Here is a 57,671-nt window from a genome sequence, read left to right on the forward strand (position 1 = left end):
ATTTGCCGAACTTGCTGGACCCGGAACCACCGCAGATCAGCAACAGCGATGGTGACGACCTTCTCTTTCACGAGATGCGCTTCCCGCTCGCCAGTAAGGTGACGCAAAGCCAGGTCTGGCAAAGACTGTCCCAGTCCGCAGAACTCGTGGTCTCTGGTCAGAAGGATTGGACCTGGCTTGACGTCGGCAACCCGTCCGGCAACACCCGTGGCACCGGCCTCGTGTTGGACAGGTCAATGTCAGGGGCCTCCGTGCTTGGGTCCCTGAACCTGAAAGGCAAGACACTCACACTTTCTGTAAATTCTGCAGCGCGCGCCGATCGCGGCGAAGCCTTGGTCCGGGACCTCCTGGAGGATCTGGTGAAGTCACCGCTGACATCAATTCAGACCGTCGAACAGATGATGGCGGATGACAGCCTGAAAAGCGAAGTGGCAGAAGAAGAGGACATCCCCCCTGCCCTTGCCCGTCAGATTGCCCACGAACATCTCGACCATCACTACCGCGACACGCTTGATCAGCCGATCCCGGCCCTTGGGGACAAAACACCGCGCCAGGCCGCTCGCAGCACGGCGGGCAGGAAGAAAGTCATCGACTGGCTGAAGACAATCGAAAACCGCAGCGCGCGCCAGACCCGCTCTCCTGTTGCAGACTATGATTTCGGCTGGATGTGGGACGAGCTGGGCCTGTCAAACCACCGAAAATGAAACAGGTAACCTACACAGTCGAGGCGTAAGACGGGCAAGCAGTTTGCTGGGCAGCTTCCCAGAAGATGCGCATCGAGCCTCTCAGGTTTCACTCTGAACCAGGCAATCGCATTTGTCTGAAGTGTAACCATGATACTGGTCGTTGGCAGGCATGCCCTACTGCCCGCCCGCGATGTTAACTTTGCCCACAACCTTCGCTCCGCTTTCAGTTGCCATCGTCTTGGCCGCTACATCAGCTTGAATTTGTGCGCTCGATGCAATCTTCAGATCGTCGCATTTCAGGCTTCCCTGGTGCTTGCCATCAATAATGATCTTCTTGGCCGATAGTTCACCGTCGACCGACCCGCCAACCTGAACAATGATTGTCTCAGCGCTAACGTCGCCAACCACTTGCCCTTTGACCTGGATGCCTCCCGCACTTGAGTTGAGATTGCCTTCAATTGTCAGATCTTCTTCAATGATTGAGCTTGCCACGTTGAAACCCTCTGGATGAGACGTTGGCAACCTTAGAAGGAAAGTCGCTGCTTGAACACCTTCCAATCCTAACCATCGTCGTGCTGCTCAAGCGTTCATTTTTTTGGCGAGTTCCACCTAAAATCGAAGGTTTCGGAACGGTCGTCGCGACATGTACCGTATTTACCGATCGGCCAATTCAGCCGCTCATCACTTGATCTTGCGCTGCGGTACGGCTTCCTCAGAACGGACTTTCGCGCTCAGCGTATCAATTGGTTAGGTTTTCAGGATGAAACCTGCAATTTGGATACATTCAGTGTAGCTGAGCGTGAACCAGAAATCCTTCGACTTCAACTTCACCAATAGCGCGCAAAGCCTCAAGCCGGTGATATCCTTCGACAAGAATGTAACCGCCGCCCTTATCGGCGCGCAGGCGTATGGGCGTGGTTTGGCCGTTTTCCATTATGTCGTACGCGATGCGTTCGACTTTGGCGGGATCCAGAGTTTTTCTCCGTTTGACCGGAATGCGAACGTCACAAATGGCATATTTTTCTTTTATAGGCATGATCTCAATTTGCGCGAGAGGGCAGCGTATAGGCAAGCACTTCGGCCACGATATCCACCAATTTCCAATTTTGTCTCATGGCGCCGCTAGATAACAGCCTATGTATAAGCGGCCATGAGTTCGTAATTTACCGAGCATTTAGCCAAATCGAGGGCATCTTGGTGAACCGCCCAGAGCCGACTTTGAGCAATGTGTCTAATTGCTGCGGTCGAGCCCGCTTAGCGGCCATTCGTTGCGCTGCCAAAATTTGTGTCTGTTCCAACTCACAGTCTGCGGACAAAGCCCGCTTTCGCTGCGGCTGCGCCAATGACGGCTATAGGAACCGGCGTTGGTCAAGAACAATCGCGTTCCCAAGCGACAGTGGCGCATGAATTTCGGCCTGCTGTCATAGTTGAAAGTGAATATGATCGTCGTGCCGTGCCGCTCTGCACCCTTGAAACCTAATACGCGGGTGGGCGACACGCAGCGACTGAACAAGGTGCGGTTCTATGAAGGTTTTTCCGACGCGTTCGTCGTTTGATAGAATTCGCAAGACTGTAGCTGTGCGTGCTCCATCGAGCTCATAATCGCGCCAAAGTGGTTGAATAAGACCAAAGTCCCATCTGAGAGTTGGCCATCTTGGCGTGCAATCGGTCGGGCCGGGTTCGAACGCAAAATACCCTATCGGTGATCGAGTTGCACCGGGCAGATAACCTGTTTCGTCGCGGTAAAATAACGCAAGATCAACCTTGTCGCCATCGTCATGAGATAGATGCGGCAGCAAAGGAAACCCATTGAGAAATGGGAAATTAGCGTCGAGCACCAGCGTTTCTGTGCCGGGATACTGTCGATCCAGTTCTTCGGCGGCCTCAATAAGTACGTCTCTCAGTTCCGGGGCCACGTAGTTACGATTGAGCGCACAATACATCCAGCTTTGCACCTGAAGCGAGCCGTTATCGAAGCAATTCAATGCTACTCGGCCAAAGTTTGGTGCAATCCAGATCGCCGCTGTCGTCAAAGCTGCGTAGGCCAGAAGGAACGAGATTATTCTATTGCGGAAGAGAAGCGCGATTAGCCACGCTAGCCCTCCAATTTGGGTAAAAATGGTGAGAAACAGAACTACACAAAAATTGGCAATGAAACGCAGCATGCGACGAATATGCCACCTCGCTCAAGTCACAACAACCGCATGAAAAACCCGCGACACTAATCCCTTGCCAAGGCCCCTTTTTCTTACTCACGATTTTCGCGCCATTCTGACCGAGCGGACGTTCGTGCGCAACGCAGCATCCGGTACATTGGGCTCAGTGCCGACTTCGGAGCAGTCGCAGCATCCGATCGCTAGACGTGCTGCGCGGGGATGAGGACGGCCCATTGCGGACTCTCAGCCTGTCTTGCCAATGCTGCGGACGCAGCCTGCTTAGCGGCCATTCGCTGCGCTGCCAAACTCTTGGTCCGTTACAACTCACAAACGGACAGAGCGAACCTTAGCTCTCACTCAGGCCAAGCTAGATTTCATCCTGCGGCGAACCAACGAAATCGAACCGCAAACGAGACCATTTATAGGATAGATCATCTTTGATCTGCATCTGGCGCGCTCACGCCTACCAGCCACCGGCCTTCCATTGGCTCGTCAATGGGTACAAACTATCTCGAACAATCATAGAACAGCCAAATCAGGTTAGGACGCCTTGTTGCGCTATTGACGCTGAGAACGAACCTCTTCAAGGAGTTCGATCAAGAGTAATTCGATTTGATCCAATTGCTCATGCGACGCTCTCTGATAGTCAGCAGCAGGGATGCCCAATTGGCGCACCACCGTGCTCTGAGCAGCCAAATCGTTCAAAGTGATTGCTGACGGCCCGGAGCTTCCATCATCTAGTATGACATTCAGAATGTGGCCCAACCTTACTCCAGCTTGCATAAGCCGCAGTCGTATTGTTGCCTCGTGCTGATCAAGGTAGCTGTCTGGAGCGTCGACACGCCTGACATCGTTACCGTCTTCATACTCTTCCGATGTCTTGCTGTACCAACAGCTGGTGCCGTTCATGATGCAATAGCCGACGTTCGGATCGCGCGAGATGTCTAACGACTCCTGGGCCCAAGAGATAACAGTCTCAATGCTTACGTCGTCGGAGACCCAATCGGAACGTTGATCGTCAGTGATCTCCGCGAGAAGTTCTTCGGCTACAACAGGGGCATCTTCACCTAGCCTGTTTTCGAGAATGCAACTATCCCAAAGAGCGTGGAACTTTCCAAAACAAGGTGCGCCGACCAGCATGTTGTTGCCCCCGCGGTCATCGGAAAAGGAAACGTGAATCGGTTGATGAACGTCTCCGACCCAATGGCCAAGGTATTTAAGCGCTTCCAGGCGTGTCTGAGGCGAGCCACCCAATGCAAGGTCATTCATGTCGTTCAAGATAGCAGTTACAACACAGTTTCCTGCAACTGGGCAGGGGTCATCAGCGAAACTGGCTTGGTCCCTCGGAAGATTTACGTAATGCTCTCGCCCACGCTTCCGCGGTGCATCTGGCCAGGTACAAGAGCGGGAGAACAAGCGGAACTCTGGATCGAGCCGCATAAGTGCGTTCACTTCAGAGCGCGCCGCAGGGGTGAGTACTTGGTATGCAATCTCACACACAACTTCGTGTCCAGTACGCCCCCATGCGAAAGCCTGTGAACTTAGGCAGAAAAAAAGACACACCATCGCGAAGTTGAGGAATTTGCGTTTCATGGCTGTCTCCCAAAATAACTTCAAGTAATCTGCGACAGGATCGCACCGCGTGGTCTAGGTGTCAAAGACGCATCAACCTGGTGAAAATTTGATCACGATCGAAAGGTTTGACACCGCGTCGCGCGTATCCTTCAGATCCGCAACTGCAGAGATACGCGACAATAGGCTATCAAGCGGCACACCGTTGTATTGACCCTCGAAGGTAGACACCAACGCGACAGGACGCCCACCATTGCGACCGATCAGGGCGGTATCGAAAAGATGATCCGGAGTACCATTGTGGCTACCGTGATGAGAGACTTTCAGAAAATCCACCGGCTCGAGAACTCCGCGCTGCTCCATGAATTGCCATGACTTTTCTTCGGCATCGGCAGCAAACAGCAATTTCCGGTTTTTCCAGTTTAGCATGAATACAATAGAAGAGTTATTGGCCGCCTTGTCGATCATCAACGCGTTCGATGTCAGCCCGTTGTCGCGCGCCGCGACCAGACGATTGAACTCGGACAAAGACACCCCTTGCGGCGGTAGGTTTTTGCGCTCAATCTGACGCGTCTCGCTGTCCACATCAAAGACGCCCGCCACATTCAACGAATGCATCCGTCCGTAATAGACGCTTGTGTCTTCTTCAGGTGCGAGGATTTGAAATGCAGCTTCGCTGAATGGAGTGATTTTATCAACCTCCGCCTGATCCATATCGGCATCCAAATAGTGCACTTTGCTTTTGCTGGCCAACTCGTCACGAATGAGCGCCACGCAATCCTTCGTACTGCGCGGATTGTTAATCGCCAATACGGTAGAAAGTATATCCTCATCTTCCAGGTTAAGGCTCAAGGCAAATCTGAGGTACTCCTGCGCCACCTGAAACCGTTTCCGCGCATCTGGATGGGTGTCGTAATAGTCAGGCTTTGACGATCCCGTCATCCACACTCGGTTAGCCTTGAAGGTCTTGTTCTGGCGCTGTTTCAGTATCGAAAGGCCCTGAACATGGTCCATGTGCTCATGGGTCATGATATAAAGATCAACTTTACCGCCAGTCAGCTCATGAATATGCGCCATGACCTGTTCTAACCGATTGTCGTCCCCGCCTTCCTTCATCAGCGAGTTGCCGCAATCGATCAAAACATCGCGGAAAGCTTTGTTGCCTGAACGTCGGGGCTTAGGAATTCGAACGAGAAACGCATCCCCGAAACCTACATTGTAGGCGTGAATCTCCAACTCACTCATCGGGAAGGTCCTTACGTACCCAACTCGGTAGTGCCACGTCACTACCCTTCGTCATATGAAGACGCTGCGCCATATTTCTCAGCTCGAAGGCGCCGTCACGTTCGATCATGTGTGGGTTCGCGCCTGGACCAGACGACAATTCAATTCGCTCGTGTTTCAGCCAGTGGTCGATAAGCTTGGCCCGAGCTTTTTGCTGCCTTGGCTGTGAAGCCAGATCCTCCAAAGTGTCGCGTCCGTCTGAATTGGTCGTTACCTGCAAGGTAACCGTCTTTGCATCGATGTCGAAGGCAATTGTGGTGCCGTACATGAACCAGAAATCCCTTTCTCGTCCGTGAACTGTCAAAGTCTCTTTCTTCTTCCAGCTGACCTTTAAAATCAGCTCGCGAACGGTGTCTGGTTTTGACTCGTCGGGATCGGAAAAAGCTTCATCGTCCGCGAGCGAATCTGCCATTGCGTGCCGTGCCGCCTTACTTTGTGTTCGCTCAATTTCGTGCTTCTCGGATGCCACGAACAATCCACGATTGGCGACTTGTGGTTCATGAACACGGAACGGGGTGTTGTCTGGAATACGGAAAAGGCTCTTGTATCGATTAACAAAATCGTAGACGCGCCAATCGTTTTGCGACCCATCAAAGAGCTCAAGATCTTCGCCTGAAAGATCTGGCTGGCTGATTGTTTGAGAGCCGGCATGAATATTGCGCCTCTCCAATTCTTTGATTAGCCGTTTCCGGATTTCATCCGTCGCATGAGACGAAGGAAAATGTGCTTCGTCGGCTGCCAACATGGAGCGCGCAAAGTCTGAGAATGCGATTTCACCCGGCGGTAGATAGTCAAGTGCTCTGTATAACACCGTGGTCAACCTGCGGTTGGCGATGGCAACAGAATATCCCGAACCAGAGTATTCTTCTATCCCCCGCTCGAGTTGTTGCTTTTGGAGCACTTCAAAGTTGGCGATGAAGAAGCTAAACATCGCTCCGCTCATAACTTCTGACAATTTGTGCGGGTCGCTACTGCTGACTGGCTCCATTCCCTCGGGAACATCACCAATTTCATCGGGCAAGGCCAGATTGTTGGACAGATTGCGCAAGCCATGAGCACGGCTCCTTCCGCCCGTAGTTTTCTTGTGTGAAAGCTCGCCTATCTCCTCCGCAATCGCACCAATAGCGTTTTTGTCAAGAGCTCCATCGTTCTTGTCCAATATGTGCGTCACAAAATTTCGGGTTTCGAGCGAAACAATCAGTGCCGTGAGATCAGCTACGGCTTCATGCAGCGCCAAGCTTTGAGGCGTTGAGGCCGAGTAAAGATCCGGCGCAATGCCATCTACGATGGCATGGGCTGTTTCATGAGCAACAATATCGGGCGATAGCGCCGTAAACACACCAAGTTGGTCGTCACCATTACCGCTGCTTGGCGGGCCCTGGTTGGCCACCAAAAGAAACTGAACCGAGTGGCTGTCACGATGATAGAACGCGTTTGCCCGATATCCGGCACGGGGCACGACGAACAATTGCTCCCCGTCGAAACCCCATTTGAGCTTACGCCCCAGAACCTTTTCATCTTCAAGGATGTCAATCGTTCGCATGACCGTTCCAAAGCACAGAGTCTGGATGGCACGCACCGTTTTGGTCGATTGCTTGAGCTCATTTCTCGTTACACTCAACCGGTGCATCTTACGGCCACGAGCCGGAGAAATGACTTCCGGGCCGTCCGCCAGCCTGCCAGTTTCTGGATCGAAATCCGTTAGCGCCACTTTCTCGGTTACAAGACCGCTCAGTAACCCGGTAGGAATCACTAAATCCGTGCCCTGAATTCGAAGCTTGGGATCAATGTTATGCTTGTCAGCATAGCGTGGATCGAAGGCCGGATAGAATAAGCGGATCTTCATCAAACTTCACTGCCCAGGGAAGCTGCCCGTGAGCAGCAGAGACTTCGTCAGATCCTTTCGCATGGCCTCCAAAGCGCCAACAGCATTGGCACGAAGATAAGTCTTCTGTGTCGACGTGACATTGCTTTGCTCATCATCACCGTCGAATATTTCTATGGCACCATGGCGCAGCCAGATCACAATCTGATCGACTTCAGGCAAGGTGCCGGTTTCTCTAAGATGTAGCTCCTGCATCAAAAGAACGATCCCCGCGATCACCGGAGCTGCTTGACTGGTCCCATGCTGAATTGACTCGCCATTCGGCCCATCAATACCCGCCGACCTTACAGGCGCGCCGGGGGCAAAGATGTCGGTGTGGCAATCAGCGGAAACATCGGAATGCAGTCTTTGGCTGAACGGCGTCAGATGGTCCGGACCAGAGGTGAACGCCTCAGCACCGCTACTGTAGGAAAAAGGACCTTCGAAAGCATCGTACACGGCTCCAACGCTGATGCAGTTCCGCAAGATTGCTGGGAAGGACATTCCCTGTGCACTATTGTGCGTAAAAAAATCGTTGCCTGCGGCGATGCAAACTGCGATTTTGTTAGCTTTTAGCTGCTCGAGTTTTGCCGCCACCGGATGCGCCACGACAACAGCATCATCCTGAAAATTTCCGCCGTCTCCCAGTGAAGCGCAAATGCAAGAAATCTGGTGCGCATCGGCGTTGTCCAGCACCCATTGTAAGGCGTCGTCAAGAAAAGCAAATGTCCCGCTTCCATTGTCTTCCAACACTTTCAGCGGCAATATTCCCGCGCCAGGCGCAATACCCCTATGGTCTCCAAGATCCGCGGCAATGATACCGCCGACGTTCGTACCATGGCCATTGCGGTCGGTTGCGATATTCGGGTCTCCACCATCGTTGGTAGTAAAGTTTCGATGTGCGACGATCCGACCATCGAAATCGACGTGACCCATGTTCAGACCGGTATCAGCAACGCCGACAGTCCGACCAGAACCAGACACGCCAAAGTCGGTTCTGGCTTTGGATGCTTGCGTCAGCAGATCCACTTCTTGTAGCGATATCGAAAGCTGAGGCTGCGAAAATTGTCTTGGTTTTTCAACTTCTTTGATAACTTCGGGTAGATCAGGCATGTCATCACCCCATTTGAAAATAAGAATCAGTTCAATATAAAGATGTTACCACCGAGGCCCGATGTTACAAAATTTCCCCGATTTCGCGACGTCCGTGTACGAACAGATTTCAGTGTAGTTTCACTGTGGTTCTGTACGCGGTGTATTTCTATTTGCAGTACACAGTGTCGTATCGGGATTTAGAAGAAATCATGGCCGAGTGCGGTGTTCGGGTCGGCCACACCACCTTGAACAGATGGGTAACGATGTAGTCGCCGCTAATTGCAGCGCGAGCGCAATCGAAGTAGCGCCCAACTCTGAAGTTCTGGCGCATGGACGAAACCTATAGATGTGTTCGTGGCAAATGGATATATCTCTATCGCCTTCGACAAGGCAGGAAACACTCTTAAATTCATGCTGTCTGAGCGCAGGAATGGTCCAGCAGCAACCAAGTTCTTCGCCAATGCGCTGTCCTCAAATGGAATTCAAAGCAATGTCGTGATCAACAAAGGTGGAGCCAACGCCGCGGGATTTTGAGAAGTAAAAAAGATCCTGAGGCGATTTGGCTGCCCAGCCAAACTACAAACGATCAAGTCCAAGTTTCTGAATACAAGATCGAACAGGATCACCGATAAATTAATTGGAGTATCCGGCACATGTGCGGGTTCAAATATTTAGCATCGGCATCCTCGACATTGGCTGGCATTTAAGTTGCCAACATGACCTGAGAACAGCAATTCCCCTGTACAACGACATCCGGTTTTCGGCTGTTTACTGAGATCGCGGGACAAGCGTCTCCAAAATTTCGCGGACACTGGTCCTTCCAAAAGTTTACGACACAACCCCGGGTGTTCTCGGACACAAGACTACATGCGCAAACCAGTGCACCAATAACACCGCATCTAGCGTAAACCAAGAAATTTTTTTTTGGAAACACTACATCTGGTACTTGAATCTCTCATCCCAGGCTCTCAAGTGGTAAACAATATTTTTAAAAAAGTGAGGCCAATTATGTCGAGCCAAAAACTCACGGTATTCTCATGTGACAACGGAGATGCCTCCCTTATTGAGGCTCACGGCTGGGTCATCATGACAGATGTAAATTACCGTGCCGACGCCAGTGACGAGGACAGCGACACGCTGGACTTTGCACCTAAAGTCAGAAGTGCTTGCAATGACGATAAGCTCGACATTTTTGTTCTGACCCATCCTGACGAAGATCACCTCAGTGGCTTTGGTGACATCTTCCATTTGGGCAAACCAGAAGACCGCGACAGCGACCCGGACGAAGGCGATGTTCTGATACTGATCGACGAGATTTGGTGCAGCGAATATTCCGCCAACCCAAATTACACGACAGACAAATCCAAACCGGTCCTGGACGAAATCAAGCGCAGGAAAGCGCTGCAAGGAACACAAGCAGGGAGCAAAGATGGAAACCGGGTCAAGGTTCTAACTGCAAGCTCAGGCGCTAAGAACACGCTCTGTAATGGGATCGAGTGGCGGCTTCTGGCTCCCAATTCATCCGAAGGAAACATTCCCAAGGCGAAAGAGGGTGAGCCCAAGAATTCATCTAACCCAGCCAGTCTTGTTATACAGTGGACGGTTAAGATACGGGGGCGAGAATCCGTTTTTGTGCTGGCCGGTGATTCAACCGTCGATATCTGGGAACGGCTCAACAAAGAGATGACTGATGAGCAGCTTGAATGGGATGTTCTGCTCGCGCCACACCATTGTTCCAGACATTCGCTTGGCCGCAAAGTATTTAAGAACGGTGAAGAAACCTTTGAATGGTCCGATGGGGCGTACGCAGGTTTAAGTCACCCGAGGTCTGGAAAGTCTCATGTTGTGGCAAGCTCGCGCAAGTTTGGCCAAAAGCACCCTCCTCACCCTGAAGCACGCGACAAGTATCGCAAAATGCTCGCGCAGGGAGGCGAAGTAACCCAAGCCGTGCGAGATCGGTTCAGGTGCACAGCCGGGGCACATGGCGATAAGCCGAAAGATGTTGTGTTCAACTTCACCGCCAGTGGTATGACACTCGCTGTAGCACTAACATCGCCGGCAATCGGGTCTCCCGTCACTTCCGCAGCGGCAGGCGGCGGCGGATACGGATGAGTGATGACAATAGGGCGGTGTCCGAGCATCCAAGAAACGTACTGTGGGAGTTATCCCGCATCAGTTGTTCTGGGCCGGTAATTGAAGAAAGCATCAACGCCTCCGAATCTGAAGATGGGCGCTTTGTCGTTGCATTTGAGATAAAGACTGACCTCCTGCTTGAAGAGCAGGAAACCTGTATTCTTGACGTTGAGCCTGTTGTCTTTCGCTATCCCAGAAAAGAACTTGTGGGACGCGCCGCGCCGATCGTTTCAACTGGAAGGCCCAATTTTCCACGAAGCTTACAACACCTCATAACGTCTGGAGCAGATGAGCCTGCCGTTTTTTGCTTGGCGCGCAGCGGTCTGCAGCCCATCTATGAGCACGCCGGAATTGAGGGTGTCGTTGCCAGGTTGGTTGACTGGTTTCGCGATGCGAAGACAAAATCCTACCATGCCGATGGCTGGGAGCCGGTGCCAGTTGTATGGCCTGAAAACCCTATCTTGGGCTATCTAAACCCTAGAATTCTTCAAGAGCACGCCGCTGCAAACCCTAGCGGCGGTTACGCGTACATCCGCGCCCAGATAAATCGCAATTACTTGAACGGGGTTTTCATACACGCCGAGCTTCCAATAATCGACTTGGAGAATGGTGAAGCGGTAAAAAAAGCAAAGGAATTGTTTGGTACGCTTGAGGAGGATAAGACCTCTCACATCCCAGCAGTATTCTGTTGGGCGAACGCCGACGAACAAGACGACTTTCCCTACTTCAACACGTGGACGAGCGTCGAAAGCATCGTCCAAGGCACCAAGAAGGCGAAACTCGCTCCGCATCTGACCACGGCGATGAACCGGCTGGAAATTAACTTTGGTGTCGACTGTGACCGAGACATGGCCGGTCACCGCGCGGTTATTCTCATCCTTGGGATCTGGCGACCCGTTCCAATCGACCCCACAATCGTTGGCCTGGCTGAAGACGCTAATGCACGTCGATTGGAGTTGCGAACTTACTACCTACAACGCGACCTTGCCGACTACTGTAACCGCTGGGATACCAAGTCAACAGTTCAACCATTTATTGGAATGGTGCCACCAATCAGCGAAACTCTTGCCGCAGTATCAGGGGAGGAACCGCTCCCGTCATTCACTTTGATCGGTGCCGGTGCTCTAGGGAGTGCATTCGTCGATTATGCTACCAGAGGCGGTACGACAAAATTCTCTGTATACGATCACGATATGCTGCTCGCACACAATTTGGCGCGTCATCGTGGAACAGAAGAGCTTATGCGGTATGGCAAAGCTGACGTCGCTGCAGTAATCGCCAGTCAACGTCTACAAGGGACTCAAGTCGAGCCTCACTCGGAGAATTTCCTTGAGGTCAAGTTCGAGAATGTAACCGAGGAAATCAACAAGACCGATCTCTTGATCGACACATCCGCGGATGCGCAGGTAAGACGTCGTCTCTCGATAGGCTGGGAGAGTGGCGCGAAAGTTCTAAGGTCAGAGATTTTTCACGAGGGTCGCCTCGGTGTCAGCTATCTCACCGAGTTGGGCAGCGACCATAATCTAACAATGATGCATATGCAGTTAATTGCGCACGCCGAACAAGACCCAGCTGTCAGGGATTGGCTTAAATATGAGGCGACACAGTCATTTTTGGACAGCGAACTTATCCTTGGCTTCGGTTGCAGTTCGATGACCACAAAGATGCCCGCTTACAAAGTTGATGCCCACGCATCGTCATCTTTTGCCTTCTGCAAAAAACATACACCGGAATTCTCGAAACCTGCGGTGCTTCTGAATAGCATCGATGAAAATGGACTGCCTCTTGGGGCGACAGAGTGGTACCCTTCACCCGTCACAACGTTTGGACCAAGCGACGAAACGGCCAACTGGAAAGTGCTTGTTTCACAATCCGTTTTGGAAACTCTGCACAAACTTAGATTGAACCACGCGCCTGATGAGACAGGCGGATATCTCTATGGCGGTATAGATGAATATCTGTCGCAAATCTACGTCGTTGCAGCATCCAGCCAACCACCAGACACAACCGCATCGCCAACGTATCTACAGCTCGGTCGCTGGGGCCAGACGCCTTGGGAAAAAAGCTTCGTTCGCAGAACAAAGAGACGTCTCGCGGTTGTTGGGACATGGCATTCGCACCCTAACTCGACACCGATTGCGTCGAGCCGAGATTGGCAAACTGTTAACGGATTCGTTGCGGAAGACTTGTTGCGTGCACTTCCCACGCTCATGGCGATAACGGGTGCTCAAGAAGACCGCATGTACGTGCTGGACGCCACTGTCGAAACTTGAAACCTATGCGGCAGATGATGTGGCCGGAGTTCGAAGGTACTCGGCAAACGCTTCACGCGCGTAGTGTTTCCCAAAACGAACCATACGAATTGTAAAAACTAGCGCAGTTGCAGCAAGCAGCAGGGCGATAGTGTATTTGTCAGGGCGAAAAACCAATACCAATGCTGCCCCAATAAGAAACGCGACTGCGGTGCCACGCATCAAGCCGTAGCTGCGGTTAAACTTTTCTATACGGTCCACACTTCCATGCTGACGTATGTGCACGAGCAACTCGCGCATTTGACCCCGCCCCTCACCAAACGCTGTGGCGGTTTTCTCACCAAAGTCACTCTTCAGCTTTTGTTCCAAACGCTCGCGTTGCTCTTGGTTCAATAATCCTGAAGAGGCGTTCACTACTGCATCAGTGGGCCATCCGCCCAAACATTTCCATACAATGGTCTCCCAAGCGTTTCCCCCGGCCTGGACAAAATGGCCCGCGATGAATGCTAGTATGAGAACTAACCCAAGGTCACCTAAGCTCAGGGAAGTTGTGATGCTCGGTACGAGGTCTGGAAATATCAACGCAAGCGTTACCACCAGAACACTACCCGGCACAATCACGCCAGTATATTCGTATAGATCAAACTTCATTTCGATGTCTTCCACCTGACTAAACGGGTCCGCTGGTTGTAACTCAACTACAAAACCACTTCGAGCTAACTAATCCAGCGTACGGCAGTTTTCTGTATTTTTAGCACAAACTTGGAGTGGCTTTCAGCGGTTCATATTTCTTCTTCAAATAACCAGAATACCTATTGGGTATTGTCACCCACAATCGAGTTCGAAACTTGATGACCCAGTACCACGCGAAACTCCTCTGCAGTCGAAATAGGTCAGACTCTTGAACGCAAAGAACTTGGTACCTAGCGTTCAAACTGGCGAGATAGTGGCTTCAAGATTCAAACATGGCTTTTTCATTTCTCGACCGGCTCGCCGGCAACATACATACGAGGTAAATAGCAAGCTCTCGTGTCTTATTCTTCCATGTCTTTTGGGTAATCCAGTCGCTCTGCACGCGACCAACCACGGTCTGGAGCGTTTTGGTATGTGTGTAACGTACCCGAGGGTTGATATACGCTGGCACCTCGGTGAATTAGCGCGCGAACCACGGCTTTGCGGGGATGGTTTTTGTCATTTCTGTTTGCAGATATTATTGCAGTGAAGTTCCCGTTTTCTGGCTTTGAATTCAGCTTTGGTCCGAGCCACTTATCCAGAGTTTCCGGCGAAATGTTTCGGCGAGATCCGTGGTGCGGTACATCAAAGCGGTCTATGCCTGGGAGATCTACGCCCATCGAAATAGCATATTGGTATGCTTCCTCCAAACCGTCTACGCCGACGTCGCCAGTCAGAAGGATCTTTTTTCCGCAAAGCTCGGAAAACTGCACGATACTGGTTTCATTCTCCGCACTCGTTCCCTCTGTGTCTCCCTTGAGGTTTTCTTCTCCCCACTCCACGACCATATTTCGTACCGCTCTAATAGCCCGCTCAAATATGTTGCCCTCAATAGCGGAGCTTCTCTCGGGTTCGGGTGTCTTCTCAGAGTCGACAATCAGATGAATGTATCGATGCTTGCTAGGAGCAAGAACCGTAAATTCGCCTATTTGTGAACCTTGAAACGCATCGTATATGTCGATGCCCTTCTCAACAGCAATTTTTTCCAGATCTGCTGTGTATGGAAAGTCCCTCCTAAGTCGTTGAATAAGCCCATTGCGAGTGTACTCGTAGTCAAATAGTGGAAGAAGCTCGTCTACGTGCTGCCAGGGCCTGTTCATCCAAAGAACGCCCACATCAAACTCATCCAAAACTTTTTTAAGCCCAGATGCGTGATCTCCGTCTGGATGAGTCAATACAACGTGGTCAATAAAGCCCGGGTCATCATAGTTTTCTTTGATGTTTTTTATGAGCTTATCTCCATCGTCGCTGTAACCACCGTCAACAACGTGGATCCATTCCGTTCCATCGTCATCTTGGTAGCGAAGGGAAATCGCATCACCACTAGCCGAATTTCCTACTTCAATAAAATCGATCTCGAAAAACTTAGTCACACCTGTATTCCCATTATCGGTTCACCAAACAGAATATGTTGCCTGCTTCAAAGTTGTTGAAAAGCTTACAAACCCAACAATTGACAGAATGGCCAAGTGAGTTTTCGCACCTTCCAGTGAAAACCACCTTCGCAATCTTTGTCGATAAATCCCTCACCGTTATGGTGTTCTGTGATCACCTACATAGCCACTTCGACTTTATTCTCAGTCTGAAGCTAACTGATTGTCACAACTGCGTAGTTTCGTTTGGTTGCCTAGTTACTCTGTCTTTCCAACACGCTGCTCGAGCGTATTTTCCTATGGTTTCTTCCACTCTTGGTTCGAAGGCGCCAGTTTTCAGCGATTGCCTGTACTTACAATGCTTTGCACCCATGAATGGATAGGCATGAAATATTCCGAAAAACTTTGATTAAGATCAACTCTTGACTCCGGTTGGACCCGAAGGCCGCATCCGAGCTGTATCTGTTATGCCGTCAGCACAAAGCATCTAGGGTTAGTTGCCCAGAACAGGCATTCACCATCCGGCTGAGCAACTCTCATTGTGCAGTCGGGACCACCTAAGACGACGGTTCTGCGTACTCGTTTGAAAACTTGACGGAAAGCTGCGGTGGCTGTCTATTTGAGGCATGACATTCAATTTCAAGTTGTAGGCGCATAGATGACTGAAAAGTTGCCGGATTACCTGGCTCAAGGCGAAGCTGCCCGTTTGTTCCCCGTTCTATCAACCACGTCAAAGGAAGGCCGCACAACGTCCATAGTGTTGGCCTGTATGGTTCAGATTGAAGAGATGGGAGCTGCGCTGCTTCAATCAATAGGCCAGAAGCGCGGAAAACGGGCCCAGGTTCATGCTTTCACTGAGGTGGTGTTCAAGAACCAGTCCAAGACAATCAAGGATCGGCCCGACGGATTAATTGTCCTGAAGGTAGGCTCCCGCGAGTGGAAGGCCCTTGTTGAAACTAAAGTTGGGAACAACACAATCGATGCTGACCAAGTCGAAAGATACCGTGCTCTCGCAAAAGAGAACGGTGTCGATTGCGTCATCACGATATCCAATCAGTTTGCAACCACGCCGGCTGCTCACCCTGTCGAGGAAGTCAGGAAAAGCAGGTCCAAAATACCTGTGTATCACTGGTCATGGATGCATGTTGTCACGACTGCGGAATTGCTCATCAGCAATGAGCAGGTCGAAGATAAGGACCAACTACTGTTACTGAATGAGCTTCGGCGCTTCCTCAACCATGAGAGCGCAGGCGTGCAAGGCTTCCATAGGATGCCCAACGAATGGGGCGATCTCAACAAACTGGTGTCGTCTGGCGGCATCATTCCAGCGCGGTCGCCAGAAGCTCAGATCGTGATTGACGCTTGGCATCAGGAAACACGCGATCTGTCGCTCATCCTGAGCCGCCTTGTTGAAACCTCCGTCAGTGAGAAACTGCCACGCAAGCACATCAATGATCCGGCACAGCGGAAAAAGGATGAGTTACTGATGCTTCGCGAACAACACCAGTTGCAATGCACATTGGATGTCCCTGACACGGCCGCCCCTATCGAAGTCACCGCAGACCTGAAGCGACGATGCGTCGACGTCGGTATGACCATCCGCGCGCCTGAAGATAAGAAGTCGACCAAAGCCAGGCTGAATTGGCTTCTTCGTCAAATCAAGGTCGATAACATGGAAGGGCTGTACATTCGCTTGCTTTGGCCTGGTGCCAGCGAGCCGACGCAGCACTTGGTCTCAGAACTCCGAGAAGACATTGATATCTGCCAAGAAGGCAAGGACCACCTCGTTACGCACGGCTTCCACGTTTTCCTATCCAAACGCCTTGGTGGTCGTTTCATACAACAGGCCAACTTCATATCCGACTTAGAGGAAGTTGTTCCTCTATTTTATGGCGAAGTCGGCGCAAACCTCTCCGTCTGGAAGAAAGCTGCGCCTAGGATCAAACATGACAAACCAACGGCGGAAGATGTATCGATAGATGCTATTGCAGAGGATGCGGAGGATTTCGAAGGCTGACTCGGACCGTGAGTGCTTACCAGTCAAAGACGATCAAGGATGCAAATCCCGACTGCCCGTCACACCCCACTTTGTTTGGTTGTCTTCCCTCTCACGATAGAAGTAGTTCAGAGCTTTAGGAACCCGTAGCGAGTATCGGTTTTCCGCTTGACGGTTATCGCTCTCAGTTGGGCGGCCTATTACTTTTCATAGATCGAAAATTTGGCATTCTGAAAGTCTGTTTATATGCTGGTGCAATGCGTTGTTAGCCTCCGCAGCGAAAGCCCGCTTTCCGCCCTCTGTGCCGAAAGCTATGTGTTGCAAATGGAGATAGCGATGGCTTAAGCCCCCTGCCCTCCAATAGCTTTGCGCATCTATTAAGTAGCCGCCCACAGGCTCGATAGAGGTGCCGCAAACATGTTGTCTGCAAAGGGTACAACCTGATCGTGGTCGTAGAGAACGAGCCCTTGAACAAATTTGTCACCACACGCTTCTGCCAATTTGCGCATCCCGGAAAAGTCGCTGGAAGTAACCGTTGCAGACGACTTCACCTCGATCCCGACGATCTCCCCACGTCTGTTTTCCAGAACGATATCTACCTCGTTTCTGTCTTTGTCGCGGAAATGAGAAAACGTGCACCTTTGTTCGCTCCAGGTGGCAATCTTGCGCAACTCACTGAACACAAATGTTTCCAGGATCGACCCGAAGGGTGTCTTTTCCTTTTTGACAGTATCAGGGGTGACGTTGCGCATCGCTGCAAGAAGTCCTGCATCAAGAAAGTGCAGCTTGGGGGATTTGGTGAGGCGCTTCAGACGATTTGTGAACCACGGCTGCAAACTGTGCACGAGAAAAAGGCTTTCGAACACGCGCATGTATTTCTGGGTGGTCACATGATTCAACCCAACGGCGGCACCTAACCCCGAATAGTTGACCAGTTGACCGGAATGCTCCGCGAGAACTGCCAGTAGTTTCGGCATGATGGCGAGCTGTTCGATCTGGGCCACGTCGCGGACATCCCGCTGGACAATAGCGTCGACGTAATCGTGGTACCAATCCTGCTTTCGTCCCCATCTTTTCCGTCCAAGTGCCTCAGGATAGCCACCAGAAAGAACTGTCTCTACAAGGTCATCTCCGATGACCAGCTTGTCTACTACAGGGTTCTTTGCGTCAAACGCCCTGTCGATAAAGCCCGATTTTGTTTCAAGGATTTCTGTCTGGCTGAGGGGGAGGAGACGAACAATTTCCATTCGACCTGCAAGGGAGTCCGCGACCTTCGGTATGGTCATGAGATTGGCAGAACCGGTTAGCAGAAACCTCCCTGCCCTTCTGTCATCATCCACCGTTTTCTTAATTGCCAGTAGTAAGTCTGGTGCCCGCTGAATCTCGTCGATTACTGCCCGATCCAGTCCTCGTACAAAACCGACCGGATCATCGACAGCTGACTGCAAGACGGTCGCGTCATCCAATGTTAGAAAAGGAACCTTGTCGGAAGCGATGTCTGTGGCAAGCGTTGTCTTGCCAGACTGACGGGGTCCCGAGATAAGAACAACACGCGTGTCCGACAACGCCTCTTCAATTCTTGTTTTAGCGAATCTTGGATACATGCTTGAACCATCTCATTCTGACCGATTGAAAGTACGGTCACGACCAACTGAAAGTCAATGACCGACTAATTGAAAACCGCGACACTGAAGACTGAAAGCGCTGACTGAGTTTTGGTCGCCATAACAGGTGTACCTTTTTCATGGTATCTTTCAGTCGTCAGGACGACGTTGTTGCATGGATCGCCGACGCTCACTCTGACGCGAGCGGCGATACATGCCCTACAAATTCAATAATGCCCGTCGCAACAAGTTTCCCAAGGCAAAGTATCGTGTCACGAACTGCTCGGAATACAACGAAAGTCTCCGGCGTCGAGGTGATGTGACGATCTGGGTTTCTGATGATGTGGTGAAGAACTGGGCTTCGCCACGCCACAAGACACGCGGCGGTCAATCGCTTTACTCAGATCTGGCAATCGAGATCTGTCTCACTCTGCGGATCGTGTTTCGACTTCCGCTCAGATAAACTCAGGGTTTCATGCGGTCGATTGCCAGGCTGATGGGCATTGACCTCGTAGTGCCGGACTTCTCGACCTTGTCGCGACGCGGTAAGGGAATGAAGATTGTCCAAATCTGGCGCGCCGCAAATAAGCCAATCACCCTCATTGTGGACAGCACAGGCCTGAAAGTGCGTGGCGACAAGGGCTGGCATGGAGAAAAACACGGCATCAGGAAGGCCCGCAAAACATGGCGCAAGCTCCACATCGGGCTTGACCCGGAAACCGGTGATATCGCTGCAACGGAATTGACCACCGAACATGTGGGCGATGAAACGGCACTGCCAGATTTGCTAGCTGACACGGGTGTTGATGTGAGCCGCTTTCTGGCGGATGGAGCATATGACGGCCAAGGTGTTGCAGACTGTCTGTTGGACAAGTTCGGATCCAGGATTGAGATCATTATACCCCCACCTAAAAACGCGGTTCGCGGCGAGAATGCACGGCGCAATCGACACATCGATGCCATCGCTGAACATGGCAGAATGAACTGGCAAAGTGAGACGGGATACAACCAGCGATCACGGGTTGAAGCCCAGATCGGCAGATGGAAACAAGCTATCGGCGATCGCCTGCAAGCGCGTGATTTCGACCGGCAAATAGCTGAAGCGAAAATTGCATCAAAAGCGCTCAACCGCATGACATCTCTCGGTCGTGCGGAGTACGAACGCGTCTTCTAACGTGATGGGGTATGGGGCAAATTCGTCTCAAACCTGATCCATGCAACACGGTCACTATTTGCTATAAAATGAAATGCCTTTTCAATCTGAATAAGACAACACCGTTGCAAACCGTAGCTGGACCGAGGCAATATCATAGCGATATCGGTTTGTTAGCGAGAGAAGATTTATGAAGCATTTGATCAGTGCCTGCCTGTGCCTTGCGCTCATCCCAGCGGCTCTTATGGCCCAAAAAATTGATATTGAAGCCATTAAATCAACGGCCAAGACAGATGCCAGCGAGTTTTCTGAACTTCGGGCATTGATGCGCGACGATGATCCGAATGTCAGGCTTGCCACGTTCGATGCCCTAGTGGCACATGGCGATCCTTCGCTCTACGAAATCGCTGTTTCAATGGGAATTTCGGACATTGATGAGATTGTTCGAGCACGTGCACTTTGGGAGATGTTAAGTCGAACACGAACTCTCGCTATTCTGGTTGACCCCGGCTCCGAGGTCACCTCGCAAGAAAGTCAAAAAGCGCTCGCAGAAACATATCAAGGGCGAATGAGTTTGCAGGTAGCCACAGCAATAAAGCAAGAAAACTGCATCAACTTGTATTACGAGCGAGAGAATTGCGTGGCCGGGCACAATCTGACGATTAACGGTACGCGAGTGAGCTTTGTGTACAGTAGTCAGGATATCGACGGGACACTCAAACTTGACAGCGACGGCGCACTTCGCGGGATACTTCGCAACACGAGGCTGAAGATCGACTTCCCGGTTGAGATCCCCCTGCGTTAAATGCGTTCAATCGGGAGCAACCAAGCGTGCGCCCGAAAGCTCAATGGGTTGGCCTGCGCTCCACGCCGACAGGATACGAACTCGGATCCTGCGCGCCAGTGTATTCATCTTGACTGAAATCGGGCCATCTTGGGTCATTTCAACTGTTGTAAACAGCTTGAAATCCGCTGGCCCTTTGCGTGATCGATCCACATCGATGGCGATTTTCTTTGGCACGGCAAACTCAGAGCCAGAAGCTGGGCCAGTTAGAACCAGTTCGCGTACACCAATTGGATCGCTGTCGGTCAGTTCCATAACAAAGGAAGCTGCGCCGTTTGACGGGTATGCTCGAAATGGTCCGGTTCCGGTAGACATGCCGGTAGGGAGAAGTTTTTCATCGGCGAGCCTACCGGCCCATTCTGTTACCATGAATGGCATTCCGCTCAATACCGGGGCCGCTTCCGTGTCTTCTTTCAAAGCTCCGAAGCTCCCGCTCGCTAGCCAGCGGGCCAAAGGAACAGAAATTTCTTCAATCCGCAACGCGCGAACTGTTTTCGCATCCGGTGCAGTAACGACCATCGCAACCGGAGAATCTTCAATGTAAAGGATGGACCCGCTCGTGCCTTGATAGACTTCTCTGGTTTCGCCAGCTGCCTCATCTGTCGACGCAAAGATGTACTGATACAGCCCGCTCTTTTCTCCTTCAGTTGCCGCCATCCACGCAATTCGCTCTATCCGCATTGCTAAACGCTCCAAGCCTCCTTGCGGGTTGACACGCTCTAAGGTGGCTCGTCGCGATTGGCTTAGTAGGCGTGAGCTATCGCGAGGAAGTATGCTTAGAGACTCGGTGCAACGTTCCCGAGCGCTGCCGCTTACGACTCCGACTGCAATATCAGGCTCTGTTCGTCGAAAATAGACTGTCGCGATGCCCCCCGCCTGAGGGGACGGCGTAAATAGATTCAAAACAGGACCTGTTTCATGAACATGCGAAGGGAAGATGACGTAGCAATTTCCACTGTGCCGCAATAGTAGACCCTGACCAAGACCCTCCTTCAACGCAACCGGCTGGGCTATCAGGACGCTGGGGCACAAAAAGAGCAACATTAGAGTACGAAAGGTTAACACGGAATTCCCAATCGATTATAGTCGGAAGAGTAAATTTGAAGGTACTGATTTATGGTCAACTTTAGAGCGATAGTCATTGGTTCTGCAATTGCCGTTTGCGCCATGCCTTTGTCAGCGGCTGACAGGCTAGAGCTTTTGGATCTAGACGACGAGATTCTTTCGGAGCCGCGCGTTACGGCCGAGGCGGTGTTTGTCGGTTTGGTCCGACAGAAACACGAACCGGAGACACAGATAGCAGCTGGCACAATTCTGGCCGCCTTGCCTCCAGGAAGCAGGCCGGAGGAAGTCTGCGTCAGGGTTACGACCGAAGATGGACGATATTCGGGGAATGCCCGCTACCGATCCAGTGAAGTTGGTGTAAGTCCGATGACGCTAATGGACTACGTGTCAGAAAAAAAGGAACTCAGGAACTACTCAGATGCAGAAGTTGCGGTGCTGACCTTTCCATGCAGTACAGGCCCCGCATTGACTGATGTCGCAGTTGCAACCTGGCGCGCGGACGAAACGAGTGCTTTGGGGGATGTTGTTTCGATCTATGTCAATTCTTTCCGAGCAGATGCAGCCTTTCTGATCGTAAACAACGAGAAGCAAGTGGACTGCCTTCCCAGAGCAGGAGGAGAGCGTGCTGCATTCGACTACAGCTGCCCTCTGAGAACAACAGATGTAATTGGCGGAGCGCGCGTTACGCTTTATCGAATACGGGGAGCAAGTATTGATCCTGCAGTTTCGATCAACGTTGTTGGATGGGAATGAGTAACGAAGTAACCGGTGGCGTAAGCGGGCGCCTAGTTCTGCGGCGCCTTTTGTCGCTACTCCGGAGTTTTCGAAGTCGGTTGCCTTTTCTAGTTGCCCTTGTTGGCGTTCCTGCTCTCGTTGTTACTAGCTATTCGATTCCATTAGGCCAGATAAACTTGGTTGAAGCGAGAACACTTGGCGCGCAAATTACCACCGCTGGGCCAGATACGGTCTGGAAGCTACCTACATTGACGCTTTGTCAAAACCTCGGACCAAACAAAGATTTGAGGCAAGCCGCATCATGGACAGAACGGGGATGTAATCCAGGGCTGTATGAGATTTCGAAAATAGAACAAGCCGAAATTCGTATTCCGGCCGGTGTACGGTTGAGTTTGAAGGCAGAACCAGGCGGCAGCATTCTGTTGCGCCGCCTTCCCGAAGCCGAAAGCCTTACGACGATTCCGCCATCGATTATTCGGTTGAACGCTACACATCAATGGGAACCTGGCTCGTTGCTTTGGGTTGATGCTGAAGCTTGGAAAGAAGTCGCTCTTTTGGAGTTTGCAGGTAACGTTACAATTGGTCAGGAAGCAGGATCGGGTGCAGACGCCTATCTTATCGAAGGCCGCTACGAAGTCCGCGAGCGTTTTCTTCATCAATACCGTCCTTGGGGCAATTCGGACGCAGACCCCACGCCCGTGATTTCAGGAACGTTGTACCGTGGTGACGAAGTCACGTTTAGCCACAAAGAAATTAATAGTCAGGCATCTGAGGCCGTATTGGTGACAGGCTTTGTCGCAACTGTCCTCGAACAGGACGCGCGTGGATTTGGGATTGTAGTTTCAAGTGGCTTTGGTCAGGCTCAGCCCCGTTTCAGCGTAAAAAGTTATGGAACGCGTGATGCACATATCAAACCGACTTGGGTTGCGCGCGCACTGCGTGATCCAGTTTTGCTTGCAATGACTGCGATCCTCGGGTTTGCCGTAACAGCTTTGACGTTCATCATTGAAGTCGGAAAGCTGGCTTCCAGAAAAGAAACCGCAAAGAGAAAGTAGTAGTGAACGACCGTGTTGCATGGATCAGCAGTTCATGCGTCGATCAAGGAAGAGTTTTTCAACAAAATACGCCCTTTGTTCAGAATCTAGCGATCGAACAGCAGAGTAGGTTCGGTTGCTTGCCCGCCCCTACCCTGCCCGCTTGATGCCAACCTCCTGGTTTCAGTAATTCGCGCCCTGCCGAGTATCCCAGAGACGCAGAATTTCTATCTGGGTGGGCATTACACGATAGATCAGCGTGAATGGGGTTCGCGGCACTGAAAGCTCCCGTATGTCTCGGCGTGTGTCACTCGGGTGACCTGCATAAGGGTTAGCTGCAAGAGTAAGCTGAATGGCTTTGAGCTGAGCTCGTGCCCTTTCGCTGCCTTCAGGAAAAACTGACGTGTAGTAGTAACGGAACCATTGAATGTCCCGGGCCGTATCTTCGAGAAATACAATCTTCATTGGCTATTGGGTTGCCCGCTTGCTACCGGAGCCGAAAGTTCATTCTCGGTATCCCAGCTGTCTATCCAGGCATTCATTTCGTCTGCCGTGATGAACTTGCCTTGGTCTGCTTTTTCAACAGCCGCATCAATGGCTGCACGTTTAGCAGCCTTGGATTCTAACATCATTCTAATTGCCCGTACGGCGAGTTGTGCAGGCGGTCGATCTTCGATCGCAGCTTCCCGTTCCAGAGTCTTTCTCAGGTCTTCATCGAGACGGATTGAATATGGGCTGGTACTCATCGCAATCACCTGTTTGCATATTGTAGTACAATGTAATACATCGGCATTCAATTCACAATAGACCGATCGCATGTACTGCACCTGTTGTTCTGAACTCATGAGCGTGAGGAGATATCATAGGCATGGCCTGCACTTCCGCGGATTTTTGAACTATGCGTCAACAATGCGGTTGGTTGCATATCTCCCCGATCGATTTTCGAGATCAGTGAGATCAAATAGGCTTGGTGAGATTTTATGTTCTCAGCTCGTTGAAAGATATATCCGAGCACCATGAAACGGAGAGCTGGGCCATATGTCGATTTCATAGCATACCAGGTCTGACCAAATCGTAGGTACTCGGCGATATCGTCCATAAGCCGGTCACAATGTGACTGATCCCGGGCAAAGCGAAGTTCCGAACACAAACGTGGAAAACTGCGCTCCATTTGATCTGGAGAAACTTGAATCTGAGAATATTTTTCTTTCTTAACTATCGGATTCAAAGAGTCCTCTTTGTGCCCCTCATTTTCATGGTCATTGGCCCTCAAATTTTCTGTGTCTGCCTTTTTTATCTGGGAGATTTCCACAGAGATCTCCGCCAGAAGTTCGCCTAGTACATTTGCTTCTGGTTTGCGACGCAGAGCATTGCGCACGGTGGCCATCAAATCTGAGATCGCGGTGTCGTCTGCCACGAGCTCTCTGAGGCGCGCCAGAGCGGCCGATACCTTGTCGCGGAGTACAGTGAACTCGAGAACTCGATCAGCGTGCCTCTGGGCTTCCTGGATGAACTCAGAGTGCCGTTCAGATAAAGGCATCAAGGACAGTCCAGTTGCAGTGACCACCCTGCCCTGTCGGTTCCGACGTGCCCAACGTTTACCGTTTGCGCTCATGACGCGACGGATAAGCCCAAGCTCAACCAGCGCCGAGATATGGCGTTCAACAGTCTGCACGCTGACATGAGTTCGTTTGGCGATCGCTACGTTGGAAGCGAAGCAGATATGATGATCATCCTGATCCGAAGAAATCTGATCCCCACTCATAAAGGAAATCATCGCTCTCAGGACATTGAGAGTTGTGGATTTTACCCCAAGAGGTTCTCTGGCCTCTTCAACGGCCCGAAGAAGCATCCATTTTTTGGGCGTACAAGTCCCCTGCCCTGCCGTTTCCGACATGGCTGCTCCATTTGGAGCCAATGTTTGTAGTGTTTTCATTAGTTTTTGTCAGCAGACAAAGAAAACCTGTTCACCCAGAGGCGTTTTTTGTTGTCTCGTGATTCGCGGGCTGTTAGGGTTTAGGTGTCAAATCTATAACCACTAGTTGGTTTTCAGCCCTCGGAGCCTTAGGTTTCGGGGGTTTCTTTTTTGCTTTTCTCCTCTTTGCTCGTTGCCTCATGTAGAGTTAACAGTTGTTAACTCGCTTACTCCTCGGCGTTTTCTTTGAAGCGCTCGTAGGATTCCTGAATAATTTGAGAAAGGTTGACCGAAAGCCAACGTGAGTAGGCTTCATTTTCCCCTGCTCTTTTGATCGTCATATTCACCGCTGAATTGCTGGTCTTAATAACAACGTCGGGTGCCGGTCGGATTTCTTGCGCTTCTTTCTTAGGGGTCAAGCTACCTAAGAGCCCGTTCAATCGATCGTCAGAATCAGATGCGTTGAGCTTTCCCAGAATTTTCTTTGCACTAACCGTTGTTATTGCCTTCTTTCGCAATGCTTCAGCGAGAGCAGTCCATTTCGGGCGGCCAGACTTTGGCGCCGGCCCAATCATATCCCCGAGATCGTCAGGAATGTCGTTGGTGATCCGCTCCAATTGCGACAGTGTATTCTTGGATATCGCAAGTGCTGTGATCGCTTCCGAACGGTCATATCCCTGGTTGAGAATTTCGCGGGCGAACCGAGCCCTCTCATAATAACTGAGATCAACACGGGAAGAGTTCTCCAGACCTTTCGCCTGAAGCGCCTCTTTGTCATCGAGAGTCCGTACCAGCGCGCGTACAGGCTGGTTTAGATGCTGACAGGCCAGGATGCGACGACGGCCGTAAATAACCTCGAAGTGACCATCTACCTCTTCGGAAGGGCGCAAGAGGACCGGAACCTGTTGGCCGCCTGCTTCATTGATGCTTTTGGCTAGTTCTAGAACAGCTGCATCGACGTTCGGCTCGGCTTTTGAGTTAACAGGTGTCAACTCCACTCCAAGCCTGTCCTTTGGACCCCAAGGCAATATGAGCGAGGTATCGATTTCTTGGATTCCGCCGGCGCCAACACGGACGGAAGCTATGGTGCCTCGTGGAAGCGCGGCATTGGCACGCTCGGTTTTCGTAGGCGGAATGGGCGGGTTTCCGGCTGCCGCCGCAATCGCTGCAGCCATGCTGGTTTTGTTTTGTTTAAGTGCCATTTCAACGGCCCCACGCGGTTTGAATCATGTTTGAGACTTCGTGCCCAACGGCATCCATGCTTGATCGGGCGCGGTCATAGGTTGACCGTGTCATTTCTGATCGAACAACTTCGTACATTGTCATTTTCAGCATCGCGGCATCGGCAATCGCCGTGCTTCGCAGCGCAGTTGCTCCGATCACCCGATCCTGAAACAGCGCCCGCATCAGACTTACAATTTGCTGTGATGGGGTATCCGAGGGGTCGTCCCGTGTTATGAGGAACCGGAAATTGTCATGGACAATCGGAATCCCGGAGTTCTCAAACTCTTCCAAGTATGCCGAAGTCATTTCAAGAAACTGCTGCGTGGAGGCCACGTCCAACATGCTCGGTGTCAGCGGCACGATCACGGATGTTGCCGCAAACAATCCTGCCAGCGTCAAGAAACCCAATGAAGGAGGGCTATCGACAATGATTACATCATAGTTTGCTTCGACTTCTTCGATTGCGCTGGCAAGTCGATTATAGAAGGGAACGCCTTTTCGGGCGTAGACAGCGGTTTCCGTTTCAAACTCTGACAGGATCAACTGGGCAGGGGAAAGATCCAAGCCAGGGAAGTAAGTGGTCCGGATGCACTCGGACATCGGGACCGGGTCCTCGTAGCGCAGAGCATCATAGATTGAATTCCCCTCAAACTCGATTTCTGGCTGAATTCCGCAGAATCCGGTCAAGCTGCCTTGTGGGTCTAGGTCGATAGCCAGAACGCGATATCCTTGAAGCGCAAGATAGTGGCAAAGGTGAATGGCTGAGGTGGATTTTGCACTACCACCCTTGAAGTTCATGAGCTGAATAACCTGAAGCTGGTCGGCATCGCGACGGCCGGGAAGGTACTTTCCTGGTTTTCTGGAACTGCCCTCAAGGATCTGGCGCATCGCTTTGATTTCGGCTCCGGAGTAAAAGCGACGGCCGTTCTTGTTGACTTCCGGCTCTGGAAGAGAGCCCTCAGCATGGCCCTTTCGCAAGAACTGTCCGGTTGTGCCAAACAGGTCGGCAACCTCTGTCGCGCTGAAGAGTCGGAGGGTCTTTGACAACTCAGGAGAATACGCCTGAGTTAAGTGGGTCGTCAGTGCAACTTGTAGACGATCAGAGATTTCACGTGTAACGTGAGACTGCGTCGTCGCAGCAATTGGTGTGGTCTGTAGCATAGTTGCAGTTTTCCTGCTCATTTTTGTTAGGTTGCGCAACTTGAGTACATTTAGGCACTCGTATTCCGATTCATGTCAAGAGAAAAATCAATAACTTGTGGGTCGCTACGAAGCCAGCACAAGCGCTCTGAAGTTAACAGCTGTTAACTCACGTCTCCATTGGGTACTTAAGAGGCGCTTGGAGGCTGCATGGTTACAGTAAAAGTTTGGCTTCGAAGTTCGAGTTCAGAGGGTTACCTGACGTCGACCACTTTGTCCTTATAGCCAAGCGAAATCCTGTCAGAATTACTGCAATGCGCTCAGTTTGCTCAAGTTGCAGATGACTAAATCAAATGAGTGTTGAGCCTCACGCCGCTCAAAAACCGAATTGGCGGGGATTCTTGATATGTGCCGGCAAGTTCACTGACTTGCCAGGGCGGGGCGCCGTCCAGCGCGGCTTGGGTCAGGAAACCCTAACGCAGCCAATGCGGTGAGGTATAATCCTTCGTAGTCCTGTCACCTTCAGTCGGTGTTTGACGATCTTGGCGATGGCGTCCAGGTTGAGGCGGCGTTTCCGCATCCAGCCAGATTTCGAGACCGAGTGAAACAGGGGGTTGTCCTCGATCTGACCCACTTTGATCCAATGCACCAACGGCTTCGCTGCGCCGCCCTTGCGCACCAACCGTGGAGTCTTGTCTTTTTGGGTGGTCTCGACCACCCGCGGCGACAGCAAAATTAGGTCATTCTCGGTGAGTTCCTGCAGTGACACCTCCCCTCGAAAAAAAGCCCGCCGAACACCGAACGCTGCCATCTATTCGAGGTCAGTCCAGTAACAGGATCGTCCGGTCACGGCAGACCCGGCGCGAACCTTGGCAGGTGACCATCTACTGTTCGAGAATTTCGACGGTGATCGGATAGGCGGCGTTCTGGGCAAGGAGGTTGGCCCCGTGTTTGGAATGTGCGAAAGTGCAGGGGTGATAGTTAACCCGGCCACGGCGGTAGGCACCTGATTGCTCTGTCAGGCCGGCAATAAGAATAGTTTGATTAAATTGCCGGGTGTGGAATCCTCAACTGTTGAACAAGTGTCTTCGTTGGCATATATTGCCAATCAGGAGGTTCATGCCATGGTAACCCGCAATGTCGTACTAACAGAATCTCAGGATCAACTGGTGCAGAATCTGGTTGCATCTGGTCGCTATCAGAACGCCAGTGAAGCGTTGCGCGCCGGTCTTCGTCTTCTGGAGCGGGAAGAGGTGGGACTGGTGTCTCTCAGACATGGCCTGCAGGAGGGCGTAGCCCAGGCTCTGGTAGGAGATTTGGCAGAAGGCGGCGGTCCAGATGCGATCCGTCGTGCCTTTGCAAGGGCACGAACCAAAGCGTGACCAGACCCTTTCGACTGACACGCCGTGCTGAAGCCAACCTGCTGGAAATTGCGCGGTGGACAATCGACAAGTTTGGACCGCATCAAGCCGATCTTTATGAACAAGAACTGATAGCGCGCTGTCAGGCCATCACGGAGGGAAGGGCGGCCAGCCGCAGCTGTTCTATATTGGTAGAGGAGGCCGATGATCTCAGATATGTACGGGCGGGAGAGCACTTCCTAGTCTACCTGGATCAGCCGGACGCGGTGATCATAGTTGATATCCTGCATTCCCGCTGCGACCTGCCGCGACATGTTTCCGCGCTGGCCACGTTAACGGATGCGACAGGAAACAAGACATAGGCACAGCAGCCGGAGTTTCCCTCAAGCTGGGAATTCTTTAAGTAGTCAGTATGTGCTCACCCCAATAGATCAGTCGCTGGGTTATCCGCGATGTCCACATCGTCGTAATATTTCTGCGCCTGGGCCATCGAGCGGTGCAGGGAGAGGCGCATGGCGGCCTGGATCGGGGCGCCGTCCAGTGCGGCCTGGGTCAGGAAGCCCGAGCGCAGCCCGTGGGGCGAGGCGAAGCCCTCTGGCAGGCCCGCCAGTTTCAATCGGTGTCTGACGATCTGGTAGATCGCATCCGGGGACAGGCGGCGCTTCAACACCCGATCGGCTTTTGAGACCGGTCGAAACAGCGTTCCATCCGTGATCTGCCCAACCTCGATCCAATGTACCAGCGCCTGTGCGGCGCGGCCCTTGAGCACCAGCCGTGGCGTCTCGCCCTTGGCGGTGGTCTTGGTCTCAAGCAGAGAAATCCAAACCACCCCCTTGGCATCAAACTCTTTCAGCGAGACATCCTCGCGCATCAGCCCGGTGATCTCAGACCGGCGGCGGCCACCGCTGGCCCAGCCCAGCATCAGGATGGCGCGGTCGCGGCAATCCCGCCGGGACCCCCGACAAGTGGCCAACAACCGCTCGAGCACATCGCGGGTGATGGGATGGGCCGATTTCGGGGCAGGGGGGCGGGCTGCAGCGCGGCGGGCCTTGGCGCGGGCCTGTTTCACCTGGGGCGCGCCGAAGGGGCTGTTCAGGTTCTTCATCCGATGAAACGCCAGCCAGGAGGCGATGCGCCGATCCAGCGTTGATGGGGCAGGGCAGGCGAGGGACTTGCGCAGCCCCTGAGCAATTAGCCCTTCTGCGGTTTCGCGCGCCACATCCGTTTCCGGTGCGTCATTCAGATCGCGCGCGTGATCGAGAATGAAGGCCAGCGCAGTGGCCTCGGATTCCGGCCAGTCCAGCGTCGCTGTGAACCGCGCGGATTTCCAGGCGGTGACATAAATCAAATCCCGTTCATAGGCACGCAACGTGTTTTCCGGTGTGCCGCGCACATAGAGGTCGGTGAGCGCCTCCTGATCGGTGGCGGAGAGGGCAGGGGAGACGGCAGGGAGATATGCGGCAGGGGGCTTCATGTGTCCATTCTGAGCTCATTTCCGGGAAAAATCAACGAAACATGATAAGAGATACTTATCGTGATAATAATGAATTGCCGACGTAACAAATGTAGTGCTCATAAATGTCAAATTATGGGCGTAAGGCGGGCAGGGTGCCTGAGATCACTGCAAAACCCGCTTCGGCTCTAGGTTCTGGACCTATTAATTTGGTTGCCGTCATCCCGCCTGCGTGATTCATACCCGTGAGTTTCAGGGGTATAACATGAGCAATCTATTCTGGTTGACTGACGAGCAGATAGCGCGGCTTCAGCCTTACTTTCCAAAGAGCCATGGTAAGCCGAGGGTTGATGATCGACGCGTTTTGAGTGGAATTATCTTCATCAATCGCAATGGGTTACGTTGGTCCGATGCGCCGCGCGAATATGGGTCGCCAAAGACACTGTACAATCGCTGGAAACGATGGAGCGATATGGGTGTGTTCGCTCGGATCATGAACGGGTTGGCTGCGCAGGGAACCGATCATAAGACCATCATGATTGACGCAACATACCTCAAAGCGCACCGCACGGCTTCCGGCCTGCGGTTGAAAAAGGGGGGCGTGGCAGGCTGATAGGGCGCACCAAGGGTGGTATGAATACGAAACTGCACGCTGTTACTGACAGTCTGGGACGCCCTATCCGTTTTTTCATATCCGCTGGGCAGGTGAGCGATTACACGGGCGCCAGAGCTCTGGTGAACAGTCTGCCATCGGCTGACTGGCTGCTGGGAGATCGAGGCTATGACGCCGACTGGTTCCGCGAAGCCCTTAATGACAGGGGAATAAAGCCCTGCATCCCAGGTCGAAAGTCACGCGACAAGCCCGTCCGATACGACAAGCGCCGCTACAAACGACGCAACCGCATTGAGATCATGTTCGGACGCCTGAAGGATTGGCGGCGCGTCGCCACCCGATATGACAGATGGACCTGTCACGCCTTCGTGCCACCCCAAGTGCTCTTTTAGGCCACGTTCCGTTCGAAGGCGACCGGGCTTTTCCAGCCCAAGGCTGAGTGCCTCCGTCGCGGATTGTAGAAGCCGTTGATGTATTGGAAGATGGCCAGCTCGGCGGCCCGTCGCGTTGGCCAGGACTGCCGCCAGATCAGCTCAGCCTTGATGGTTTTGAAGAAGGTTTCAACTGCGGCGTTGTCATAACAATTGCCTTTGCCGCTCATCGATACCTGGAACCCATGCTGTCGCAGGAGCTTCTGATAATCGTGAGAACAGTATTGGCTGCCGCGATCCGTGTGATGAATGCATCCTTTGGGCGGTTGCCGCAGTGCCACGGCCATCTTCAATGCCCGGATTGCCAGATCACGCTTCATCCTGTTGCTGACCGCCCAGCCGATCACCCGGCGGGAATGTAGGTCAAGGATCACGGCGAGGTAGAGCCAGCCTTCGCGGGTCCAGACATAGCTGATGTCACCGACCCATTTCTGGTTGGGGCGATCTGCGCGGAAGTCCCGGTTCAACAGGTTGGGCGCAATATTGAAAGCGTGGTTGCTGTCGGTCGTCACCTTGTATCTCTTGGATCGTTCGACGCGGATGCCATTCTCTCGCATCAGCCGACCGACACGGCGGTGCCCGACATTCAGGCCCAGTTCTTTCAACTCTTCCGTCATTCTCGGCCGCCCATAGCTGCCCAGGCTGAGCCGGGATTGTTCCTTGATATGGGCCAGAACAACCATATCGCTTCTCTGCCTTTGGCTGGCAGGTCGGCTGCGATAGGCCCGCAGGCCGCGAGAACTGACATCCAAAACGGCACACATCCGATTGGCGCAGAAAATGTCACGATGTTCTTCGATGAACCTGAACCTCATGGCTTTTGGCTCGCGAAGAACTGCGTTGCCTTTTTTTTTAGATTTCCCTCTCCTCCTTGAGAATGCGGTTCTCCCGTCGAAGCCGTTCATTCTCACGGGCAAGATCAAGGTCCTTGTCGGACACAACATCCGTGTCGCGATGCGCCGTGACCCACTTGTTCAGTGTCGAAACACCAACGCCCAAATCAGATGCCACCTGCTTGCGTGTCAGTCCACTCGTCAGCGCGATCCGCACCGCATCAGCGCGGAACTCGTCCGTTCGTTTCAATCCCATAGTTCGTCTCCTTTGCTGCAATAAATGCTATCAAAGGAGCGGCATCAAACCGCGACACGTCCAGATCATCCGCAGGGGATGTGTCGCAAACATTTGGAACGGTCAAAGTCAGCGACTTACTGGATACACCTATCCTGCGATCTCGGCGAATAGCTGAAAGCCGGAAGTCGTATCACTTGAGAATTGCCGCTTCCGGATCATATTGGCGACTTCGATGCCGTCCAAAGTGGCTGATGCGGATCTGAACGATTTGAACCCACACATATGCCGTACACGACGCTTGATAAACCGATGATCCTGTTCGATTAGGTTATTCAAATACTTGGACCTGACCGTTTGGATTTTGGCTAGGCAACCGAACCGCTTCAGGATCCTGTTCACCTCTCGAATGCCCGCCGCGTTGGCTCCACTTTTGTCGATGACGATCTTGCTCGGGATTCCATTTGAAGCCAGCGTTTTGCCAAAGAACCTTGCTGCTGCTGGACGGTTCCTGCGCTCAGACAGCATGAAATCAAGAGTATTCCCAGCTTTGTCGACGGCCCGATAGAGGTACATCCAATTGCCGCGAACACGAATATAGGTCTCGTCCATGCGCCACGAACTCAGTGTTGGACGCTTCTTTGACTGCGCACGAGCTGCGACGATCGGCGAGTATTTCACAACCCACCTATTCAATGTGGCATGGTCAACTCGCACACCGCGCTCAGCCATGATCTCTTCCAAGTCACGATAGGACACCGTGTATCGCAGTTAGAAGTAAACAGCATACAAAACTGCATCCTTGGGGAAATGACAGCCCTTTAACGAGATCATGCTCAAGTAACCTGTTCGAAAATTATTCGACCAGTAAAAAACTCAGATCATGCATGCTCGTCAACTAGACCCCAGCGTTTGCGACACATCCAATAAGGTTGACACATTGGTATTATTATGTAAGACGTCAGACGTCTGATAAGAAGAGTTTCCCTTGGATGAACTGACCAAACAGCTGCTACTCACTTCCGACCGATCCGGCCTTGCGTCCGGGTCGGTCGTTCCAACGATCGTTCTATCCAGCCTCTTCACATTCCCGACCTACGACGCATTGGAAGACAGATTTGCGGGCCGGGATGATGCAGATGTCTACTCACGGACCTCTAACCCCACCGTTCGGCTGCTTGAAGACAAACTCGCGCAGCTGGAACATGGGGAAGCCGCCATCGCATTTGGGAGTGGGATGGCGGCGATTTCCGGAACTGTACTGGCGCTGGTCAAGGCAGGGGACCAGGTTGTGAGTACGATCAACGCCTATTCCGATGCCTATCGGTTGTTTGAGATCCTGCTGGAAAAGTTCGGCGTATCGGTCACATATGTCGACTGTAACGACACCGATGCGCTGACTGCAGCCCTCAAAGGCGCGCGGCTGTTGTTCCTGGAAAGCCCGTCAAGCTATGTGTTTGAGACCTGCGATATCCCCAAGGTAACCGCCTTGGCGAAAGCAAACGGCGTGATCACCGTGTTCGACAACAGCTTTGCGTCACCATTCGGGCAAAACCCGTTGCTGCATGGCGTTGATGTTGTGGTGCATTCCATTTCGAAATACCTGGGCGGTCATTCGGATGTTGTCGCGGGCTGTGCCATTGGATCGCAGAACCTGATTGATCAAATCCGCGATACGTCGTTGTCGTTGCTTGGGGCAAAGCTTTCGGCGATGGAGGCATGGCTTGTGATCCGTGGATTGCGGACGCTGCCTTTGCGCCTGAAAGAACATCAAAGTGCGGCAGATTACGTTGTTGCCGGTCTGCGCACAGACGAACGAGTGCGCAAAATTCACCGGGCGGAAGCCAATGGGACGCTGTCCGGTGTGGGCGGGTTGTTCACAATAGAACTGGCCGATGGCCTGGATGTACGTGCCTTTTGTGACGGGCTGAATCTGTTTCGACTAGGGGTCAGCTGGGGCGGATTCGAAAGCCTTGCGCTGCCAGCGAGTGTCGCCGCGCGGTCGGATTCCGGGCCAAACGCACTCAATCATTTTGGCGTTTCAAAAAGCGCTATTCGCCTCTTTGTCGGTCTGGAGGGCCGAGAAGTTCTTCTGGGCGATCTCCGCCAAGCCCTGAAAGCCGCGGAAGTCGCCGGAAAACAAAGAGAAGACCGGCCAGCGCCTGTTGGCAGGGATGAACCAAAAAGGGAGAGAGCAAGATGAAACGCAAGACAGTATTGTTGGCCGGGGTCACAACTCTGGCGATAGCATCTGCCGCTGCGGCAGAAGAAATGAAGGTCGAGGTGCTCCACTGGTGGACCTCAGCTGGTGAAGCGGCCGCGATCAAAGTATTTGCGGATGCTTATAGCGCCAACGGTGGTGAATGGGTTGATAACGGCATCGGTGGCGGTGCAGCAAAATCGACATTCATCAACCGTTTGATGGGTGGTGATGCCCCACAAGTGGGCCAGTTCAACACCTCGCGAGAGTTCGAAGAGATCGTGGATGCGGGCCTGCTGAACCCGCTGGATGCAGAGGCTGCGGCTGGCAATTGGGGAGAGCTGTTCCCGGGTATCATCGATAATCTGGTCAAGCGCGACGGTTCTTACTATGCGGTCCCGGTGAACATCCACGGGTCTAACTGGATGTGGCACAATAATCAGGTTTTGGCGGATGCCGGGATTGAGGTCCCGACCGATTGGGCTAGCTTCTTTGCTGCGGCTGACAAATTGAAAGCGGCCGGTATCATCCCGCTCGCTCTGGGTGGTGAGGCATGGCAGGAACGTCTGACATTCAACGCCGTTTTGCTGACAGTTGGCGGTCAGGAATTCTATCTTCGGATTTTCCAGGATCAGGATGTCAGCGCGCTGACATCGGACACAATGAAAGAGGTGTTCGACGTTTATTCGCGCCTGCGCACGTTGGTGCGTGAAACTGATCCCGGTTCGCCCGGTCGCAGCTGGAACGACGCCACCAATATGGTCATCACTGGCCAGGCAGCGATGCAGATCATGGGCGACTGGGCCAAAGGTGAATTCCTTGCGGCAGGTCAGGCACCCGGAGTGGACTACGGCTGTACACCCGGTGTAATCGGCGGCTCGCCTTACATGATTTCGGGCGACGTATTTGTGTTCCCCAAAACCGATGGTGAAGGCGACCGTGAAGCTCAGTCCCTGATGGCGACTACGATGCTGTCCCCCGAAACTCAGGTGGCCTTCAACAACATCAAGGGGTCGATCCCCGTGCGTCCGGATGTAGACACCTCAAAACTTGATGTGTGCGGACAGCAGGCGATCCAACTGACTTCGAGTGCCGACACTCATGTGGGGACCACGCAGATGTACATCTCGTCCGACCTCGCCGGTGCGCTCCAGGACGTCTACACGCAGTTCTGGAATTCTGAGACGATGAATAGCGACCAAGCCATGGGCCTTTTGGTTCAGGCATTCGAAACCGCAAGCTAAGTCGTTAAGGAAGAGCAGCCGCCGCGACAACTCCTCTAGTCGCGGCGGTCATTCTCACGCTGCCCGGAAAATTCTGATGACCTCGTACCTTCGCAGTTCCAAATTCATCGCGAGACTGGCCATTGCACCATTTATTGTGGTCGTGTTGGTCGTCTTTGTGGGCTGTGTGGCATGGTCTATACAGCTGTCATTCACCAGTTCGAAATTGCTGCCAAATGGCGATTTCGTCGGGCTTGATCAGTATGATCGCCTGTTTCGCACGACCCGCTGGATCGTATCGCTTCAGAATATGGTCCTGTTTGGTGTGTGTTTTGTTTCCGGGGCTCTATTGCTGGGGTTTCTACTGGCAGTCTTTATCGATCAACGGATCAAGGGAGAGGGGTTTTTTCGAACCATTTTTCTTTATCCTTATTCCCTTTCATTTGTTGTCACCGGCCTTGCATGGCAATGGTTTTTGAACCCGTCGCTGGGTTTGCAAAAGGCTGTTCGCGAACTCGGCTGGACCAGCTTTACTTTCGATTGGCTAACCGATCAGTCGATGGCGATCTACACCATTGTAATTGCGGCGATCTGGCATGGGTCTGGTCTTGTGATGGCGCTGATGCTGGCGGGACTGCGTGGCGTTGATCCCGAAATCTGGCGTGCATCAAAAATAGACGGAATCCCCACCTGGCGTGTTTATGTCCATATCATTGCGCCGATCCTCGGGCCTGTGATCTTTGCCAGCGTTGTTTTGCTGGCCCTGTCGGTTATCAAAGGCTTCGACATTGTCATTGCTATGACGGATGGCGGGCCAGGCATCGCGACCGAGGTTCCCGCAAAGTTCGTATTGGACCACATTCTTGAGCGCGCCAATGTTGGTCTTGCGATGGCGGGGGCGACCGTCATGCTGCTGACCGTGATTTGTGCCCTCGCGCCGTGGCTTTATTTCCAACATATGCGCAAACGGAGCGCCTTATGACAGTTGTTGATGTGACCACAATTACTGGACCGAAGCCTTCTAAGATCTCTGCGCAGCGAGTTGCCATTTATCTGTTTTTGGTCATCGCATCCGCGTTCTTTCTGATGCCGATCTATATCGTTGTCGTTACGTCGCTGAAGACTATGCCAGAAATTCGACTTGGCAACGTGCTGCAATGGCCGCAGGAATGGACGGTCGAAGGTTGGGTAACCGCATGGGACAGCGCCTGCACAGGCCTTGAATGTGAAGGGATCAAAGTTGGGTTCTGGAACTCGGTTCGTATCCTTGTTCCCAGCCTAATCGTATCGGTTCTGGCCGGCTCTCTGTGCGGCTATATCCTGACATTCTGGACATTCCGGGGCGCTGAGATTTTCTTTGCGGTTTTGTTGTTTGGTGCATTTGTGCCCTATCAGGCGCTGATCTATCCGATGATCCGCATCTTTTCGGCAACCGGTTTGTACGGAACGCTACCTGGGATCATTCTGGTCCATACCATCTTTGGCCTGCCGATTATGACACTGATCTTTCGCAACTATTATTCGACTCTGCCGCCCGAGATTTTCAAAGCAGCGCGGGTGGATGGCGCAGGGTTCTTTGCGATCTACCGGCATGTGCTGTTGCCCATCTCTACGCCGATCATCGTGGTTGCTGCCATTTTGCAGGTCACCGGTATCTGGAACGACTACCTGCTCGGCCTGGTTTTCGGCGGGCGGGAAAATATGCCGATGACAGTGCAACTGAACAACATCGTAAACTCAATCCGAGGTGACGTCTCTTACAACGTAAACATGGCAGCCACGTTGTTGACGGCGCTTGTGCCGTTGGCGGTCTACCTTGTGTCCGGGCGTTGGTTCGTTCGGGGTATCGCAGCGGGGGCAGTAAAAGGATGAACTACGTGACAGCAGAAAGCGCGACGACACATGTAAGCGCCCGTGACCTTTGCATCCGATTTGGTGCCGTTGAAGTGCTGAAATCGCTGAATCTTGATATCCGGCAGGGTGAATTCCTTGTCCTTCTTGGCGCCTCGGGATGTGGTAAATCCACCTTGCTGAACACCATCGCAGGGTTGCAGGAGGCTACCGAAGGACAAATCTGGATCAACGGCGAAAACGTAACCTGGGATGAACCCAAGGACCGAGGCATCGCCATGGTGTTTCAATCCTATGCGCTTTACCCAAAAATGACGGTGCGTGGGAATCTGGGCTTTGGTCTGAAGATGAACAAAGTTCCCAAAGCCGAAGCCGACAAATTGGTCGACGAGGCGGCGAAACTTCTGCAGATTGAGCAGCTTTTGGATCGCCGCCCAAGTGAACTGTCCGGTGGTCAGCGCCAGAGGGTGGCAATTGGCCGAGCCCTCGTGCGCAAAGTCGATGTATTTTTGTTTGACGAACCCCTGTCGAACCTCGACGCAAAGCTGCGTGCCGAATTGCGGGTCGAATTGAAGCGGCTGCACCAGGAACTGGGTGCGACGATGATCTATGTAACCCATGATCAAGTCGAAGCGCTGACACTGGCCGACCGGATCGCGGTTATGAAAGACGGGGTTGTTCAGCAACTTGCATCGCCCGAGGAAATCTATAGCCGCCCCGCGAACAGATATGTTGCACAATTCGTGGGCTTGCCATCGATGAACTTCATAGAAGGCATGGTGACCCAAGCGGGAACGATCGAAACAACCGATCTGTCCATTCCGCTCGAACAATGCAATCTTATTGCCAAACCCGCCGCTGGCACCAGGGTCGAGATCGGCATTCGACCCGAGCATATTCAGCCCGCAGATGATGAAGGATTCACACTGCACGTCAGCCTGGTGGAACTTCTGGGTTCCGAAAGGCTGATCTGGGGAACCGTCGGCGACACCTCACTGGTGATGCGGGCCGATCCTGACAGCACGGTTCAAAGTGGGGACCGGATCAGGATATCCTTGCGGCAGGGTGCATTTAGCGTCTTTGATGCAGAGACGGGGCAAAGGCTTTGACTATGGATAGCGCATTACTAGTGAAGTCAGGGGACTGGTTATGAACGATAAATTGCACGGCCTTACGCGGCTAAACGCGCCGTCAAAATCCGAGGCCGTTGCCGACCAGCTTCTGAGCTTTTTCCGAACGCGAAACTATCAGGAAGGCGACAAGCTGCCGTCAGAGTTCGAATTGATGGAAGCGCTTGGTGTCGGCCGATCTTCGGTCCGCGAAGCGGTGCGCAAACTTCAGGCAATCAATGTTCTGGAAGTCCGGCGCGGTTCCGGCACATATTTGCGCCGGGTTGCGATGAATGATGAAATCATCGTGCCCTTGGCGATCGGACAGGAGCGCCAAAGCCTGTTGATGGCGCTGGATATCCGCCGCGGGCTGGAGGCCGAGGCCGCAGCTCTTGCTTGCACGCGGGGTACTGACGAAGATATCGAGCGCATTCGCATCGCCCTGGAGGAGATGGAGCGGGTTCACAAGGCAACCGGCGCAGCAATCGAAGAAGACTTCGCCTTTCACATGTCGATCTATCGGGCTACTGGCAACGCGATGTTTCAGCAGGTTATTTCCGAAATGCGCGGCCCCTTTGCCCGTTTCTTTTCCCAGCCGTTCGATCGCAAGGATTTTGGCACGCGATCCTTTCCCCTGCACAGGGAACTTTTTGAAGCGATCGCCAGGCGCGATGTCGAAGCGAGCCGTGCAAAGTCAAACGAACTGTTGAACTTCGTTGAACTCGACATTCGTGAAATGTCGGCGTCCTGACACCGGCATTGTCATTTACACCGATAAACCGTCCAGAGGCGACCTGCTATGGCACTTGATCGTAAAACTGTTGACCATCTCGAAAGCATCGAAGCGCGATTGCGATGGATCTCGTCCTGGATGATCTTCAATGCGAACGCCCTGCGCGACAGCCGCGATGGCCTGAAGGTTGGTGGGCATCAGGCATCCTGTGCATCGCTGTGTACGATTATGTCGGTTCTGTGGTTTCATACACTGCGCCCCGAGGATCGGGTCGCAGTGAAACCACATGCCGGCCCGGTGCTACACGCAGCACATTATCTGATGGGACGGCAAAGCCAGGAACAGCTGGAACGGTTCAGAGCCTATGGCGGCGCGCAGGCCTACCCATCGCGCACAAAAGACAGGATAGATGTGGATTTTTCAACCGGTTCTGTCGGTTTGGGCGTGGCAGTCACCGCCTTTGCAGCCATGGTTCAGGACTATCTGCAGACCAAGGGCATGGGCAAAAAGCCGGGCCGCATGATCGCGCTGGCGGGGGATGCCGAATTTGACGAGGGCAATATTCAGGAAGCGTTGCAAGAGGGTCAAAAACACGATCTGCACAACTGCTGGTGGATTGTGGATTACAATCGGCAAAGCCTTGATGGTGTGATTTCCGAAGGCATCAGCACGCGGCTGAAAACCCTGTTTGAGATATACGGCTGGGATGTCGTTGAACTGAAATACGGACATCAGTTGCAGGCCGCATTCGCAGAGCCGGGGGGTGCGCGTTTGCGTGACTGGATCGACGCATGTCCAAACGATCTCTACTCTTCTCTCACATTTCAGAAAGGCGTCGGGTGGCGAAAACGTCTGAACGCCGATTTCGCCGGAGATAACGAGGTTCTCGCCCTGATCGGCGGGCGCGATGATGCGGCGTTGGCAGAATTGATGACGAATCTTGGCGGACACGATGCGGCGTTGATTGCTGAAACCTTCGGGTCGATTGACCATGAACGTCCAGTGGCCTTTATCGCTTATACGGTCAAGGGGTACGGCTTGCCGCTTGCTGGACATAAGGACAATCATTCCGGTCAGCTAAACGCGGCTCAAATGGCAGAACTGCGCGTCGATAACAATGTGCGTGAAGGGCAAGAATGGGAGCCCTTTGAAGGCGCAGTTGACAGAGATGGTTTGAAGAAATTCGTCGACCAGTGTGCAATGAATGTTGATGGCCGCCGACATCGTTCTAAATCAATCCCGGTTCCGTCCTCGCTGGCGGTTTCGATCCCCAAGGAGAGTTCCTCACAAGCCGGGTTCGGCCGTATTCTGGCCGGACTAGCCAAAGGTGATCATGCGCTGTCCGAACGTATCGTGACGATGTCGCCCGATGTTTCAGTTTCGACCAATCTTGGGGCCTGGATAAACGCGCGCGGCTTGTTCGGGCGGAACGAGCAACGCGATATTTTTGCCGATGAAAAGGTCATGTCGGTGCAGAAATGGCATCGCTCTGATACTGGCCAGCATCTAGAGTTGGGGATCGCCGAAAACAACCTGTTCACGCTGTTGGCAGCGGCAGGATTGTCGCATTCACTGTTCGGGGAACGGCTCTTTCCGATTGGCACGCTGTATGACCCTTTCATCGCGCGCGGCCTCGATGCGCTCAACTACGCATGTTATCAGGGTGCGCGCTTCATGCTGATCTCGACCCCATCAGGGGTGACGCTGGCGCCGGAGGGTGGCGCACATCAATCCATCGGAACCCCGCTGATCGGTATATCCCAGGATGGGTTGGCCTATTTCGATCCGACCTATGTGGACGAGCTGGAAGTGATCATGCGCTGGTCGTTTGACTATATGCAGCGCGACGGCGCCGAAGGCGCAGGGGAGCAAAACTGGCTGCGCGATGGGACTGGTGGGTCGGTATGCCTACGGCTGTCTACGCTGGCAATCGAACAACCGACGCGGCAACTCACGCAGGAACAGGAACGTCACATCGTTGACGGTGCCTATTGGTTGCGCCCGCCAGGGCCGGCCTGTGATGTCGCGATCGTATACTCCGGTGTGGTTGGGCCCGAGGCGATAAAAGCCGCCGGAATGCTTTCTGAGGCCCGGCAGAATGTAGCGGTGCTTGCTGTGACGTCGGCAGACAGGTTGACCGCGGGGTGGCATGCGGCCGAACGCGCGCGCCAGCGTGGGCATGAAGATGCGAGATCTCATGTCGAAGCATTGCTTGAGGAATTGCCACGTGACGCCGGTATCGTGACCGTTCTTGACGGGCACCCCACAGCGCTGAGCTGGATCGGCTCCGTTCGAGGTCAGCGGGTCAAACCACTTGGGGTCGAACATTTCGGTCAAAGTGGTGATACGCCAGACCTTTATCATCATTTCGGGATCGACGCGAATGCGATTGCCCATGCTGCACGTGCCGTCGCTCCAGGGAGACCGATTAACTATCTCCGCGCGCTCTCGGACGTCGATGCAAAGGAAAAGCCAGGTGCAACGCTCAACTATCAATGAGCTGATCCGGGAGGGCGACGCGTTCCTGCGCTCTTTTGGGTTTTGTCTCCCTCCGTTTGCTTACTGGACCCCGGATCAAATGGCGATAAATGATCACGACGTGATCGTTCAACGCGGTATGGGTTGGGATATCACCGACTATGGTCAGGGGCGTTTTGATGAGATGGGCCTGTTCCTGTTCACATTGCGCAATGGCCGAGTGGAGGATATCGAGGCCGGTCGCGGCATGCTTTATGCGGAAAAACTGTTGATCAGCCGCAAGGATCAGTTGTCACCAATGCATCGCCATATGCTGAAGGCCGAAGACATAATCAATCGTGGTGGCGGCAAACTGGTGCTAGAGCTGTTTGCCGGTAACGAAGACGGTTCAATCGATCGCGATGGGGATGTCAATATCCCGGTTGACGGCCAGATCAGAACCCTGCCAGCCGGGGGCAGGCTCGCCCTTGACCCCGGTGAAAGCGTGACACTGCTGCCCGGTGTCTGGCATGCCTTTTGGGGTGAAGAGGGGGATGTGTTGATAGGCGAAGTCTCAACGGTCAACGACGACAAAACCGACAATGAATTCGAGATGGATATCGGGCGCTTTGCAACTGTGCAGGAAGATGAAGCTCCCCTGCATCTGCTGGTGTCTGATTACGGAACATATTTGCGGTGACCATTTCGTTTTTTGATGGTCACAATGACGTCTTATTGCGTCTGCTGAAAGATTATCCAGATCGGCCGGCAGAGGCTTTTGTTCAAGGCAGTGCTTCCACTCAGTTGGATTTGCCACGTGCAATCGAAGCCGGTTTTTCCGGTGGGCTATTTGCGGCCTTTGCCCCATCGCCCGAGCGGTTTGAACTGGAGGACTATCAGTCAGAGCAGGGATATTGCGTTCCCATGCCACCGCCGCTGCCATGTGAAGCGGCATACTCGGCAACCATAAAAATGTTCGATCTGCTGGAACAGATTGAATTGCGGTCCGAAGGCAAGCTGCGTATTTGCCGAAACGTGGCTGAAATCGAAACTGCCCGGTTGAACGGCGAGATCGCCGCCGTCATGCATATCGAGGGTGCGGATTGCATCGATGTCGAGTTCACGATGCTGGACAAGCTTGTGGACAGGGGGTTGCGGTCCGTCGGCCTGGTCTGGAGCCGTAACAATATTTTTGCCTCTGGGGTGCCATTTAAGTTTCCTGCAACCCCAGACATTGGCGCAGGCCTGTCTGAACACGGCATGGCGCTGGTCGAAGAGTGTAACCGGCGAAAGCTGCTGATCGATCTGTCCCATCTGAACGAAAAAGGCTTTTGGGATGTGGCCCAGCTTAGTACTGCGCCACTGGTTGCGACACATTCAAACGCATATGAACTTTGTCGCTCACCACGAAACTTGACCGACTTGCAACTAAAGGCGGTCGCCCAAAGTGGTGGCATCGTCGGGATCAATTTTGCGCCCTGTTTTGTCGATGGCATAGGAATGCTGGAGACCTCGGTGCCAATCGAAGCCATTGTGGCGCAAATCCTCTACCTGCTCGACCATCTGGGAGACGATGGCATCGCGCTGGGTTCTGATTTCGATGGCGTGGTAATGCCCGATGCAATTGGGGATGTCACAGGTGTATCAGCAGTATTCGCGGCGCTCTTGGATTCGGGCCTGCCGCAGCAAACACTGGAGAAACTTGCATCACTGAATTGGATGCGAATTTTGAACCAGACGATTGGATAACAATTTATTAATATGATTGCGTGGCATTGCCAACCTGTTTGCGCGTCCTGAACTGGAAAGGCCTAACGCATGAAGAAGCCGTTCAAGGGTGTTGTAACGTTAATTTCCAACCCACGAAGAAAGGCTTTGTTGCAAAGTTTTGAGCTAACCGATCTGTCTTGGCGATAGCAACGAAGTTAGGCTGCCAGTTCAGCGAATTGCCTGAACGGACAGAGTCCGGGCGCGAATTGGCCCTTTCGGATCATGTGTGACACCTCGATGCCAGCAAGTGTTGCTGCAGCTGAGGCAAAGCTGTCAACGGCGGTGAGAAAGTCTGCCATTGGGCGGAGCAAAAGTCGTCCACTGTTTGGGTGACCGGCGCCTTGGCAAACGCGCTCCCAAATAGCTGGCGGTTGCCAAGGCGTCTTGGTCCGTCAGGACCAATCTCTTCTGTGCCTTAGGAATTCTGCCGAGCCCTGCTCTGTGCCAGGCGATAGCTTTCTCCGTTCAATTCCAGGATGCTGACATGGTGGGTCAACCGGTCGAGCAAGGCACCGGTGAGACGCTCGGAGCCGAAGGTTTCCGTCCATTCATCGAAGGGCAGGTTCGAGGTGATCAGGATCGAGCCGCGCTCGTATCGTTGGGAGATCAACTCGAATAGCAACTCAGCGCCGGTTTTGCTGAGGGGCACGAAGCCCAACTCGTCGATGATCAGAAGCTTCTGTTTCACGAGTTGCTTTTGAAGCCGCAGGAGCTGGCGCTCGTCGCGGGCCTCCATCAACTCGTGGACGATTGCGGCAGCGGTTGTGAAGCGAACCGCCAGGCCTTTCTGGCAGGCGGTCAGACCGAGGCCGAGCGCCACGTGGGTCTTACCGGTGCCGCTGGGGTCGAGAGCGATGACGTTTTCGCAGCGGTCGATCCATTCACCGCGCGCCAACTCCAGGACCTGCATCTTGTTCAAAGAAGGGATCGCGGCAAAATCGAAGCTATCGAGGCTCTTGGTCGCCGGGAATTTCGCAGCCTTGTTCCGGCGTTCGATCATCCGCTGTTCCCGGTCAATGAGTTCGAGCTCGATCAGACGGGCCAGGAACTGGACGTGATCTCTCCCTTCGGCAGCGCAGAGCCGAGCCTGCTTGTCGTATTCCCGCAGCATGGTCGGCAGCTTCAGCTTTTTGAGTTGGTGGTTCAGCAGGATCTGTGCCGTCTCTGTCATGTCGAGGTACCTGTTGTCAGGCACATGTAGCTGGCCGGAGATGTCGTCGCCACCCTGGCCCGTGGCAGGAACGGGTAGACATCCAGATCGAGCCTCGGCGGCCGCCGCTCCACCCGACACATCCACACGACCCGCAGAGTGAGACAGATCTCGATTGCCATATCTGAGTAAAGCGATTGACCGCCGCGTGTCTTGCGGCGTGGCGAAGCCCAGTTCCTCACCACATCATCAGAAACCCAGATCGTCACATCACTTCGACGCCGGAGACTTTCGTTGTATTCCGAGCAGTTCGTGACACGATACTTTGCCTTGGGAAACTTGTTGCGACGGGCATTATTGAATTTGTAGGGCATGTATCGCCGCTCGCGTCAGAGTGAGCGTCGGCGATATCGCGGTTCGGCGATCCATGCAACAACGTCGCGGGAGAAGTAATTTGAGTACCGTCTTCTTTCATGGACTAAATATGGCTATCAGTTAGCTGGTAACTATTGGCATGGCTGTTAATCCGTTGTCGTCAGAGGTGGCGTCGGCGTCGTGCGGTTGCAGCGAAACACCATAAATAGTTAACGTACTTGAGCCTGTTGTTTGACCTTGTTTACACCTAGTGCCACGCACACCTGTGGGTTTGTGAGAAGGCCCATTTGCGACGCCGCTTCAGCGACGCTCATTCCTTCGTTCTGTGCAAGTTTCGCTGTTTTTGACGCTAATTCATACCCAATGACCGGGGCCAGAGATGTGGCAAGCGCGAGGCTGTTTGCCAGAAGCGTACGGCACCGATCTTCATCTGCTTCCAACCCGTCAACGCAAAGGCTTGTTAATTGCTGAATGGCAGCAGTCAGCGTCTTGGCTGTTTCAAGAACCTTGTGGATGATGATTGGCTCCATCGCATTTAGCTGCAATTGGCCGGATTCCGCGGCCATCGTGACTATAAGGTCATTACCAATTGCTTGATAACAAACCTGATTTACCATTTCTGGTATGACAGGGTTGATCTTACCGGGCATGATTGACGACCCTGCTTGCACGGATGGCAATCTAATTTCGCCAATACCTGCGCGGGGACCACTGCTGAGCAACCTTAGATCATTGCATATCTTCGAAAGCTTGACGGCGATCCGTTTCAACGTGCTGGAATACATTACGAATGCGCCCAAATCAGATGATGCCTCGATCAGATCGCCCGCGGGGGAGAGGTGCAGGCCGGCAATTTCCACAAGATTGGCAACAACGCGTTCCTGATACCCATCTGGTGTGTTGATCATCGTGCCGATTGCGGTTCCGCCAAGGTTTATCTCACGCAAAAGATCCACTGCCTCTTTCACACGTTGAATGTCCTCGTTGATCGTATATCCGAAGGATGACATTTCAGCGCTTAACGTCATGGGGACGGCATCTTGCAGCTGGGTGCGACCAATTTTGGCAATTCCTTCGAGTTTCGCTGCGCGTTCATAGAACGAAGTACTCAAACCTTGCATAGCTTTGGTGAGATGATCGTTGGTGAACAGAACGGCGAGCCGTATCGCAGTCGGGTACACGTCATTGGTGGATTGCGATTTATTGACATCATCGTTCGGGTGGAAGTAATTGTAATCACCTGAGTTTTTACCCAACTTTCGTAGGGCAAGGTTTGCAATCACCTCGTTTGCGTTCATGTTGGTTGATGTTCCGGCACCGCCCTGAATGACATCGACGACAAACTCGTCATGGTGTTGTCCCGCAATTATTTCATCACAGACACCTGCAATGATGTCCGACTTTGATTGATCCAAAATGCCAAGCTGAGCGTTGGTTTTAGCGCTGGCCTTTTTCACTAGAGCAAGAGCGCGAATAACCTCTGGATAGTGGCTGATCGGAACGCCTGTAATCGGGAAATTGATCTGCGCACGCCGGGTTTGCGAACCAAACAACGCGTTATCTGGGATTTCAATTTGGCCAAGGTCATCGGTTTCAGTACGGGGCATTTGTGTCTCATTTTGATAGGGACGAAGATCGATACTTCACGGGGTTTGCAGGTTTGAGGGCTTTTGTCGGAGCAGAAAGCGAATACCGGTGCTACTAGCGCAGGAGGCAAAGCCGTGGGTTGCAAAGGAAGATTGCATATTGCAATCTTTGCAAGATGCAAAACTTGCAACACGTTTGCATCGAACGCTGACTTCCTATTGTGCTGCAACGACCGGTAAGGGAAATCACGAATGGAAATTGCGTTGCTGGAGGACTTCCTTGCGCTGTCATCGACAAGGGTTTTCGCCAAAGCCGCCGACGTACGAAATATCAGCCAATCCGCATTTACCCGACGTATCAAGAACCTGGAGTTCTGGATCGGCACCCCGCTTTTTGATAGAAGTGTTCACCCTGTAAAACTGACCGAAGCAGGCGAGTCGTTCAAATCCACGGCGTATGACATCATCAGAGCGATGGAAAACGCCCGACAGGAAGCAAAAGGAATAACCAAACAGAACGATGAGATCTTAGTGTTCCATGCCCTGCATTCCTTGGCGATCTCTTTCTTTCCACAATGGTTAACTCAGCTTGAAGAGAAATTCGGCACAATCCGTAGCAGGGTAACAGCAGACGATTTTTCCGGTTGCATCGAGGCCGTGGTATCTGGATCAAGCGATTTTGTATTGAGCTATCACCATCCTGCTGTTCCTTGCTTGTTGGAGAATAAGACGCATCCTTACGTGAACATCGAAAGAGACGTACTCATCGCGGTCAGCGCTGCGGATCGTAATCAAGTGCCTTGCTTTTCGCTGACGGGGAACGAACCTGTGCCCTATCTCAGGCACCCAGCGGATAGTTTTTTGGGTAGGGCGACGCAAATGATTCTGGAAAGGGATGAAAACACGTTCGAGGTGGATTTCAGATACGAAAACTCAATTGCCGAAGCGTTGAAAGCCGCTTGCTTGCAGCGATTGGGAGTATGCTGGATGCCACGGCTGGCAGTGAAGCAAGAGTTGGCCGACGGGAAATTGGTCAAGATCAGCGAAGAGCATCAGGAAATCGACGTCTCTATCCGACTTCACCGCACAGATGAAATCGGAAGGCCATTTGTCGAGCGTTTCTGGGCGTTAAGTTCTTCCATTGTTGCGTGAACGCCAGAGTGCTTGGCGTTTAAGTTCTGATGTTTGATTTGCCCAAATCGGTAATTCAGAAAAGATTTCTTTATGTTGACTGACATGACTGTAAACGCGTCAGAAAATCATCGGTTGATCGCATATGTGCGAGCCAATTTACCACACTGTTTCTTTGTCGATAGAATTGAGCCACGTCGTATTGAGTACATTTCCAGTCAGCCACGGCTGGTGAACTAACACAAAACAAAGAGGGCATCGGCACAGCGCCGCCATGCCGCCTAAAAGACTACAGTAGCAATGGTGACTCGAATGACATCTACATTAGAAATACTGGATAAACTGATTGGTTTTGACACGGTCAGCGCCAAATCCAATCTGGACCTAATTGAGTATGCAGAGAACTTCCTGAAAGGCCGGGGATTTACGACTAACCGTATCCCTGACGAGACAGGTCAAAAGGCGGGCATCTACGCAGAAAAAGGCCCTGCTGGAGATGGGATATTGCTGTCTGGGCACACTGATGTTGTGCCGGTCGAAGGGCAAAGTTGGAGCGGTAATCCGTTCCAGCTTAGGCAAGACGGCGACAAGCTCTATGGCCGGGGTACTACGGATATGAAGGGCTATGTCGCGTCGGTTCTTGCACTGGCGGATCGGTCTGCGCAGGCAGATTTGAAGGAGCCGCTGAAAATTTCACTGTCCTATGATGAAGAAATTGGATGCGTGGGCATTCGCAATATGATGGAACATCTTGTACCTTTGCTTGGCACGCCTCGGGCGTGCTTTGTTGGGGAACCAACCGAGATGCAGGTGGCTATTGGCCACAAAGGAAAAGCTGCGCTGCGTGCTGTTTGTCGCGGTCAGAGCGGCCATTCGGCCCTTGCTCCCCAATTTGTGAACGCGCTGCACATGGCGTCGGACTTCATTGTCGAATTGCGAAATTTGCAGGCTGATCTGGCCAAAAGTGGCGGACGAGATCTTGGTTATGCAGTGCCTTACTCAACGGTGCATGTTGGTAAGATGAACGGTGGCATGGCCCTGAACATTGTCCCGGACCATGCCGAGATAATCTTTGAATATCGCCATCTTGCAGCAGATCGTGCAGAGGACATCTTATCCCGCATCAAGGCTACGGCTGAACGTGTAGAACAATCCTATCGGCGGACGAGCTCAGAAGCTGCGATCGAAATTGATCCGTATAATTGCTATCCTGGTCTTGATGTTACCGAAGCCGCGCCCGTTGTCGCGATGGCGCAAAGGCTGGCTCAGACTGATACAACAACTAAAGTCGCATTTGGAACCGAAGCTGGATTCTTTGACCAACTGGGTATCCCCACTATTGTTTGCGGTCCCGGTTCCATGGAAGGACAAGGGCACAAGCCCGATGAATATGTCTCTTTGGGTCAGATAGTCGCATGCGATGCTATGATGGATCGAATCTTGGCAGAACTCAGGACGTGAAACACGTCACAGATTGGCTGATTGTGAACTGCAGAACCACAAGCCTTAATCCCATCAGATCGAACAACTTTGGGCGCTCGAACTGATCTAAAAGCCTCAGCACTTCACTATCTTTGCACCCATATTTTCGTATTTCTTTAAATGGACCGTGATCCGTTTCGCGACTTTCAACGAGCTGTGGCTATGCACGGAAAAGGCGAAGCAATGCTGTTGTTCTTCGTAATTGCTGCTGAAGATGCCTCTGCGATAGATATTAAAAAATATCATCGATCGCATCAAATCTCCTCCTAAATTGAGCATTTGACGACGATTTTGCCCAGATCAAGGAGGGCCCTATGAATCCGCAGGAAAACAATCCAAGGCTTGGTGCCGAGAACCTTCTAATCAACTGCATTGGTGTGAAGAATGGCGACAGTGTCATCATCATCAAAGAACCCGAGGGGGTAAACTATTATGATGAAGAGGCGCCTGATTTCGTAGCTGAGGTCGCACAGGCTCTTGGGGCGACTGTGACCAAAACAAGAATGGGTGTGCTTAAAGGTCCTGAACATCTGACCGATGAAATGATGGAAACGATCAATTCGGCTGATCATGCGATCTTCTTCTCTCGCATTGGCGATCAGGTTAGATTCACAAAAATCAGCGGCAAGTCCACGAAGACCATGTGTTACGCGTTGGACCTTAAATATCTTGGTTCTCCTTTCTGTACTGTTCCTCATCAATTACTGGAATCGATGCTTGGTAAGCTGGAAGACGCGATTGCCGGCGTGAAAAAATGGCGGATCACCTGCCCTCTAGGCACTGACGTCAGCGGTACGCATGACTATCAGCCACCGGCTGCTGGCACCAAGGCGGGGTTCACTTTGCTGAACTTTCCCATCGGCATTTTCCGGCCAATCAGTTGTTCTGATATGTCAGGGAAGGTTGTTTTGTCCCATTGGCTGACAGCATCCGGCAACAGCACTTATAATCCGGATTACATTCTGTTCAAAAATCCCGTAGTGGCCAATGTTCGTGATGGACGTATTGCCGGATTTGAGGGCGATCCCGAGGCCGTCAAAACAATTGAAGAGCACTATGCGAGAGTTTCTGGCGAGTTGGGAATTGACCCTGATTGTGTGCATTCTTGGCACGCGGGGATAAATGGCCACACATACTACACCGATGCGCCCACAGATAACTTGTGGCGTTGGACAAACCTGACGTTTTCAAGCCCACGGCGGCTGCATTTTCACACCTGCGGAAACTATCCACCGGGTGAAATTGGTTGGTCGATCTATGACCAAACCGTATCGTTTGATGGGATGGATTTCTGGCGTGATGGCAGAATGGTGTTTCTGGACCGACCTGAATTACAAGATATGATCGCAGCACATCCTCGCGGGTCGGAGCTAAGCGAAATTCGCGTCGACATCGGTATTTGAAATGGCTGAAACACAGCAAAGACCTAAGTGGCGCAGCCCCGCCATCGACATGCATTCGCATTACCATGGTGACAGCGTGGTGCAAAAGCTGAGCGAACGGGCAGGCGTTCCGCGTCTAGAGTTGGTTTCAGAAGGCCAATATGATCTGATTACCGCTGCCAAGCGCATGGCGTTCCCTCATACGGATGCGTCATTGACGCCTCGGCTTGAATATATGGATGCGTTGAACATTTCGACGCAAATGATCACGTTTCCCGCCAATATCGGGCTGGACGTTCTACCGCCAAAAGAAGCTAGGGAATTTGTTCCACAGTATAACGATGCATTGGCAGAGATCCGCGGACAGCATCCAGATCGTTTTGTAACGCTCGCAGGTTTGCCGCTTGCCGATGTTGACGCATCAGTGGCTGAGTTGCGTCGGTTACGGCTAGAACTTGGCCATATCGGTGTAATTCTGCCAGCGGGGTACCTGCGCACTCAAGCCCAAATGATGCACCTTTGGCCGATCTTCAAAGAAGCCGACAACCTTGGCTGTCACATTATGGTTCACCCCGGGCCAAATGCGGATGAGTTGAAGGATGTTGTCACCTATTCGGACTCTCAAATGTACCGCGCTTCGGTTCTGGACCTTCAGAACGAGGCCGCGCATGTGGTTGTCACGCTTGCGTTCTCGGAGAACATCAAACGCCTCAGCAATGTAACTTTTCAGATGATCAACCTAGGAGGAACGCTGCCGTTTGTTGTCGAACGGATGGAGCATGTGGCGCAAACGAGAACACCCGACGCCATCCCGGATTTTCGCCACCTGTTGCGGCAGATGTATTTCGACAATGGGTCGATGGGCACTGGTGCGCTTGAATTGGCCGTCAAAAAGATTGGCGCCGATCGTATCTTTTTTGGCACCGATTATCCCTTCTTCCCGACGGATTATACACGAATAGCTGTAGAAAACGCCGAGCTGAGCACCGTCGAACAAGAACAAATTCTATTCGGAAACGCCGAAAAATTGATCACGCAGTATAGCTGATTTTATCTGCGTAGTCAGGATGTTACCCAACCCCCAAGACATAAGGATTTACACATGTCAGAACTTGTCCAAACTAACAAAGCAACAGGCGAAGGTTCCAAAGGCGCCCCTGATTCAGAAAACGTGATTTCAGGTGCACCTACTTTCACGGCCTGGATTACAGAAAAGACCGACGACCTGATTTGTGGCGTGTGGGAAGCAACTCCCGGTAAGTGGAAGCTGACTTGCGACAAATGGGAATACTGCAACATCCTGTCCGGTGTCTCGGTGATTACTGATGAAAATGGCAATGAGCATCGCTATCAAGCGGGCGACACATTCTTCATGCGTGCAGGTTTCGTCGGCACATGGGAAGTTATTGAAACAACAACCAAAGATTTTATAGTCGCCTAAAGATTATACCTCCCTCTTCTGATGCAAATTCGGCAGTACTGGAAGAAATGCCAGATATCAGTGAAACTGATCGGAAGGGGAAGCCCATTTCATCCGAATTCAAATCAGATTGAATCAAATGAAGGTCAGCCAGTGATTCCAAGACACAATGTGGTACGCCTCTCGGCTGACAATGGCGCCCCCTCCGCAAGCAAGTCCTCAACATCTGCCATACTCAAGCCGAAGCGATGGTAAGGCCAAACCGCGTAGGAAATCACCTCTCGAGGAAAGCGAAAGCCCCACAGCCGCGGCATGCTGGTCGGAACTTTCATGAAAAGGTCATTACGGAGTCAAGCTGTGCTAACAACTTGGCAATACTATCAGCGTGATATGAATTGCATTGGCTTGCGATTGTTGGTGCGGTACTGGACGATTTAGTGCATTTTTGGCTTCCAGAACCTTTTTTGTATCCGATCCGGTTGTTCACCCGATACCGCGAACATCGACCAAAGCTGTGTTTGCCGCTGAGCCTTGCGCCAGCGACGATGTTCCTATGTCTGGAGTCAACACATTGGGGTTACCATGTTTGTCGTAACCCTGAGGATCAAGATCCAGCCAAGCCCCAGTTGGCAATAAGACCACATCTTTGTGAATCTCGGTGCTGAATTGCGCACGGCCTTTGCATTTACCACGTTCATTGAACACTTCGACCAATTCACCATCCCGAATATCGCGCTCTTCTGCGGTTTCCGTGTGTATCAAAATCCGCATTGGCCGCGCATTTTCTACATCGGCTAAAGCGGATTCAAACTGGCTGTGCAGTTTGTCGGCGGGTTGCGGTGACAACAGATGCAGTGGAAACTTTTCGGCCAACTTGCTGCCAATGCCTTCGGTCGGGGCGTTCCAAGCCGGGTGCCCCCGCACGCCATCATAGCCAAATCCCTCAATTGTCTCAGAAAATATCTCGATCCGCCCGGAGGGTGTGTTCAAAGGGTATTTTTCCGGTTCAGCTCGAAACTTGACAAACGGCGACGGCGCACGCGAACCCTCAATGTCCAGCTTCACCCAGTTTTTTTCCTTTAACTCATCAAGATCAGGCACTTTAACAGATTTATCCAAACAACTTTTTTGAAATTGACTGTAAAGGTGACGTATCCATTCTTTTGAACTACGTCCTTGTGCAAATTTCTCGCCCACTCCTAGGCGATCAGCCAGTTCCCGGAAGATGATATGGTCATCGCGTGCTTCTCCGACGGGCTCAATCAATTGAGGCATAAAGAACAGATAGTTGTCCGATTTATCACGCCCGATGTCCTCACGCTCAAATGACGTCGTTGCCGGAAAAACAATATCCGCACGCTTTGTAGTGGCAGTCCACCAAGGTTCATTCACGATGATGGTTTCGGGTTTTTCCCAAGCGGTTATCAAACGATGCAAATCTTGATGGTGGTGAAAAGGGTTACCACCCACCCAATAAATTAGCCTGACATCAGGATATGCCCTGTCTTGCCCGTTAAACTGGTAGGCACCTCCAGGATTGAGCAGCATATCCGCTACCCGCGAAACCGGTATGAAATCATTGATCGGATTGTGTCCTTGTGGAAACGTGCAGCCCGAAAGCGGTGCCACATCTGCTCCGGTCCCTGCCACCGCACCGTAGCCAAACCCAACACCGCCCCCCGGTAAACCAAACTGACCCAGCATCGCGGCCAAAGCAGACGCCATCCAATAGGTTTGTTCCCCATGCTGTGCACGTTGCAGAGCCCAGGCAACCGTAATCATCGTCCGGCTGCCGGCCATGCGGTGTGCCAGTTTTCGAATGGTCTCCTCCGGAACGCCACACAGTTCGGAAGCCCATTCCGGGTTTTTAGCAAAATTGTCGTGCTCCCCCAGTATGTAGCCCCGTAATACATCATAGCCTTCTGTACAGCGATTTAGAAAATCACGATCTACAAGATCTTCGGTTTCAAGAACAAACGCGAGGCCGAGCATCAATGCGACGTCCGTTCCTGGCGTGACCGATGTCCATGTCCCACCGGGCGGGCCATCCGATGCCAATGGGCTGATCGTATGAATTTCCGCTCCATTGGTCAGCAATTTTGACAGCCGGCTCGCCGTTCTGTGATCGCCAATTCCACCAGCGTTTACTTGGGAGTTTTTGGGGTTTACCCCCCCAAATGCTACCAGAGTTTGCGTGTGATCAACAATATCAGTCCAAGTATTCTGCCACGCACTGCTGAAATCCATGTGCTCGGCACCAAAAATGTGGGGGATAATCACATAAGATGAGCCGGCGCTGTAGCTGCCATAGCCTGTAACACATCCACCCGCACAATTCAGGAACCGCTTTAGTTGGCTTTGCGCATGATTAAACCTACCGGCGCTTGCCCATCCGTAGGATCCGCCAAAAATTGCCCCGTTGCCATACGCCCGCCGCACTCGTGCGACTTCTTGCGCGGCAAGATCAAGAGCCTCGTCCCACGGGACGTCAGTAAAGCTTTCCCTCGTCGCCTCGTGCCGTACGCCTTTTTGCCCTTTTAACCAACTGGTGCGAATGGAGGGTCGGGCGACGCGGGTATCATGGTGTACTGCTTTGGGTACAATTTGAGAAATACCTGAAGGTTCTGTATCTTCGTCAAACGACTGGACAGAAAGAATTCTCTTGCCATCTGTGTTCGCGCGAAAAGCACCCCAATGCGACGAAGTGATTTTCGAATAAACGCTGGCCTTAATCATTGCAGAATCTCAATACTATTCACCATTGAGGCCGACCCCTGTCATGCGGGATGGCATCAATAACACTCAGCAGACGATCCATGCTGCAACCTTCCCAATTTGTATCAATAGAATAGAGACGGAAGCCAAAGCGCTAGCCCGGGAAATGACACAAGAATGCCAATCATCACAAGAATTGTAACTGCAAACGGCAGCACGCCCAAGAACACATCTTTGATGGGTCCATTTTTCAATCGGATGCTCTGCACCACAAATAAATTGATCCCGATTGGCGGTGTAATTAATGCCAATTCAATCAGAAGCGTAACTAGGATGCCGAACCAGATGCCGTCGAATCCTGCTTGCGCCACGATCGGGTAGACCAACGGAACGGTTGTCAGCATCATCGAAAGTGTTTCCATAAACATACCCAAGACAAGGTAGAACAAGATGACAGCCAAGATTATCTGAGACGGGGTAAGATCAAATTCGAGTACTGATGAGGTCAACGCTTGCGTGACGCCAATGAAGCCGAGCACATAATTGAGGAACATTGCGGACGACGTGATGAGCATAATCATCCCGGTGGTACGTAAAGTGCCTTCCAAAGCCTCACGCAGCATAGAGAAATTCAGTTTCCCAACCGTCCAGGCCATGATCAACGCCGCTGTCACTCCAACAGATGCCGATTCAGTTGGCGTTGCGACGCCAGCATAAATCGACCCAACGACCAGAACAAACAAAACTACTGGAGGCAGCAAATGGGGTAAGGCTGCAATACGATCGGACCAGCTAGCGTGGATCTTGTCGTTCCCAAGCTCTTTCTTCCAAACACACAGCAGGCAAATGGTCACCATAAACGACACCGCAAGAAGTACTCCGGGAATAAGACCCGCAAGATAAAGTTCAGGGATAGAGTTATTGGTTATCAGCCCATAGAGAATAAGATTGATTGAAGGGGGGATCAAAATACCAAGCGTTCCACCTGCCGCGATCGAGCCCAGAAACAGGCCTTCGTGATAGCCGCGTTCCTCGATCTGCGGATAAGCCACCGTGCCAACGGTTGCCGCAGTTGCAACGCTAGAGCCGGAAGAAGCCGCAAGAATGGTACATGTTCCGATATTGGCATGCATTAAGCCACCCGGAAGCCAGGATAGCCAAATCGAAATCGCATTGTACATCCCACGCGCGATGCCCGAGCGCAGTATCAATTCGCCAAGAAGGATAAACATCGGCACCGATACAAGCAACGTAAGTCGTGTGCTCTCCCAGAGGAATTCACCGATTCCGCGGGACAGTCGTCCATTCGCATAGATAAAGTCCAGGCTGAGCCCCAGCAAACCCAAAGCGGCAGCAACCGGTATGCCGATAAACACAAAAATAACTAGCAGTGTAAATGTAATCTTCACAATGAAACCTCCCCTCAAAGATCATTTGAAACTACGAAATGTTCCGTGTTTCGGTTTCGACTTCATCTGCGATTGACGGGATGCCAGCTATCCGCGCAATGGCTGCCGGATCGCCCGTAAACAATGCAACGAGCGTTCGGGCAAAAACTATGATCAACGTGAACGTAAAAAAGAAGAACCCGGAAACCCAAAAAAGCTGAGGTATCCAGAGAGGAGATTGAAGTGTAGTGTTCGAAACAGACCCGTTTTTAACCGTTTCAAGGAAGACACCCAAAGCCCGGTAGTTAAGGATAGAAATAAACACCAAGAGCGCGAGGATACCGAGAATATCGAAAATGCGCTGCACCCAGTTCGGGAACAAATTGTAGCCGACATCAACGCGAATGTGGCTGCGATGCAGCACGCAATAGGAATAGGCCCAAACCGACATCACCGCGAGAACATAGCCTGATATTTCGTCCGATCCCGACAGCGTAATGCTGAATAGCTTTCGGGCAATCACATCGACCGTCACCAGGATTGCTACAGCCAGCAGAACAAATCCGTTAATTTGGATAATTATCCGCGACCAATGAAAGAGGCTTTGATAAATAATTGTGAGCATTTTCAGATCAATTACCTTTTCTCTTCGGTTTCGTCTTCAGCTCAAGTTGACAGGAGGGAGCCGGAGAAAACAATGCGCGCACCAGCTCCGCACCTAGATGAATGAGTACAAGGCTACTTGCTCGCACTCACGCCGAGTGCCGCACCAACAGAACCGTTCCACTTGCCGATACATACCTCGCCACAGCGTTCGGCAAACTTGGGCAACACGATATCGTTGACAATACTGTCAACCCGGGCCAGATCTGCTTCGGACAAATGGATCGGCTTGTTCATACCAAGCTCTCCAATT

General features: G+C 52.4%; 50 protein-coding genes and 6 pseudogenes (2 of these 56 running past the window's edge). 27 read left to right on the forward strand and 29 right to left on the reverse strand.

Annotation, left to right across the window (positions count from 1 at the left end):
• Nucleotides 1-704: the 3' end of a DUF6429 family protein gene (locus AC2FIS_RS18165; protein WP_496774783.1), read on the forward strand. 994 nt of this gene lie to the left of the window's left edge; 704 of the gene's 1,698 nt are visible here — the last part of the coding sequence; the start codon falls outside the window, past its left edge; it ends in the stop codon at nt 702-704.
• Between the two features lie 156 nt (nt 705-860).
• Here the strand turns inward: AC2FIS_RS18165 and AC2FIS_RS18170 are convergent, their stop codons facing one another.
• The 7 genes from AC2FIS_RS18170 to AC2FIS_RS18200 form a co-directional block, all read right to left on the reverse strand.
• On the reverse strand, nt 861-1,244 hold the full coding sequence (locus AC2FIS_RS18170; protein WP_496774784.1) for a bactofilin family protein: 384 nt from the start codon (nt 1,242-1,244) through the stop codon (nt 861-863).
• A gap of 226 nt (nt 1,245-1,470) precedes the next feature.
• The gene (locus AC2FIS_RS18175; RefSeq protein WP_496703981.1) at nt 1,471-1,722 is read right to left on the reverse strand and encodes a ParB N-terminal domain-containing protein; all 252 of its coding nucleotides are present in this window, start codon (nt 1,720-1,722) and stop codon (nt 1,471-1,473) included.
• A 385-nt stretch (nt 1,723-2,107) separates the two neighbouring features.
• Nucleotides 2,108-2,851 carry a hypothetical protein gene (locus AC2FIS_RS18180; protein ID WP_496774785.1) on the reverse strand — a complete coding sequence of 248 codons (744 nt, stop codon included), beginning with the start codon at nt 2,849-2,851 and terminating at the stop codon, nt 2,108-2,110.
• Nucleotides 2,852-3,400: 549 nt separating this feature from the next.
• Complete coding sequence (locus tag AC2FIS_RS18185) at nt 3,401-4,435, reverse strand: S1/P1 nuclease (RefSeq protein ID WP_496774786.1); 1,035 nt, start codon at nt 4,433-4,435, stop codon at nt 3,401-3,403.
• A 72-nt stretch (nt 4,436-4,507) separates the two neighbouring features.
• On the reverse strand, nt 4,508-5,659 hold the full coding sequence (locus AC2FIS_RS18190) for a ComEC/Rec2 family competence protein (RefSeq protein WP_496774787.1): 1,152 nt from the start codon (nt 5,657-5,659) through the stop codon (nt 4,508-4,510).
• Nucleotides 5,652-7,544, reverse strand: a complete 1,893-nt coding sequence (locus tag AC2FIS_RS18195; protein WP_496774788.1) for a gluzincin family metallopeptidase — start codon at nt 7,542-7,544, stop codon at nt 5,652-5,654. Before AC2FIS_RS18195 ends, AC2FIS_RS18190 begins: the two co-directional genes overlap by 8 nt.
• A gap of 6 nt (nt 7,545-7,550) precedes the next feature.
• The gene (locus AC2FIS_RS18200; RefSeq protein ID WP_496774789.1) at nt 7,551-8,675 is read right to left on the reverse strand and encodes a S8 family peptidase; all 1,125 of its coding nucleotides are present in this window, start codon (nt 8,673-8,675) and stop codon (nt 7,551-7,553) included.
• Nucleotides 8,676-8,800: 125 nt separating this feature from the next.
• On the opposite strand from AC2FIS_RS18200, the pseudogene AC2FIS_RS18205 reads away from it, so the two are divergent.
• From AC2FIS_RS18205 to cap2-3, 3 genes and pseudogenes are all read left to right on the forward strand, one after another.
• Nucleotides 8,801-9,442, forward strand: a pseudogene (locus AC2FIS_RS18205) (IS6 family transposase); the annotation flags it as partial.
• 139 nt (nt 9,443-9,581) lie between these two features.
• Nucleotides 9,582-10,769 (forward strand): anti-phage 6A-MBL system MBL-fold protein, encoded by a 1,188-nt coding sequence (gene mblB, locus AC2FIS_RS18210; RefSeq protein WP_496774790.1) that lies wholly within the window; start codon nt 9,582-9,584, stop codon nt 10,767-10,769.
• On the forward strand, nt 10,766-13,063 hold the full coding sequence (cap2-3, locus tag AC2FIS_RS18215; RefSeq protein WP_496774791.1) for an anti-phage 6A-MBL system cap2_3 protein: 2,298 nt from the start codon (nt 10,766-10,768) through the stop codon (nt 13,061-13,063). Before mblB ends, cap2-3 begins: the two co-directional genes overlap by 4 nt.
• 3 nt (nt 13,064-13,066) lie before the next feature.
• Here the strand turns inward: cap2-3 and AC2FIS_RS18220 are convergent, their stop codons facing one another.
• Together AC2FIS_RS18220 and AC2FIS_RS18225 are read right to left on the reverse strand one after the other, a co-directional pair.
• Nucleotides 13,067-13,708 carry a hypothetical protein gene (locus AC2FIS_RS18220; protein WP_496774792.1) on the reverse strand — a complete coding sequence of 214 codons (642 nt, stop codon included), beginning with the start codon at nt 13,706-13,708 and terminating at the stop codon, nt 13,067-13,069.
• A gap of 368 nt (nt 13,709-14,076) precedes the next feature.
• Entirely contained in the window at nt 14,077-15,147 is a 1,071-nt protein-coding gene (locus AC2FIS_RS18225; RefSeq protein ID WP_496774793.1) for a ComEC/Rec2 family competence protein, read from the reverse strand.
• 658 nt (nt 15,148-15,805) lie between these two features.
• On the opposite strand from AC2FIS_RS18225, the gene AC2FIS_RS18230 reads away from it, so the two are divergent.
• Nucleotides 15,806-17,164 carry a hypothetical protein gene (locus AC2FIS_RS18230; RefSeq protein ID WP_496774794.1) on the forward strand — a complete coding sequence of 453 codons (1,359 nt, stop codon included), beginning with the start codon at nt 15,806-15,808 and terminating at the stop codon, nt 17,162-17,164.
• 356 nt (nt 17,165-17,520) lie between these two features.
• On the opposite strand, the gene AC2FIS_RS18235 is transcribed toward AC2FIS_RS18230, so the two are convergent.
• Complete coding sequence (locus AC2FIS_RS18235; protein ID WP_142640314.1) at nt 17,521-18,747, reverse strand: ATP-binding protein; 1,227 nt, start codon at nt 18,745-18,747, stop codon at nt 17,521-17,523.
• Between the two features lie 214 nt (nt 18,748-18,961).
• Between AC2FIS_RS18235 and AC2FIS_RS18240 the strand changes: the two are divergent.
• Nucleotides 18,962-19,921 (forward strand): annotated as a pseudogene (locus AC2FIS_RS18240) (IS5 family transposase).
• A 169-nt stretch (nt 19,922-20,090) separates the two neighbouring features.
• Nucleotides 20,091-20,705, forward strand: coding sequence for a HEAT repeat domain-containing protein (locus AC2FIS_RS18245; RefSeq protein ID WP_496774795.1), 615 nt, complete (start codon nt 20,091-20,093; stop codon nt 20,703-20,705).
• 6 nt (nt 20,706-20,711) lie between these two features.
• Here AC2FIS_RS18245 and AC2FIS_RS18250 read toward each other — a convergent pair whose 3' ends face one another.
• On the reverse strand, nt 20,712-21,425 hold the full coding sequence (locus tag AC2FIS_RS18250; protein ID WP_496774796.1) for a hypothetical protein: 714 nt from the start codon (nt 21,423-21,425) through the stop codon (nt 20,712-20,714).
• A gap of 435 nt (nt 21,426-21,860) precedes the next feature.
• Here AC2FIS_RS18250 and AC2FIS_RS18255 point away from each other — a divergent pair, with 435 nt between their 5' ends.
• Nucleotides 21,861-22,562, forward strand: a complete 702-nt coding sequence (locus AC2FIS_RS18255) for a hypothetical protein (RefSeq protein ID WP_496774797.1) — start codon at nt 21,861-21,863, stop codon at nt 22,560-22,562.
• 80 nt (nt 22,563-22,642) lie between these two features.
• A complete protein-coding gene (locus AC2FIS_RS18260; protein ID WP_496774798.1) occupies nt 22,643-23,599 on the forward strand; it encodes a hypothetical protein in 957 nt (318 codons plus the stop codon).
• A 162-nt stretch (nt 23,600-23,761) separates the two neighbouring features.
• Here the strand turns inward: AC2FIS_RS18260 and AC2FIS_RS18265 are convergent, their stop codons facing one another.
• From AC2FIS_RS18265 to AC2FIS_RS18290, 6 genes are all read right to left on the reverse strand, one after another.
• The gene (locus AC2FIS_RS18265; protein WP_496774799.1) at nt 23,762-24,043 is read right to left on the reverse strand and encodes a type II toxin-antitoxin system RelE/ParE family toxin; all 282 of its coding nucleotides are present in this window, start codon (nt 24,041-24,043) and stop codon (nt 23,762-23,764) included.
• Nucleotides 24,040-24,423: a CopG family ribbon-helix-helix protein gene (locus tag AC2FIS_RS18270; protein WP_496774800.1), complete on the reverse strand. Its 384-nt coding sequence runs from the start codon at nt 24,421-24,423 to the stop codon at nt 24,040-24,042. Before AC2FIS_RS18270 ends, AC2FIS_RS18265 begins: the two co-directional genes overlap by 4 nt.
• On the reverse strand, nt 24,420-25,514 hold the full coding sequence (locus AC2FIS_RS18275) for a helix-turn-helix domain-containing protein (protein WP_496774801.1): 1,095 nt from the start codon (nt 25,512-25,514) through the stop codon (nt 24,420-24,422). Before AC2FIS_RS18275 ends, AC2FIS_RS18270 begins: the two co-directional genes overlap by 4 nt.
• Nucleotides 25,515-25,720: 206 nt before the next feature.
• On the reverse strand, nt 25,721-26,695 hold the full coding sequence (gene repB / locus AC2FIS_RS18280; protein WP_496774802.1) for a plasmid partitioning protein RepB: 975 nt from the start codon (nt 26,693-26,695) through the stop codon (nt 25,721-25,723).
• A gap of 1 nt (nt 26,696) precedes the next feature.
• Nucleotides 26,697-27,899 (reverse strand): plasmid partitioning protein RepA, encoded by a 1,203-nt coding sequence (repA, locus tag AC2FIS_RS18285; RefSeq protein ID WP_496774803.1) that lies wholly within the window; start codon nt 27,897-27,899, stop codon nt 26,697-26,699.
• Between the two features lie 421 nt (nt 27,900-28,320).
• A complete protein-coding gene (locus AC2FIS_RS18290; protein ID WP_496774804.1) occupies nt 28,321-28,626 on the reverse strand; it encodes a hypothetical protein in 306 nt (101 codons plus the stop codon).
• 355 nt (nt 28,627-28,981) lie between these two features.
• Here AC2FIS_RS18290 and AC2FIS_RS18295 point away from each other — a divergent pair, with 355 nt between their 5' ends.
• Both AC2FIS_RS18295 and AC2FIS_RS18300 read left to right on the forward strand, forming a co-directional pair.
• Complete coding sequence (locus AC2FIS_RS18295; RefSeq protein ID WP_496774805.1) at nt 28,982-29,239, forward strand: type II toxin-antitoxin system ParD family antitoxin; 258 nt, start codon at nt 28,982-28,984, stop codon at nt 29,237-29,239.
• Nucleotides 29,236-29,580, forward strand: a complete 345-nt coding sequence (locus tag AC2FIS_RS18300; protein WP_496774806.1) for a type II toxin-antitoxin system RelE/ParE family toxin — start codon at nt 29,236-29,238, stop codon at nt 29,578-29,580. Before AC2FIS_RS18295 ends, AC2FIS_RS18300 begins: the two co-directional genes overlap by 4 nt.
• A gap of 56 nt (nt 29,581-29,636) precedes the next feature.
• On the opposite strand, the gene AC2FIS_RS18305 is transcribed toward AC2FIS_RS18300, so the two are convergent.
• On the reverse strand, nt 29,637-30,692 hold the full coding sequence (locus AC2FIS_RS18305) for a tyrosine-type recombinase/integrase (protein ID WP_496774807.1): 1,056 nt from the start codon (nt 30,690-30,692) through the stop codon (nt 29,637-29,639).
• A 244-nt stretch (nt 30,693-30,936) separates the two neighbouring features.
• On the opposite strand from AC2FIS_RS18305, the gene AC2FIS_RS18310 reads away from it, so the two are divergent.
• A protein-coding gene (locus tag AC2FIS_RS18310; protein ID WP_496774808.1) for an IS5 family transposase occupies nt 30,937-31,676 on the forward strand; the annotation gives its coding sequence in 2 pieces (ribosomal slippage) (nt 30,937-31,258 and nt 31,258-31,676; 741 coding nt in all).
• On the opposite strand, the gene AC2FIS_RS18315 is transcribed toward AC2FIS_RS18310, so the two are convergent.
• Nucleotides 31,673-32,804, reverse strand: a protein-coding gene (locus tag AC2FIS_RS18315) for an IS3 family transposase (RefSeq protein ID WP_496774809.1) whose coding sequence is annotated in 2 segments (ribosomal slippage) — nt 31,673-32,569 and nt 32,571-32,804 — 1,131 coding nt in all. Because the reading frame shifts where the segments join, the coding sequence is not laid out codon by codon here. The two genes, AC2FIS_RS18310 and AC2FIS_RS18315, sit on opposite strands and share 4 nt — an antisense overlap.
• 129 nt (nt 32,805-32,933) lie before the next feature.
• A pseudogene (locus AC2FIS_RS18320) lies at nt 32,934-33,617 on the reverse strand (IS6 family transposase).
• A 154-nt stretch (nt 33,618-33,771) separates the two neighbouring features.
• On the opposite strand from AC2FIS_RS18320, the gene AC2FIS_RS18325 reads away from it, so the two are divergent.
• From AC2FIS_RS18325 to AC2FIS_RS18365, 9 genes are all read left to right on the forward strand, one after another.
• Nucleotides 33,772-34,986 (forward strand): aminotransferase class I/II-fold pyridoxal phosphate-dependent enzyme, encoded by a 1,215-nt coding sequence (locus tag AC2FIS_RS18325; protein WP_496774810.1) that lies wholly within the window; start codon nt 33,772-33,774, stop codon nt 34,984-34,986.
• Nucleotides 34,983-36,227, forward strand: a complete 1,245-nt coding sequence (locus tag AC2FIS_RS18330) for an ABC transporter substrate-binding protein (RefSeq protein ID WP_496774811.1) — start codon at nt 34,983-34,985, stop codon at nt 36,225-36,227. The genes AC2FIS_RS18325 and AC2FIS_RS18330 overlap by 4 nt, the downstream gene beginning before the upstream one ends.
• Nucleotides 36,228-36,303: 76 nt before the next feature.
• Nucleotides 36,304-37,188 (forward strand): carbohydrate ABC transporter permease, encoded by an 885-nt coding sequence (locus AC2FIS_RS18335; RefSeq protein WP_496774812.1) that lies wholly within the window; start codon nt 36,304-36,306, stop codon nt 37,186-37,188.
• The gene (locus AC2FIS_RS18340; RefSeq protein ID WP_496774813.1) at nt 37,185-38,078 is read left to right on the forward strand and encodes a carbohydrate ABC transporter permease; all 894 of its coding nucleotides are present in this window, start codon (nt 37,185-37,187) and stop codon (nt 38,076-38,078) included. The genes AC2FIS_RS18335 and AC2FIS_RS18340 overlap by 4 nt, the downstream gene beginning before the upstream one ends.
• Nucleotides 38,075-39,166 carry an ABC transporter ATP-binding protein gene (locus tag AC2FIS_RS18345; protein WP_496774814.1) on the forward strand — a complete coding sequence of 364 codons (1,092 nt, stop codon included), beginning with the start codon at nt 38,075-38,077 and terminating at the stop codon, nt 39,164-39,166. Before AC2FIS_RS18340 ends, AC2FIS_RS18345 begins: the two co-directional genes overlap by 4 nt.
• A gap of 40 nt (nt 39,167-39,206) precedes the next feature.
• Nucleotides 39,207-39,917, forward strand: a complete 711-nt coding sequence (locus tag AC2FIS_RS18350) for a FadR/GntR family transcriptional regulator (RefSeq protein WP_496774815.1) — start codon at nt 39,207-39,209, stop codon at nt 39,915-39,917.
• A gap of 48 nt (nt 39,918-39,965) precedes the next feature.
• Nucleotides 39,966-42,398 (forward strand): thiamine pyrophosphate-binding protein, encoded by a 2,433-nt coding sequence (locus AC2FIS_RS18355; protein ID WP_496774816.1) that lies wholly within the window; start codon nt 39,966-39,968, stop codon nt 42,396-42,398.
• Nucleotides 42,376-43,056 carry a D-lyxose/D-mannose family sugar isomerase gene (locus AC2FIS_RS18360; RefSeq protein WP_496774817.1) on the forward strand — a complete coding sequence of 227 codons (681 nt, stop codon included), beginning with the start codon at nt 42,376-42,378 and terminating at the stop codon, nt 43,054-43,056. Before AC2FIS_RS18355 ends, AC2FIS_RS18360 begins: the two co-directional genes overlap by 23 nt.
• Nucleotides 43,053-44,105, forward strand: coding sequence for a dipeptidase (locus tag AC2FIS_RS18365; RefSeq protein ID WP_496774818.1), 1,053 nt, complete (start codon nt 43,053-43,055; stop codon nt 44,103-44,105). The genes AC2FIS_RS18360 and AC2FIS_RS18365 overlap by 4 nt, the downstream gene beginning before the upstream one ends.
• A gap of 176 nt (nt 44,106-44,281) precedes the next feature.
• Here the strand turns inward: AC2FIS_RS18365 and AC2FIS_RS18370 are convergent.
• The 4 genes and pseudogenes from AC2FIS_RS18370 to AC2FIS_RS18385 form a co-directional block, all read right to left on the reverse strand.
• A pseudogene (locus AC2FIS_RS18370) lies at nt 44,282-44,398 on the reverse strand (IS6 family transposase); the annotation flags it as partial.
• 143 nt (nt 44,399-44,541) lie between these two features.
• The gene (gene istB / locus AC2FIS_RS18375) at nt 44,542-45,297 is read right to left on the reverse strand and encodes an IS21-like element helper ATPase IstB (RefSeq protein WP_496774819.1); all 756 of its coding nucleotides are present in this window, start codon (nt 45,295-45,297) and stop codon (nt 44,542-44,544) included.
• 134 nt (nt 45,298-45,431) lie between these two features.
• A pseudogene (locus AC2FIS_RS18380) lies at nt 45,432-45,650 on the reverse strand (transposase); the annotation flags it as partial.
• A 210-nt stretch (nt 45,651-45,860) separates the two neighbouring features.
• Nucleotides 45,861-47,258, reverse strand: a complete 1,398-nt coding sequence (locus AC2FIS_RS18385; protein WP_496774820.1) for an aspartate ammonia-lyase — start codon at nt 47,256-47,258, stop codon at nt 45,861-45,863.
• Between the two features lie 231 nt (nt 47,259-47,489).
• Between AC2FIS_RS18385 and AC2FIS_RS18390 the strand changes: the two genes are divergently transcribed.
• The 6 genes from AC2FIS_RS18390 (at nt 47,490) to AC2FIS_RS18415 (ending at nt 52,673) form a co-directional block, all read left to right on the forward strand.
• Nucleotides 47,490-48,389 carry a LysR family transcriptional regulator gene (locus AC2FIS_RS18390; RefSeq protein WP_496774821.1) on the forward strand — a complete coding sequence of 300 codons (900 nt, stop codon included), beginning with the start codon at nt 47,490-47,492 and terminating at the stop codon, nt 48,387-48,389.
• 291 nt (nt 48,390-48,680) lie between these two features.
• Nucleotides 48,681-49,829, forward strand: a complete 1,149-nt coding sequence (gene argE, locus AC2FIS_RS18395; protein ID WP_496774822.1) for an acetylornithine deacetylase — start codon at nt 48,681-48,683, stop codon at nt 49,827-49,829.
• Between the two features lie 141 nt (nt 49,830-49,970).
• The gene (locus tag AC2FIS_RS18400; RefSeq protein ID WP_496774823.1) at nt 49,971-50,120 is read left to right on the forward strand and encodes a hypothetical protein; all 150 of its coding nucleotides are present in this window, start codon (nt 49,971-49,973) and stop codon (nt 50,118-50,120) included.
• A 44-nt stretch (nt 50,121-50,164) separates the two neighbouring features.
• Entirely contained in the window at nt 50,165-51,253 is a 1,089-nt protein-coding gene (locus AC2FIS_RS18405) for a hypothetical protein (RefSeq protein ID WP_496774824.1), read from the forward strand.
• A gap of 1 nt (nt 51,254) precedes the next feature.
• Nucleotides 51,255-52,280, forward strand: coding sequence for an amidohydrolase family protein (locus AC2FIS_RS18410; protein ID WP_496774825.1), 1,026 nt, complete (start codon nt 51,255-51,257; stop codon nt 52,278-52,280).
• Nucleotides 52,281-52,334: 54 nt separating this feature from the next.
• Nucleotides 52,335-52,673 (forward strand): cupin domain-containing protein, encoded by a 339-nt coding sequence (locus AC2FIS_RS18415; protein WP_496774826.1) that lies wholly within the window; start codon nt 52,335-52,337, stop codon nt 52,671-52,673.
• Nucleotides 52,674-52,820: 147 nt separating this feature from the next.
• On the opposite strand, the pseudogene AC2FIS_RS18420 reads toward AC2FIS_RS18415, so the two are convergent.
• The 5 genes and pseudogenes from AC2FIS_RS18420 to AC2FIS_RS18440 form a co-directional block, all read right to left on the reverse strand.
• Nucleotides 52,821-52,984 (reverse strand): annotated as a pseudogene (locus AC2FIS_RS18420) (IS6 family transposase); the annotation flags it as partial.
• 151 nt (nt 52,985-53,135) lie between these two features.
• Nucleotides 53,136-55,388 carry a molybdopterin-dependent oxidoreductase gene (locus tag AC2FIS_RS18425; protein ID WP_496774827.1) on the reverse strand — a complete coding sequence of 751 codons (2,253 nt, stop codon included), beginning with the start codon at nt 55,386-55,388 and terminating at the stop codon, nt 53,136-53,138.
• 104 nt (nt 55,389-55,492) lie between these two features.
• Nucleotides 55,493-56,779, reverse strand: coding sequence for a TRAP transporter large permease (locus AC2FIS_RS18430; RefSeq protein WP_496774864.1), 1,287 nt, complete (start codon nt 56,777-56,779; stop codon nt 55,493-55,495).
• Nucleotides 56,780-56,807: 28 nt separating this feature from the next.
• Nucleotides 56,808-57,380: a TRAP transporter small permease subunit gene (locus tag AC2FIS_RS18435; protein ID WP_496774828.1), complete on the reverse strand. Its 573-nt coding sequence runs from the start codon at nt 57,378-57,380 to the stop codon at nt 56,808-56,810.
• A 113-nt stretch (nt 57,381-57,493) separates the two neighbouring features.
• Nucleotides 57,494-57,671: the end of a TRAP transporter substrate-binding protein gene (locus tag AC2FIS_RS18440; RefSeq protein ID WP_496774829.1), read on the reverse strand. It continues 890 nt past the right edge of the window; only the last 178 of its 1,068 coding nucleotides appear in the window; the start codon falls outside the window, past its right edge; it ends in the stop codon at nt 57,494-57,496.

It is taken from the genome of Ruegeria sp. CDSB113 (assembly GCF_059611045.1).

Coding starts and splice junctions, on each gene's coding strand:
- AC2FIS_RS18185 (WP_496774786.1), bottom strand. CDS start 4,435: ATGAAACGCAAATTCCTCAACTTCGCGATGGTGTGTCTTTTTTTCTGC.
- AC2FIS_RS18385 (WP_496774820.1), bottom strand. CDS start 47,258: ATGCCCCGTACTGAAACCGATGACCTTGGCCAAATTGAAATCCCAGAT.
- AC2FIS_RS18245 (WP_496774795.1), top strand. CDS start 20,091: ATGAAGCATTTGATCAGTGCCTGCCTGTGCCTTGCGCTCATCCCAGCG.
- AC2FIS_RS18405 (WP_496774824.1), top strand. CDS start 50,165: ATGAATCCGCAGGAAAACAATCCAAGGCTTGGTGCCGAGAACCTTCTA.
- AC2FIS_RS18175 (WP_496703981.1), bottom strand. CDS start 1,722: ATGCCTATAAAAGAAAAATATGCCATTTGTGACGTTCGCATTCCGGTC.
- AC2FIS_RS18235 (WP_142640314.1), bottom strand. CDS start 18,747: ATGTATCCAAGATTCGCTAAAACAAGAATTGAAGAGGCGTTGTCGGAC.
- AC2FIS_RS18400 (WP_496774823.1), top strand. CDS start 49,971: ATGGACCGTGATCCGTTTCGCGACTTTCAACGAGCTGTGGCTATGCAC.
- AC2FIS_RS18415 (WP_496774826.1), top strand. CDS start 52,335: ATGTCAGAACTTGTCCAAACTAACAAAGCAACAGGCGAAGGTTCCAAA.
- repB (WP_496774802.1), bottom strand. CDS start 26,695: ATGGCACTTAAACAAAACAAAACCAGCATGGCTGCAGCGATTGCGGCG.
- AC2FIS_RS18180 (WP_496774785.1), bottom strand. CDS start 2,851: ATGCTGCGTTTCATTGCCAATTTTTGTGTAGTTCTGTTTCTCACCATT.
- AC2FIS_RS18345 (WP_496774814.1), top strand. CDS start 38,075: ATGAACTACGTGACAGCAGAAAGCGCGACGACACATGTAAGCGCCCGT.
- AC2FIS_RS18425 (WP_496774827.1), bottom strand. CDS start 55,388: ATGATTAAGGCCAGCGTTTATTCGAAAATCACTTCGTCGCATTGGGGT.
- AC2FIS_RS18265 (WP_496774799.1), bottom strand. CDS start 24,043: ATGAAGATTGTATTTCTCGAAGATACGGCCCGGGACATTCAATGGTTC.
- AC2FIS_RS18410 (WP_496774825.1), top strand. CDS start 51,255: ATGGCTGAAACACAGCAAAGACCTAAGTGGCGCAGCCCCGCCATCGAC.
- AC2FIS_RS18335 (WP_496774812.1), top strand. CDS start 36,304: ATGACCTCGTACCTTCGCAGTTCCAAATTCATCGCGAGACTGGCCATT.
- argE (WP_496774822.1), top strand. CDS start 48,681: ATGACATCTACATTAGAAATACTGGATAAACTGATTGGTTTTGACACG.
- AC2FIS_RS18255 (WP_496774797.1), top strand. CDS start 21,861: ATGGTCAACTTTAGAGCGATAGTCATTGGTTCTGCAATTGCCGTTTGC.
- AC2FIS_RS18250 (WP_496774796.1), bottom strand. CDS start 21,425: ATGCGGATAGAGCGAATTGCGTGGATGGCGGCAACTGAAGGAGAAAAG.
- AC2FIS_RS18435 (WP_496774828.1), bottom strand. CDS start 57,380: ATGCTCACAATTATTTATCAAAGCCTCTTTCATTGGTCGCGGATAATT.
- AC2FIS_RS18340 (WP_496774813.1), top strand. CDS start 37,185: ATGACAGTTGTTGATGTGACCACAATTACTGGACCGAAGCCTTCTAAG.
- AC2FIS_RS18230 (WP_496774794.1), top strand. CDS start 15,806: ATGACTGAAAAGTTGCCGGATTACCTGGCTCAAGGCGAAGCTGCCCGT.
- istB (WP_496774819.1), bottom strand. CDS start 45,297: ATGACAGAGACGGCACAGATCCTGCTGAACCACCAACTCAAAAAGCTG.
- AC2FIS_RS18195 (WP_496774788.1), bottom strand. CDS start 7,544: ATGAAGATCCGCTTATTCTATCCGGCCTTCGATCCACGCTATGCTGAC.
- repA (WP_496774803.1), bottom strand. CDS start 27,899: ATGAGCAGGAAAACTGCAACTATGCTACAGACCACACCAATTGCTGCG.
- AC2FIS_RS18305 (WP_496774807.1), bottom strand. CDS start 30,692: ATGAAGCCCCCTGCCGCATATCTCCCTGCCGTCTCCCCTGCCCTCTCC.
- AC2FIS_RS18355 (WP_496774816.1), top strand. CDS start 39,966: ATGGCACTTGATCGTAAAACTGTTGACCATCTCGAAAGCATCGAAGCG.
- AC2FIS_RS18190 (WP_496774787.1), bottom strand. CDS start 5,659: ATGAGTGAGTTGGAGATTCACGCCTACAATGTAGGTTTCGGGGATGCG.
- AC2FIS_RS18390 (WP_496774821.1), top strand. CDS start 47,490: ATGGAAATTGCGTTGCTGGAGGACTTCCTTGCGCTGTCATCGACAAGG.
- cap2-3 (WP_496774791.1), top strand. CDS start 10,766: ATGAGTGATGACAATAGGGCGGTGTCCGAGCATCCAAGAAACGTACTG.
- AC2FIS_RS18270 (WP_496774800.1), bottom strand. CDS start 24,423: ATGAGTTCAGAACAACAGGTGCAGTACATGCGATCGGTCTATTGTGAA.
- AC2FIS_RS18295 (WP_496774805.1), top strand. CDS start 28,982: ATGGTAACCCGCAATGTCGTACTAACAGAATCTCAGGATCAACTGGTG.
- AC2FIS_RS18330 (WP_496774811.1), top strand. CDS start 34,983: ATGAAACGCAAGACAGTATTGTTGGCCGGGGTCACAACTCTGGCGATA.
- AC2FIS_RS18275 (WP_496774801.1), bottom strand. CDS start 25,514: ATGAAAACACTACAAACATTGGCTCCAAATGGAGCAGCCATGTCGGAA.
- AC2FIS_RS18200 (WP_496774789.1), bottom strand. CDS start 8,675: ATGCCTGATCTACCCGAAGTTATCAAAGAAGTTGAAAAACCAAGACAA.
- AC2FIS_RS18350 (WP_496774815.1), top strand. CDS start 39,207: ATGAACGATAAATTGCACGGCCTTACGCGGCTAAACGCGCCGTCAAAA.